The 42,700-nt window shown below is 67.3% G+C and carries 39 protein-coding genes and 1 tRNA gene (1 of these 40 running past the window's edge); 20 read left to right on the top strand and 20 right to left on the bottom strand.

The window, feature by feature from the left end:
- Positions 1-232 precede the first annotated feature (232 nt).
- The 3 genes from ON34_RS28615 to add are packed head-to-tail and all read left to right on the top strand — an operon-like array spanning position 233 to position 3,584.
- Positions 233-1,210, top strand: a complete 978-nt coding sequence (locus ON34_RS28615) for an AAA family ATPase (protein WP_040785244.1) — start codon at positions 233-235, stop codon at positions 1,208-1,210.
- 3 nt (positions 1,211-1,213) lie between these two features.
- Entirely contained in the window at positions 1,214-2,509 is a 1,296-nt protein-coding gene (locus ON34_RS28610) for a DUF58 domain-containing protein (RefSeq protein ID WP_040785242.1), read from the top strand.
- Positions 2,510-2,564: 55 nt separating this feature from the next.
- Entirely contained in the window at positions 2,565-3,584 is a 1,020-nt protein-coding gene (gene add, locus ON34_RS28605) for an adenosine deaminase (protein WP_040785239.1), read from the top strand.
- Between the two features lie 135 nt (positions 3,585-3,719).
- Here the strand turns inward: add and ON34_RS28600 are convergent, their stop codons facing one another.
- Positions 3,720-4,511: an RDD family protein gene (locus ON34_RS28600; protein WP_040785237.1), complete on the bottom strand. Its 792-nt coding sequence runs from the start codon at positions 4,509-4,511 to the stop codon at positions 3,720-3,722.
- A 43-nt stretch (positions 4,512-4,554) separates the two neighbouring features.
- Here ON34_RS28600 and ON34_RS28595 point away from each other — a divergent pair, with 43 nt between their 5' ends.
- On the top strand, positions 4,555-5,571 hold the full coding sequence (locus tag ON34_RS28595; protein ID WP_040785290.1) for a stage II sporulation protein M: 1,017 nt from the start codon (positions 4,555-4,557) through the stop codon (positions 5,569-5,571).
- A gap of 840 nt (positions 5,572-6,411) precedes the next feature.
- Here the strand turns inward: ON34_RS28595 and ON34_RS28590 are convergent.
- A complete protein-coding gene (locus tag ON34_RS28590) occupies positions 6,412-7,827 on the bottom strand; it encodes a hypothetical protein (protein ID WP_040785235.1) in 1,416 nt (471 codons plus the stop codon).
- A gap of 107 nt (positions 7,828-7,934) precedes the next feature.
- Between ON34_RS28590 and ON34_RS28585 the strand changes: the two genes are divergently transcribed.
- A complete protein-coding gene (locus ON34_RS28585) occupies positions 7,935-8,573 on the top strand; it encodes a class I SAM-dependent methyltransferase (RefSeq protein WP_040785232.1) in 639 nt (212 codons plus the stop codon).
- Here ON34_RS28585 and ON34_RS28580 read toward each other — a convergent pair whose 3' ends face one another.
- The 4 genes from ON34_RS28580 to ON34_RS33865 all read right to left on the bottom strand — a co-directional run bounded on the left by ON34_RS28580 (position 8,574) and on the right by ON34_RS33865 (position 12,917).
- A complete protein-coding gene (locus ON34_RS28580; RefSeq protein ID WP_040785230.1) occupies positions 8,574-9,341 on the bottom strand; it encodes an SDR family NAD(P)-dependent oxidoreductase in 768 nt (255 codons plus the stop codon). It abuts the gene before it with no gap.
- 125 nt (positions 9,342-9,466) lie between these two features.
- Entirely contained in the window at positions 9,467-10,432 is a 966-nt protein-coding gene (locus tag ON34_RS28575) for a Rossmann-fold NAD(P)-binding domain-containing protein (RefSeq protein WP_083889849.1), read from the bottom strand.
- Complete coding sequence (locus tag ON34_RS36385) at positions 10,429-11,868, bottom strand: pyridoxal phosphate-dependent aminotransferase (protein WP_040785225.1); 1,440 nt, start codon at positions 11,866-11,868, stop codon at positions 10,429-10,431. Before ON34_RS36385 ends, ON34_RS28575 begins: the two co-directional genes overlap by 4 nt.
- A complete protein-coding gene (locus ON34_RS33865; RefSeq protein WP_051023259.1) occupies positions 11,865-12,917 on the bottom strand; it encodes a helix-turn-helix transcriptional regulator in 1,053 nt (350 codons plus the stop codon). Before ON34_RS33865 ends, ON34_RS36385 begins: the two co-directional genes overlap by 4 nt.
- A 666-nt stretch (positions 12,918-13,583) precedes the next feature.
- Between ON34_RS33865 and ON34_RS28555 the strand changes: the two genes are divergently transcribed.
- Positions 13,584-13,916: a hypothetical protein gene (locus ON34_RS28555; protein ID WP_040785221.1), complete on the top strand. Its 333-nt coding sequence runs from the start codon at positions 13,584-13,586 to the stop codon at positions 13,914-13,916.
- A gap of 218 nt (positions 13,917-14,134) precedes the next feature.
- Positions 14,135-14,743 (top strand): hypothetical protein, encoded by a 609-nt coding sequence (locus ON34_RS28550; protein WP_040785219.1) that lies wholly within the window; start codon positions 14,135-14,137, stop codon positions 14,741-14,743.
- A 457-nt stretch (positions 14,744-15,200) separates the two neighbouring features.
- On the opposite strand, the gene ON34_RS28545 is transcribed toward ON34_RS28550, so the two are convergent.
- From ON34_RS28545 to ON34_RS28535, 3 genes are all read right to left on the bottom strand, one after another.
- Complete coding sequence (locus ON34_RS28545; protein ID WP_040785217.1) at positions 15,201-15,803, bottom strand: TetR/AcrR family transcriptional regulator; 603 nt, start codon at positions 15,801-15,803, stop codon at positions 15,201-15,203.
- Between the two features lie 31 nt (positions 15,804-15,834).
- Positions 15,835-17,304 carry an alpha-L-fucosidase gene (locus ON34_RS28540; protein WP_157172455.1) on the bottom strand — a complete coding sequence of 490 codons (1,470 nt, stop codon included), beginning with the start codon at positions 17,302-17,304 and terminating at the stop codon, positions 15,835-15,837.
- A 487-nt stretch (positions 17,305-17,791) separates the two neighbouring features.
- Positions 17,792-17,874: transfer RNA gene (locus ON34_RS28535), tRNA-Leu, on the bottom strand.
- Between the two features lie 226 nt (positions 17,875-18,100).
- Between ON34_RS28535 and ON34_RS28530 the strand changes: the two genes are divergently transcribed.
- The 8 genes from ON34_RS28530 to ON34_RS28495 all read left to right on the top strand — a co-directional run bounded on the left by ON34_RS28530 (position 18,101) and on the right by ON34_RS28495 (position 28,622).
- Positions 18,101-19,495 (top strand): FHA domain-containing protein, encoded by a 1,395-nt coding sequence (locus tag ON34_RS28530; RefSeq protein WP_040785215.1) that lies wholly within the window; start codon positions 18,101-18,103, stop codon positions 19,493-19,495.
- A 205-nt stretch (positions 19,496-19,700) separates the two neighbouring features.
- Positions 19,701-20,168 carry an FHA domain-containing protein FhaB/FipA gene (locus ON34_RS28525; protein WP_040785213.1) on the top strand — a complete coding sequence of 156 codons (468 nt, stop codon included), beginning with the start codon at positions 19,701-19,703 and terminating at the stop codon, positions 20,166-20,168.
- Positions 20,165-21,673, top strand: coding sequence for a PP2C family protein-serine/threonine phosphatase (locus tag ON34_RS28520; RefSeq protein ID WP_040785210.1), 1,509 nt, complete (start codon positions 20,165-20,167; stop codon positions 21,671-21,673). The genes ON34_RS28525 and ON34_RS28520 overlap by 4 nt, the downstream gene beginning before the upstream one ends.
- Positions 21,673-23,157: an FtsW/RodA/SpoVE family cell cycle protein gene (locus tag ON34_RS28515; RefSeq protein ID WP_040785207.1), complete on the top strand. Its 1,485-nt coding sequence runs from the start codon at positions 21,673-21,675 to the stop codon at positions 23,155-23,157. The genes ON34_RS28520 and ON34_RS28515 overlap by 1 nt, the downstream gene beginning before the upstream one ends.
- The gene (locus ON34_RS28510; RefSeq protein WP_040785205.1) at positions 23,154-24,620 is read left to right on the top strand and encodes a peptidoglycan D,D-transpeptidase FtsI family protein; all 1,467 of its coding nucleotides are present in this window, start codon (positions 23,154-23,156) and stop codon (positions 24,618-24,620) included. The genes ON34_RS28515 and ON34_RS28510 overlap by 4 nt, the downstream gene beginning before the upstream one ends.
- A 37-nt stretch (positions 24,621-24,657) precedes the next feature.
- Positions 24,658-26,163 carry a protein kinase domain-containing protein gene (locus ON34_RS28505; protein ID WP_040785203.1) on the top strand — a complete coding sequence of 502 codons (1,506 nt, stop codon included), beginning with the start codon at positions 24,658-24,660 and terminating at the stop codon, positions 26,161-26,163.
- The gene (gene pknB, locus ON34_RS28500; protein ID WP_040785199.1) at positions 26,160-28,052 is read left to right on the top strand and encodes a Stk1 family PASTA domain-containing Ser/Thr kinase; all 1,893 of its coding nucleotides are present in this window, start codon (positions 26,160-26,162) and stop codon (positions 28,050-28,052) included. Before ON34_RS28505 ends, pknB begins: the two co-directional genes overlap by 4 nt.
- A gap of 150 nt (positions 28,053-28,202) precedes the next feature.
- A complete protein-coding gene (locus ON34_RS28495; protein WP_040785197.1) occupies positions 28,203-28,622 on the top strand; it encodes a CBS domain-containing protein in 420 nt (139 codons plus the stop codon).
- 205 nt (positions 28,623-28,827) lie between these two features.
- Here ON34_RS28495 and ON34_RS28490 read toward each other — a convergent pair whose 3' ends face one another.
- Positions 28,828-29,508 carry a RibD family protein gene (locus ON34_RS28490; protein ID WP_040785195.1) on the bottom strand — a complete coding sequence of 227 codons (681 nt, stop codon included), beginning with the start codon at positions 29,506-29,508 and terminating at the stop codon, positions 28,828-28,830.
- The gene (locus ON34_RS28485; protein WP_040785192.1) at positions 29,505-30,149 is read right to left on the bottom strand and encodes an aminodeoxychorismate/anthranilate synthase component II; all 645 of its coding nucleotides are present in this window, start codon (positions 30,147-30,149) and stop codon (positions 29,505-29,507) included. Before ON34_RS28485 ends, ON34_RS28490 begins: the two co-directional genes overlap by 4 nt.
- A gap of 96 nt (positions 30,150-30,245) precedes the next feature.
- Between ON34_RS28485 and crgA the strand changes: the two genes are divergently transcribed.
- Entirely contained in the window at positions 30,246-30,509 is a 264-nt protein-coding gene (crgA, locus tag ON34_RS28480) for a cell division protein CrgA (RefSeq protein WP_040785189.1), read from the top strand.
- A 136-nt stretch (positions 30,510-30,645) separates the two neighbouring features.
- Entirely contained in the window at positions 30,646-31,080 is a 435-nt protein-coding gene (locus ON34_RS28475) for a PH domain-containing protein (RefSeq protein WP_040785283.1), read from the top strand.
- Positions 31,081-31,140: 60 nt separating this feature from the next.
- Here the strand turns inward: ON34_RS28475 and ON34_RS28470 are convergent, their stop codons facing one another.
- Positions 31,141-32,013, bottom strand: coding sequence for a rhomboid family intramembrane serine protease (locus ON34_RS28470; RefSeq protein ID WP_040785187.1), 873 nt, complete (start codon positions 32,011-32,013; stop codon positions 31,141-31,143).
- Between the two features lie 4 nt (positions 32,014-32,017).
- Complete coding sequence (locus tag ON34_RS28465) at positions 32,018-32,545, bottom strand: peptidylprolyl isomerase (protein ID WP_040785281.1); 528 nt, start codon at positions 32,543-32,545, stop codon at positions 32,018-32,020.
- A 105-nt stretch (positions 32,546-32,650) separates the two neighbouring features.
- On the opposite strand from ON34_RS28465, the gene ON34_RS35025 reads away from it, so the two are divergent.
- Positions 32,651-32,863, top strand: a complete 213-nt coding sequence (locus ON34_RS35025; RefSeq protein ID WP_083889847.1) for a hypothetical protein — start codon at positions 32,651-32,653, stop codon at positions 32,861-32,863.
- 15 nt (positions 32,864-32,878) lie between these two features.
- Here ON34_RS35025 and ON34_RS28460 read toward each other — a convergent pair whose 3' ends face one another.
- The 3 genes from ON34_RS28460 to ON34_RS28450 form a co-directional block, all read right to left on the bottom strand.
- Positions 32,879-33,727, bottom strand: coding sequence for an ABC transporter permease (locus tag ON34_RS28460; RefSeq protein WP_051023257.1), 849 nt, complete (start codon positions 33,725-33,727; stop codon positions 32,879-32,881).
- Positions 33,724-34,743: an ATP-binding cassette domain-containing protein gene (locus ON34_RS28455; protein ID WP_051023264.1), complete on the bottom strand. Its 1,020-nt coding sequence runs from the start codon at positions 34,741-34,743 to the stop codon at positions 33,724-33,726. The genes ON34_RS28460 and ON34_RS28455 overlap by 4 nt, the downstream gene beginning before the upstream one ends.
- An 821-nt stretch (positions 34,744-35,564) precedes the next feature.
- On the bottom strand, positions 35,565-36,494 hold the full coding sequence (locus ON34_RS28450; RefSeq protein ID WP_040785184.1) for an acyl-CoA dehydrogenase family protein: 930 nt from the start codon (positions 36,492-36,494) through the stop codon (positions 35,565-35,567).
- Between the two features lie 242 nt (positions 36,495-36,736).
- Here ON34_RS28450 and ON34_RS28445 point away from each other — a divergent pair, with 242 nt between their 5' ends.
- Together ON34_RS28445 and ON34_RS28440 are read left to right on the top strand one after the other, a co-directional pair.
- The gene (locus tag ON34_RS28445) at positions 36,737-37,441 is read left to right on the top strand and encodes a YoaK family protein (RefSeq protein ID WP_040785183.1); all 705 of its coding nucleotides are present in this window, start codon (positions 36,737-36,739) and stop codon (positions 37,439-37,441) included.
- A gap of 44 nt (positions 37,442-37,485) precedes the next feature.
- Positions 37,486-38,676: a DUF1444 domain-containing protein gene (locus tag ON34_RS28440; protein WP_051023256.1), complete on the top strand. Its 1,191-nt coding sequence runs from the start codon at positions 37,486-37,488 to the stop codon at positions 38,674-38,676.
- 70 nt (positions 38,677-38,746) lie between these two features.
- Here ON34_RS28440 and ON34_RS38360 read toward each other — a convergent pair whose 3' ends face one another.
- The 4 genes from ON34_RS38360 to mhpA form a co-directional block, all read right to left on the bottom strand.
- The gene (locus ON34_RS38360) at positions 38,747-39,622 is read right to left on the bottom strand and encodes a C40 family peptidase (RefSeq protein ID WP_306303659.1); all 876 of its coding nucleotides are present in this window, start codon (positions 39,620-39,622) and stop codon (positions 38,747-38,749) included.
- 296 nt (positions 39,623-39,918) lie between these two features.
- Positions 39,919-40,743, bottom strand: coding sequence for a hypothetical protein (locus ON34_RS33860; RefSeq protein WP_051023255.1), 825 nt, complete (start codon positions 40,741-40,743; stop codon positions 39,919-39,921).
- On the bottom strand, positions 40,743-41,600 hold the full coding sequence (locus tag ON34_RS28425; RefSeq protein ID WP_157172454.1) for a ParA family protein: 858 nt from the start codon (positions 41,598-41,600) through the stop codon (positions 40,743-40,745). The genes ON34_RS33860 and ON34_RS28425 overlap by 1 nt, the downstream gene beginning before the upstream one ends.
- A 512-nt stretch (positions 41,601-42,112) precedes the next feature.
- Positions 42,113-42,700 carry the 3' end of a bifunctional 3-(3-hydroxy-phenyl)propionate/3-hydroxycinnamic acid hydroxylase MhpA gene (mhpA, locus tag ON34_RS28420; RefSeq protein ID WP_040785177.1) on the bottom strand. Its footprint extends 915 nt past the window's final position, so the window shows 588 of its 1,503 coding nt (coding positions 916-1,503); its start codon lies off the right edge, out of view — the gene reads right to left on this strand; its stop codon occupies positions 42,113-42,115.

The raw sequence follows: 42,700 nt of genomic DNA, 5'->3' as shown, positions 1-42,700 counted from the left end.
CAGGTCGCGGCAGCACTGTTCGGCCCGGTGCCCGACCAGGACACCCTGCGGGTGGTCGCGGCTCAGCTCGAATGGATCGAATCGGAGATCGGATGAGGCATCGCCCAACTCCGGTCCGGCCGACGACGTGCGGGAACGCCCGCGAACCACAGGGAGGCTCGGTGCGACACAATCGCGCAGCGCTCATCGGGCCGATGGGGTGCGGGAGCCCCCGCAAGACACAGGAGGTCGAATGACCAGCATCGATACCGCTCCTACCGCCGAGGAAGCGCTCGCCGCGTTCCACGCGCTGCGCGCCGAGATCGGCAAGGCGGTGGTGGGCAACGACAACGCGGTCATGTACCTGGTGCTCGCGCTGCTGTGCCGCGGCCACGTGCTGCTCGAGGGCGTGCCGGGAGTGGCGAAGACGCTGCTGGTGCGGGCACTGGCCACAGCGCTGGATCTGGACCACGCACGCGTGCAGTTCACCCCGGACCTGATGCCGGGCGACGTCACCGGTTCGCAGATCTACGACCCGCACTCGGCGGAGTTCACCTTCCGGCACGGCCCGGTGTTCACCAATCTGCTGCTCGCCGACGAGATCAACCGCACGCCGCCGAAAACCCAGTCCGCGCTGCTGGAGTCGATGGAGGAGCGGCAGGTCTCGGTGGACGGCAAGCCCCAGCCGCTGCCCGATCCGTTCGTCGTGGTCGCCACGCAGAATCCGATCGAGCAGGAGGGCACCTACCCGCTGCCGGAAGCGCAACTGGACCGGTTCCTGTTCAAGGTGGACATTCACCTGCCCGGCCGCGATGACGAATTCCGCATTCTGCAACGCCACGCCGCCGGGTTCGATCCGCGCGATCTGACCGCCGCGGGACTGCGTCCCGTGGCGGGTCCGGCGCACATCTCCGCCGCCCGCGCCGCGATCACGAAGATGACGATCAGCCCGGAGGTGCTCGCATACACCGTCGACGTGTGCCGGGCGACCCGCACCTCCCCCGCCGTGCAGCACGGTGCCTCCACCCGAGGCGCGACGGCGCTGATGGCGGCTTCCCGCGCGTTCGCCTGGCTCAACGGCCGCGGTTTCGTCACACCGGACGACGTGAAGGCCGTCGCGGTCGCCGTGCTGCGGCACCGCCTGCACCTGCGGCCGGAGGCCGAGCTGGACGGGGTGACCACCGAGGGCGTGATGTCGTCGCTGCTGCTGTCGGTTCCGGTTCCGGTGTAGCGCATGGTCGTCACCGGTCGGCTGGCCGCCGCGGCAGGAGTGTCGGCCCTGTTCGTCACCCTGGTGGTGCCGTCTCTGCTGGGGGTCGTGGTGCTGACCTGCGCGCTGGCCGCGGCCCTGCTCATCGATCTCGCCGCGGTGGGCCGAGCGCGGGATCTGGCGCTGTCCCGGCAAGCGCTGACCACCGTCCGGCTCGGGCGTTCCACCGAGGTGGAGCTCGTCGCGGTGAACACCGGGCCCCGGGTGCTGCGCGGCATGGTGTGGGACGACTGGCCCGACAGCGCACGCGCCGAAAACCGCGCGCACCCATTGGATCTCGTCCCTGGCACCTTGGTCCGGTTTCGCACCACGCTCACGCCGACCTACCGCGGCGATCGGGTGGCGGGACAGGTCACCGTGCGGTTGCTCGGTCCGCTCGGGTTGGCAGGCAGGCAGACCAGGCACGACGTCCCGGCCCGGATACGCGCGCTGCCCGCGTTCCGCGCCGAACGGCTGCTGCGGTCGAAAGTCAAACGGCTGCAACATCTGGAAGGCCGCAATGTGGCCAACCTGCGCGGGCAGGGCACCGAATTCGATTCCTTCCGCGAGTACGTCGCGGGCGACGATGTGCGCGCCATCGACTGGCGCGCCACCGCCCGCGCCACCGACGTCCTGGTCCGCACCTGGCGCCCGGAACGCAACCGGCACATGCTGATGCTGCTGGACACGGGTCGGATCAGCGCGGGCAGGGTCGGCGAGGGCACCCGCCTCGACGCGAGCATCGAGGCGGCCCTGCTGCTCGGCGGGCTGGCGGCCGCCGCGGGTGACTCGGTGGACCTGCTCGCCTTCGACCGCGAACCGCGCGCCGAAGTCCGCGGTGTCGGTGGAAAGGCGTTGCAGCTGAAGCTGATGCACGCGATGGCGGGAATCACTCCTGCCCTGGTCGACACCGACAGCTCCGGTCTGGTGCGGGCGGCCGTGCAGCGCGCCCGCCGACGGAGCCTGGTCGTCTGGTTCACCAGTCTCGACGGGGCGGCCGTCCAGGAGAACCTGCTGCCCGTACTGCCCGTCCTCACGCAGCGTCACCGGGTGCTCATCGTCTCGGTCACCGATCCCGACGTCGCCGCGGCCGCGGCCCGCCGCGACAACGTGGGTGATCTCTACACCGCGGCCGCCGCCGAATCGGTGCTCGCCGAACGCGCTCTGGTACAGGAATCTTTGCGCCGCACCGGGACAGCGGTCGTCGCCGCTTCCCCGGAACGGCTGCCCGAAGCGCTAGCGGACGAATACCTGGAACTCAAGCAGTCCGGCGCCCTCTGACGAGAGTGCGGGCAAACGGCATCCCGGTGCGAGGGCGAAGGAGGATCATGGGCCCATGCCGTCCGATCTCGCCGCCTTCGTCCGCGGACTGCCCAAAGCGGAGCTGCACCTGCATCTGGAGGGGACGCTGGAGCCGGAGCTGAAGTTCCGCCTGGCCCAGCGCAACGGCATCGAGCTGCCGGAGAAGTCCGTCGACGAAGTCAAGCAGACCTACCGTTTCCATGACCTGACCTCGTTCCTGCGGGTCTACTACCCGGCCATGCGGGTGCTGCAACAACCACAGGACTTCCACGACCTCGCCTTCGACTATCTGACCAGAGCGCACGCGCAGGGCGTCCGTCATGTCGAAATGTTCTTCGATCCGCAGGCGCACACCGGCCGCGGCGTGCCGTTGCCCGTCGTGATCAGCGGGTACCGCTCGGCGATCGCGCGGGCCCGGCGGATGCTCGGGATCTCGGCCGAGCTGATCCTGTGCTTCCTGCGCGACCATTCCGCGGAGTATGCGATGGCCACGCTGCTGGAAGCATTGCCGTACAAGAACTGGATCATCGGGGTCGGGTTGGACTCCGACGAGCGCGGTAATCCGCCGAGCAAGTTCGCCGCCGTCTTCCAACGCGCCCGCGCGGAGGGATTCCTGCTGACCATGCACTGCGACATCGACCAGCAGAATTCCATCGAACACATCCGCCAAGCACTGGAGGACATCGAAGTCGACCGCATCGACCACGGCACGAACATCGTCGAGGACGACCGTCTGATCGAGCTGGCCGAAAGCAAGGGCATCGCACTGACGTGCTGCCCGGTGTCGAACTCCTTCGTCACCGCGCAGATGAAGTCCGACGAGATCGTCGGCCTGCTCGAACGCGGCCTGACGGTGACCGTCAACAGCGACGACCCCGCGTATTTCGGCGCGTACGCCGCCGACAACTACCTGGCTCTCGCCGAACAGGCAGGCCTCGGGATCGATCAGCTGGCGGAACTGGCCAGGAACTCGTTCCGCGCATCCTGGATCACGCCCGCCCGCCAGGACCAGTTCCTGCGCGAGATAGACGCTTACGTCGCGGCCAACGTCTAACGGGGTGCCACTGGACGCCGTTCGTTCGCAACCCCGCGCTGGGCCGAGCGAAGGCCGAGGCAGCCGCACAAATGACGCTGCCGGACGAAGTCCGTCATCGAACCGCGCCGGGCCGAGCGAAGGCGAGGCAGCCGCCTATTGGGCCCGCACTGCCATCGGCCGCGGGAACACCGGAAACCTGGGCTGTGGCAGTACCCGGCGCTGTCGCTCGGCGATGACCGCGCCGAGGATCTGTAATGGGGGGTAGCCGAGGGGCGGTGCGACGCGGAGGCGTCCGCACACTTCGGTTACCAGCGCCGTGCCCAAATTGTGCTGGGCGGCGGGCGTGAGCGTCCGGAACCGGGTCAGATACTGACGTACGGCCAGCGCGAGATCCTCCGGCAGCCCGGACAGGTCGAGGTGCGCGCTCCAGCCCGTCAGCCAGGGCGGGGCGATGGCCAGCGCGGGCAGCGGCAGCGGCCGTTGTGTGTGCACGACCACGGTGCCCGCGAGCACGTCACCGACCCGCCGCGCGTGCGGCGAGCACATCGAGGTGAGAACCGCGATGGCGCCGAGTCCACCGAGCATCCAGAAGTCGACGATGGCGCCAGCGAGGCCGCGGGTGAGCGCGTGCCGGAAGTCGATCGGTCCGCCGTCCTGGCGCACGACCCGAAGCCCGAGCATGAGCTTGCCCAATGTCCGCCCGCGCCAGAGCGTCTCACAGGTCACCGGGTAGCCGACCAGGACAGCCACGACGGTGACCAGCACCACCGCGTCCAGCCACGCCGAATCCACCCCCGCGGGCAGCACCGTCCAGACGATCGCGAACAGGACGAATCCGAGCGTGCACTGCACCAGCACGTCGATCAGGAACGCGGTGGTCCTGGTGGGGATCCGGGCGATCGGCAGCTCCAGGGCCACCGCTTCGCCGGTCGTGAATTCAGCCATGTCGATAGCATTCTTGCGAGCGGCGGGAGTGGGAGGCAACCGAATGGACGTGGACGCATACAGCCTGGCCCACCGCAGGGAGTGGGAGCGGCTCGACTATCTGTCCACCCGGGGCAAGCTGACCGGTGCCGAGGCGGACGAATTGGTCATGCTCTACCGCCGGACGTCGCAGCAGTTGGCGCGGTTGCAGTCGCACAGTCCCGACCCCGAGTTGATCGCCGGGCTCAGCGCGCTGCTGGCCCGGGCCCGTGGCCGGGTGCTGGGGACGCGCACCGACACCTGGCGGGAGGTCGGCCGGTTCTTCAGCCACCGTTTCCCCGCGGCGCTCTACCGGTCCTGGCCGTGGTGGGTCGGCGTGGCCGGGGTGTTCCTGCTCGTCTCGGCGGGGTTGGCCGTCTGGGTGGACCGGTTCGATTCGGCGCGAAAGGTTCTCGGCATCCCGGGAGACAGCGGTGATCTCACCGCGCCCGGCGGCGCGTTCGAGACGTACTACTCGGAACATCCGCAGGGTGCGTTCGCCGCGCAGGTGTGGACTAACAACGCGTGGGTGGCGGCCATGGCGTTGTTCACCGGCGTGTTGATCCTGCCTGCCGGGTACCTGCTGTTCATGAACGCGCTCAATCTGGGCGTCACCGCGGGCCTGATGGCCGATGCCGGGCGGCTGGATTCGTTCTTCGGCTTCATCCTCCCGCACGGCACCCTGGAGCTGACGGCTGTGTTCGTCGCGGGCGGCGTGGGGCTGAAACTCGGTTGGACGCTGATCGATCCGGGTCGGCTCAGCCGGTTGGAGGCGGTGGCCAGGCAAGGCCGGGCGACCGCGGCGGTGGCGCTCGGACTGGTCGGGGTGTTGCTGGTATGTGGCTTCATCGAGGGTTTCGTGACGCCGAGCCCGCTGCCCGCGCCGGTCCGCATCGCGATCGGGTTCACCGCCGAGGCGGTCTTCCTGCTCTATGTCTTCGTGGTCGGGCGTCGGGCGGTACTGGAGCAGGCGGGCGAGGCCACCGAGCCGTCCAGGAATCAACTCGCGACTGTGAGCGAGACAACAATCAGCACACACTGAGCGAGCGCGGTTCGGGCAACCGGCAGCTAAGCCGCGTCACGGAGTGGTTTCGAGTCCCCCATTTGAGTTCCGCTGGCCGCAGCGAGTCTCGCTCGAGCTGCGGCCAGCGTTGCCGTTAACTCTACACAACCGTTATCCCTACGCAACCGTCCCCGCCGTGGTCAAGCGTATAAAGCAGCACGCCAGCAAACCCTTGCGGCACCCTCCTTCCACCCCTCGCCAGCAAACCGATCCGGGTGTCCATGTCCCCTGTTTCAGCGCGCCTACGGCACCCTGGTAAAAACTCTTCGACCGCGACTCCGAATCGCCGCCCAAAGGCGTCGCGGATATCCCAGGGACGTTAGCTATGCCACGACATAGAGCGCTCCATGGTTTGCTGGCATGCGCTCTCACCTGCACGTTCACTCCTCGGAAATGACGATTGCTGGCCGCCGACGAATAGAAAGCGACCAAAAGTTTGTTTACGTGGTAATAAACCGACGAGTACACAGCTCGGATACACGAAGACCGGTCAGTTCCCCGACAGGCTCGGTATTAACCGGCTCCGACATCGGGCCACGCCGCAGTGTCCGGTCGCCACCAGTCAGCACCTCGATCGCAACCATAAAGAGGTATGTGATCTTCGCCTCACTACCCCTTCGAGCAGCCGCAACCTCGCGAAATGGACGCCGTGACAGCGCAGTTCGAGAGATCCAAGTCACAGTCCCCGACCGCTGGATCACGGCTTCCGCGGTCCTCCGGTCAGTGGGACAACCCGCGTTAGGCCCCGGGGCGATGCCCGCATCAGACCCCGCACCATCCGTAGACCGCTGCACGCCGCCTCCTACGCCGTGGCCCGGCTCAGCCGACGCGCATGATTCCGGTAACCGTTCCTTGGAGCAGCCGCCTGTCGTGGCTGATCAGTGGTGCGGTCTGGAGCGGATCGTGGACGATGGCGCCGGGAAGCGAGTGCGAAGCGGTGACCGCACCGGTATCCGGATCCACGACCGTGAACGCGTACCCGTCAATGGCTGTCGCGTGGTCGCGGCCGACGCGAGCGATGGTGTACAGCGCGCCGTCGGCGGTGGACAGCCGCGGTACGGCCGCACTGCGAACCGTGTTCTCCCACATCGTATGACATCCGTGGTCCGCCACGTCGATCCGCGTCATGCCGCCCGTGAACGGCGCGCTCGGCGGCACTGCCGGGCCCGCGCCCTCCGGCAGCGCCGGATACGGGTAACCGTAGGTACTCGCGACGACCACCGAGCGACCGATCCCGATCGGCGAATTCTCGCTGCCCGCACCGCCTTCGATGAGGACCGGAACCCTGCACACCAATTGCCCGGTACCCGAATGGAATACCAGCGCGTGCACCTGCTCGTCGGCGTTGTCGACGATGGTCAGATAGTCGGCGCCGGTGTCCGGCCCGAAGTATGTGGGTGTCGATCCGGTGCCCCAGCTGAGCTGCCCCGGCTTACGCGCGGATCCACGGTCGTAGGCCGCTCGCCATACGATCTGCGGACCGCCGAACGCGTCGGCACGCAGTTCGTACAGCGCGTGCGTCGTCGCCACGGCGACCAGCCCGCTCGGTGCCGCCGAAATACTGTTCGCCACTTGCTCGCCGACGGGCAGCGTCAATGCCGCGACCCGCCCGGTCGCGGCGACGGACCCGACCACGCCCTGGCCGGTCGCGAACCAGACGTTGCCCGACCAGTCCGGGACCAGACCGGTCACGTTGTCCCCGGACGGGATCACCGGCCCCAGGTCAGCGGATTCCTCGCTGACCAGCCGCCACGTGCCCGTCACGTCACGCTCGTGCCGCACCCGGAGCAATCGGTTCGCCCCGTCCACGACCACCAGCCGGTCGTCGTTGTCCAAGTAGGCGTAAACCCCACCGAGCAGGCTGCCTTTGGTCAACGCCAACGCGGCGAGCGAGGCCGACATAGGCCCAGGCGCCGAAGGATCGAGTAGATACACCGTCGGCGTCTGTCCCGCGATCGCGGTACACAGCGCGACCACAAGGTTGTCCGATCCTTCCAGCAACGTCGGGCACGCGGCGGCCAGCGGAAAGGCCGCGACCGCCCTGGCGCTGCCGCCCGGCCCGGCAAGGGGGGTCGCGTCCGAAGAACCCGCGTCGCCGTGCATGGTCGCGGTACCGGCCGGTCCGAGGAAGGGATTGGGTGGCGCGAGCGGTCCCCAGTGCCCCGCCGCCGCGGCGGGCTCGGTCGGCAACAGCGCGAGTGCGCAGGCAGCGAGGATGATCAGTAGGCGGCGCATCACGGTCGTCCTTCGCTAGGCAACGCGGCATCCGAACGGACGCACGGGCGAACAGTATTCGGCTTCCGCTGCTCCGACCGGCGAGACCGGACCGATACGATGACGCCATGAACAGTGTCCGGGCTCGCCTGCTGTCCACCGTCGCGAGTCAACTGGGCAACCCGCACGGCATGCTCGGCAAGGGCGTCGCTTTTCTGCTCAACCGCGGCAACAAGAGCGCCATCGCAGGCGCGGTCGAGGCCGCCGCCGTCGCGCCCGGCGGAATCGCCGCCGACGTCGGATTCGGTGGCGGAGCAGGACTTTCGCTGCTGCTCGAGCGGGTCGGCGCCAGTGGCGTCGTGCACGGCGTCGAGATCTCCGCCGACATGCTGGCGCGCGCCCGCTCCGGTCACGCCGACGATATCGACTCCGGCCGATTGCGCCTCGCCGAGGGCTCGCTCACCGCGCTGCCGCTCGCCGACGACAGCTTGGACGCCGCGATCACGGTCAATACCGTCTACTTCGTCCCGGATCTGGCCGCTGCCTGCGCGGAACTCACCCGGGTGGTCCGACCGGGCGGTCGCCTGGTGATCGGCGTCGGCGACCCGGACGCGATGGCGAAGCTGCCGTTCACGTCCTACGGCTTCACCCTGCGCCCGGTACCGGATGTGATCGCCGCGCTGAAGCAGGCGGGTTGCACCGTCGAGCATCAGCGGCTGCCGACCCGGCCGATTCCACACCACCTTGTGATCGCGACACCCCGATAACTACATCAGCGCGCCGCCGTCGACCCGGATCTCGGTTCCCGTTATGTAGCGCCCGTCGTCCGAGGCGACCATGGCGACCACGCCGGCGATGTCCTCCGGATTGCCGAGGGCTCCTCCGTTCAGCCATCCCGTCATCCGGGAGAAGAGCTGCGGGTCGAATCCCTCGGGCTGGTCGAGGATGGACTTCGTCGTGATTCCGCTGGTGATACCGGCCGGAACGATGTTCACCGCCCGCAGCCCCTGTTTGGCGTACTCCAGGGCGATGGCGTGGGTGAAGGAGTTCACGCCGCCCTTGGACGCCGCGTAGGACGCGAGGTAGGGAGCCGCGCTGAAGGCCGCGGTCGAGGAGATGTTGACCACTACGCCGTGTCCGGTGTCCAGCAGCGCGGGCAACGCGGCCTGGGTCATCAGGAAGGTTCCGGTGAGATTCACCGTGATGACCTGGTTCCACACCTCGAGCGGCATCTCATGGGTGCGGGCGGGCCGCAGGATGCCCGCCGCGTTCACCAGCACGTCCAGGCCGCCGAGGAACTCGAGGGCCTGTTCGGTGGCAGCGCGCACGGACTCGGGATCGGCGATGTTCACCTCGACCGTTCGCAAGCGCGCGGCGCCGTCACCCGCCTTCTCCGCGGTGGCCGTCAGGCCGGTCGCGTCGATGTCGGCGGCTACCAGCTGGGCGCCCTCGTCGAGCAGCCGCAGGGCGATGCCCTGGCCGATGCCGGATCCCGCTCCCGTCACCATCACGCGGCGACCGTCAAATCTGCGCATGCCAAAAATTAGAACACGTTCTCATTGATCGTCAAGGTACTTCCACCGCATCGTCGACGCGCACGCCCGCACCGGCGGCATCCGCCGCATGGCGGGACCCGGGGTCGATACCGAAAGCCAGACGCTCAGCGCTGTCCTTGTGCGATCCGCAGGATCATGGCCGCCGCCGCCGCGCCGTAAGCGTGACTGGCCGCCGTCGGGCGGGCGGTGGGGTAATTCGAGCGATGCGTGACGAGGACGCCGTTCGGCAGGGTGACGGTGGTGTCCGGCACCGTGGCGACACAGTTGCCGCCCGCCTTGGCGACGAGATCCACGATCACCGTGCCCGGAGCGAGTAGGTCCAAGGACGCTTGCCGGAGCAGGCGCGGCGCGGGGGATCCGCGATGCACGGCGGTGCAGATGATGAGGTCGGGCGGTGTCATGGCGAGCAGGTCGAGCAGCGCCGCGTTGTCGTCCTGGTTCGGCACGAAGCGCCCGGCTCCCGCACCCAGAGCGGCGGTCTCCTGTTCGAGTCGGTTGCCGACAGCGCTCGGCTTCTCGTCGCCGAACGTGCGCGCCGCGGCGATCGCGGCGAGTCCGGCCATCCCGCAACCCAGCACGAGGGGGCGGACCGGACGCGACCGCAGCTGTGGAGAAAGCAGCTGTCTGCCTTCGGCGTAGCCCACCGCGCCCGCGATCCGGCTCATGGTGGACAGCGCATCGATCTCGGTCGTCGTGTCGTCGCGCGGCACCAGGTCGAACGCGACCGATTCGACGCCGCGCCCGCGCAACCGGTCGATTTCGTCGCGGCGGTAGTGCGGATCTTGGAAACCGACCAGGGTCGTCCCGGCCCGCAACGGCATCGATGCCAGCTCGAAGGCCGGCGGCTTCACCCAGGCCACGATGCCTGCGCGCTCGAATACGGTCGCGCGATCCGCGACGACGAGCGCCCCGGACGCACGATAGGCGGAGTCGGCGAAACCGGCGCCGCTCCCCGCGCCCTTCTCCACGACAACCTGGAGTCCCGCCGTCGAAAGCTCCCGCACATCTTGCGGAGTGAGCGCGACGCGGGATTCCCGGGGAGCCGTCTCGCGAAGTACCCCCACGATCACCGTGGGGTCCTCGCTTCCGCCACGAGGGCAGTGAGACCACGAGCGGCGAGCGCATCGCGATAGGTCTGTCCATCGATGATGTCGCGGAGCAATTGCTCGAGGCGGTCGAAAAGTTCGTCGATCAATGCGGGTGACTCCTGCCGTGGCGCTTTACGGGGCGCAAGGACATTCAGGCGCACACCGGGTCGCAGCGAGCCGGTCCGGTCCAGCGCCACGCTGTCGACCCCCGCGACCGCGAGCAGCATGTCCTCCACCTGCGCGCTGGTCTGCATGCCAGCCGCGTCGAGCAGCGCCCGATCGAACACGAGCGAAAGGAACATGCCTTCCTGGCTGCCCAGTGGTCGCAGCAGGTCGGCGCCGAGCCGAGCGTTGATCGCGGTGACGCGCCCGGCGGCCTTCTCGATTTGCGAGCGCATGAGCGCGTGGTTGCGGTCGAAGTAATCCTCGGAGGTGTGCTCGAGGATCGCGCGGACCAGGTGGGTGGTCTCGCGCTGGAAGGAGATGGTGAGCCGTTCCCTGATCCGCTCCAGCCACGCGGTGTCGCCGGTGCACGCCGCACCCAGCTTGCACGGACCGAAGGCGTTGTAGCCCTTGGAGTTTCCCGTGATGGTCAGGACGACGTCGTACAGCCGCCGAATGCCCTGGTCGGTCTCGACGTGTAACGCCGCGAGCGGGATGTGCGAGGCCACCAGCCGGTCGAAGGCCATATCGCAGATGACCGGAACACCGCAGTCGAGCAGGACCCGCCCGATCTCCGCCAGTTCGGCCGCGGTGTAGTCGGCGACCACGGGGTTACCCGGCAAGGTGAGCAGGACGCCGCACAGCTCGCCGGTCGCGCGCAGTTCGTCCAGGCAGCGGGCGAGCCGCAGCGGGTCGATCTTGAACTCGTCGTCCGGGGAAACCGGGCAGGACACGATCCGCAGCCCGAATTTCTCGACGTGAATGCTGGAGCTCTTGTAGAAGCCCTCCGGACACACGATGACGCCGCCCGGCTCGGCCAGCGTGGCGATCGCTTCCTCGAGCAGCATCGTGCTCGAGTACGGACACACGATCACCTCCTCCGCGCGTACCCGCACACCGGGGACGCCGTCCACCGGATGCGACAGCCGCGCGAAGAGCCTGCGCGCGGCCGACTCGCGCAGGCTCAGTGGCTGCCGCTTGTCATACAACCGTCCGTCGAGATAGTCCGCGGGCGGAGCGACATGCAGCAGCTCCCGCCACGCGCGGTCCAGCGCGGCGATGGCCCGCGCGTCCGGCGCACGGCCGGTTTCGCCGTGGTAGGCGTCGATGATCCCCGAGTAGCGGCGGCCGCCGGTCCCCGCGAACCACGCATCCGGCGGCAACTGCCCGCGCACTTCCCGTTTCCTGGCCTCGGAGCGGTTGGTCAGGGTCGCGAGATCGGCGAGCGGATCGGTGAGCACCGGGCTCCGCGTCACGGCACCTCGCCTTCTACCGAAGATTCTCCTGGTGCGGGCATCGTGTTCCACCTCTCCTGAAGCGCGGCGCGGAACAGGCTGCGGCAATTGCCCTCGGTCAGACGCTCGAACTCCGCCAATGGCGGCTCCGCGACGATCTGGTCGACCACGATGGCCGACCCGGCGCGCCTGAGATCGTAGAGTTTCTCGAAGCGCCGCACGGCGAACGCGACGTCGTGTTTGAGCACGGAAAAGCGGGTCGCGACCCGCGCCTGGCGGGAATAGTCGTATTCGCCCACCGCCACATAGCGGTCGTCGACCACGAGCATGCTTTGCGCGTTGCGCGCGTAATCCCGCTTGACCAGCACGCTCTCCACCCCGGAGCGAGCCTGCTTCCACAGCTTGTCCTCGTAGGGCCAGACGTCGGAAATGGTGTCCAGCACGTACATTCGCCGCACGTCGATCTTCGGCGGGTGGGTCTTGTCGGCCAGGCGCAGGATCGCCGCGTGGTAGTCGTCGCCGACGTCGCCGCCGATCGTGCCCAGATCCGCCGTGTGGATGGCGCGGACCGACGCGGTGGCCTGCTCCAGGATCGTCAGCCAGTCGCTGACGGTGTTCCACTCCCAGACCGTGGCGCTGCGCGAGGGGATCTGCGCGAGGATCTCCTCTGCGCGTTCCAATTGCCGGTCGGCGATCAGGCGCAGCGGCTCGATCTCCTCCCGAGCGCCGGAGGCGTCGATCAGACTCTGTGCGATACCCAGTGCGCGCTCGACCAACTCGGGGTCCTTGCCGAGCAGGACGTTGAACCGCATGCGCAGGTCGTAGTATGCGCTGCTGGTGGGATCGGTGGCGGGAGCGGCGCTGCCGTCGGTCGGCAATTCCGCCCCGAGAGCAAGACTCAAACGTTCGCGCAGCGCGAGCGGCGGAATCCGGGTGCCGTTCTCGATCTGCTGGATGAGACTGCGCGAGCAACCCGCCCTCGTCGCGAGTGCCGCCTGGGTGTATCCGCGTTCTAGTCGAAGCCTGCGGACCAGGTTGCCGACTTGCTCGTCCGAGCCCGAGTCAGCCATCCCTTGCCTCCCATCCCGAGTCTTGCATACCCATGCTCACAGAGTGTCACGGTGCGACATTCTAATCATGATGTGGCAAGGGGCATCGGATGAATCGCGACCGGCGCCGTATCGTTGCCGACGAGATGCTCGATCGCACTGCGACTTCCCCACAACCGTGCGACGCAGCGTTGCCGCATCGGCACAGAAATACGCTTCGCAGTACTCCGTCCGCGCTCGAGAAGGGCGGTATCGGGCTGAATCTGACACATTTGATCAAATGTCATGCAATTTCAAGCTTGTTTGCTTATTCAATATCATCACGATGCGCTAAAGCTTAGTTGACATCCTCACGTGGCGTTCCTTAGCCTTATCCTCGAAGCCACCGCAAATCGACGTCTGCACAACGGTTATCGCGTGCCGAGTCCCGGTGGCCCGATAACTCGAGGAGGTGCCCGACACGGATACCTCGATATGGCGCGGCCCAGCCAGTGCAAGCAACAACTGTGGCATCGCCCGCCCGGCTGGCCTTCCCGGCAACGCGCCGATCTTCTGAACCCACTCGGACACAAAGCAATCAGGCACGGACGGATCCACCGCGTTCGGGCCGTGACCGAGCACGGTCACCGCGTCCTCAGCCCCACCGCGGTTCCGCGTCATCCCGAGCACAGTGAATGAGAGCGGAGCATGGCACTCGATATCACCGATTCCATCATCACCAGCGACATCACCCCGGAAAACGCACGGCTGCTGCCCATTCCCCCCGGCGAAGCCTGGGAGCTCAGCTGGTTGCCCACCGTCGCCCTGACCCGTGAACAAGCCGTGAACGGGATGGCGCTCGACGAGCTGCTCAGTGACCCCGGCACCGCCGACAACGACCTCGCGCTCGAAGTGGCCGCCCTCCGCGCCGCCGAGCTCGGCATCAGCCTGCGCGACGTGCTGCTGCGGCTGTACCTCCGCATCGCGGAACGCGATCAGGACAGCGCCCGCCAGCCGCACACCCCCATACCGGCGGCCTGAGACCGGGCCGGGGAACGGAGCGGCCGTCGCCGGATCGCGACATCGCCGCTTGCACCGTTCGACGCGCGAACGACCTGCTACTTGCGTGCGGCATGCGGGGAGCGAACGATTGATTGTGCGTCGGCCGCGGTCGCGGGCCGTGCGGCGTCACGCCTTCGGTGGACCACGACGCGCCGGCCCCGCGACACCGCGGAGATCACTCCGCATGAGGAGGATCGATGTTCATCCAAGTCATTCAAGGCAAAGCCGCGGACCCCGCTCGCCTGCGTCAGCGCATGGACAAGTGGACCGAGGAACTACAACCCGGAGCCGTCGGCTACCTCGGCATGACCAGCGGACTGTGCGACGACGGAACGTTCGTCGCGCTGGTCCGATTCGAATCCGAGGAAGCGGCGCGCCGCAACAGCGAACGGCCCGAACAAGGCGCCTGGTGGGCCGAGACCCAGAAATGTTTCGACGGACCGGTGACCTTCCTGGACTGCTCCAACGTGACCCAGTGGATGGGTGGCGGCTCCGACCGAGCCGGATTCGTGCAGGTCATGGAGGGCCACACCCCCGACGCGGGTCGACTGCGCGAACTGCTCGAGCAGACCGGCGACCGTGTGCACGAATTGCGCCCGGAGATCATCGGCGGCACCCTCGGGACCTGCGGCACCGACGGGTTCGTCGAGGCGGTGTACTTCACCTCCGAAGCCGAAGCCCGCGAGCACGAGAAGATGCAGATTCCCGACGATCTGAGGTCGCTGTTCGAAGAGGAACGCAGCCTCATGGGTGACGTGACCTACCTGGATCTGCACGAGCCGAAGTTGGTGTCGGCGCAGAAGTAGGCCCGCGGGCGCCGAGCGAGGCGAACCAGCCATTCTCGCCCTGTTCCCAGTGGCGGGAGGCCTTATGCCGTGCCACCGGCGATCTGGTTGAACAGAACGTCTCCCCCTCTGCCCGCCGCCGAGGGGCGGAGCCTTCGCGGAAACGGGCCACACCCCGGCGCCAGCGCCTGATCCAACATCGCCGGTTGGCCGGCGGGCCGCCGGACGACCGGGCGGTGGAACTCGCCCACTACGTCAACAGCGCGCTCCGCAGCCTACAGTCGGCGAGCGGCTTCCGGCCTACTGTCGTTCTGCTACTGGTGGGAGGCGGGGCGGTGGTATCGCGGGCAGTCGCCTTCCGCACATGACTGCGCTGCGGCGGTGCCCGGCGTGTGGACCCGCGACACCGCGATGAAGATCGTGGCCGACGTGGTCGCCGGCCGCCAGGGCGAGGACGCGATCGCCGAAGGTCCGCACATCACGCAGTGATGGCGCGCAGGACGAACGTCTCCAGTTCGTCCGCTGCCGCCGCCAGATCGAAATCGGGCTCGGCGAGCCATTGACCGACGAGACCGTCGATCGCCCCTCCGATCACAACAGCGGTGGTCTTGACGTCGAAGTCGCGCAGCTGACCGGCTGCCTGCCCCGCGGCCAGCAGCTCTGCCAACGCTCGCCACCGAGCCGAGTCCGCCCGGACGGTCTGGTGCCCGGCCAGCTCCGCGATGGCGAGGGCGTCGGTGATCGCACGCACATGGGCTGGATTGGCGGTCAAATGGCCGATCATGGCCCGGATGTAGGCGCGGACCGCGTCGGCCGGCGTGTCCGCCGCGTCGACGGCGCTCTCCACCTGCTCGACCAAGCCTCCGATGACCCGGTCCAGCACCTCGTCGAGAAGCTCGTCCTTGTTCTTGAAGTGGTACAGCACCGCGGCCTTCGAGACGCCCGCCTTCTCGGCGATCCGCGACAGCGAGGTACGAGCATGCCCGACTTCGGCGATCAGCTCGATCGCGCTGTCGATGATCTGCCCCCGGCGGGCGCCTTGGACGGACGCCTCCGCAGTGCCCTTCAAGCCTTTCTCCATCACTTCGTCCTACCGTTCCGCACCACGATCGTCAGGACAGCGGAATGGCCACCGCCGGAGAATAGATCGAGTCCAGATCACGGGAGAATCCGAGCACGGCGTCGCCGCCCTGCCTACCCACTGTCACCGGACTCCCGTCGGCCAGCAATGTGCCCGCCGAACCCGGCAGCGCGAGTCCCTTCACGACGACCTCCCGTCCCCGGGGGTATCCGATGACCACCACGTTGACGGCACCGCCGCCGCTCGTGGTCCGGACCGGCAGCCCGTCGACCGTCTCGCCCTGTGGTTCGTCGTACGGGTGGGTGCCGTAGATCGCCGAACCGTTGACACGAAGCCAGTCACCGAAGGCGGTGAGTCGGCTGAGCTGCGCCGCTGGGATGACGCCCGCCCCGCCGCTCGGGCCGACATTGAGCAGGAGGTTGCCGTTCTTGGCGACGGTGTCGGCGAAAGCCGGGAAGAGCTCCTGCTCGAAGGACGCGTGATCCACCTCGGTCTCGTTCCGGTTGAAACCGAACGAATTGCCGATACCTCGGGTCGCCTCCCACTTCCTCGTCTGCGTCGTGTCGAAGCGGGCGTACTCGCGGGTGGTGAAGTCGGAATGCGGCAGGACCGGCGGCGGCGCGCTGTGCAAGAAATCCTGCTTCGCCTTGATCAGCTGTTTCATCAGCAGGTCGAAACCGGCACGGGCGAGCTTGGAGCGCATCACCTTCCTGCCCCACGTGGCCGTCTGCCAGCGGTCGTTGACGACACCGTCCGGCACGGTGTTGTAGTAGTCGGCGAACAACGAGAACAACTGCTTCTGCCCGGTCGGCCAAGAAATGTCGTTCCACAAGATGTCCGGCTGGTAACGGGTGATGAGCTCCCGTACCTGCGCGTCGGCATATCGGGGATAGCCGCTGGCGTGTGGCGTGTAGATGTAGTCCCCGAGGGTCTTCACCACTTTCGTTTGGAAGGTCCAGTCGATCCCTCCCGAGTAGTAGACACCGAACCGCATCCCACGCTTGCGGACCGCCGCAGCGAGTTCACCGACCAGGTCGCGCTCGGTGAACCAGTCGGAGCGATGCGGATTGCGTACCTTTGTCGGCCACAGCGCGAACCCGTCATGGTGCTTGGTAACCATCACGATGTACCGCGCACCGGCCCGGTGGAACGTCTCGGCCCACTCCTCCGCGCTCCACTGCTTCAGCCCTTCCTCGAACAGGGCCTTGAATCCCTCGTACGGCAAGTCTCCGAAATGCCGCCTGTGATAGTCCGCTGTCGGTCCCCCGGGGTCCCTCATCATGTTCATGTACTGCTCGGCATACGGATTCCTGGTCATCGCATGGCCATAGTCGTCGCGGAGCGCGTCGGCATAGCTGCCTCTCGGCGCGAATCCCGGCACCGAGAAAAGCCCCCAATGAACGAATATCCCGAACTTGGCGTCCCCGAACCAGGTCGGCGCCGAGCGGGCGGCCAGTGATTCCAGCGAAGCCTCGTACCGTCCGTCCCCGACCCACTCCATGGTGTCCTCTCGTCGCGCTCCGATGCCGACGAGATTATCTGACCGATCGGTCAGCCGCACGGCCTAGGTGTGTCCAGCGATGACGAACACGACCGCAACCGCCGCCTCGAGAACCCACTTCGGTTCCCATGTCACGGAAATGCCGACAACGCGCGCTGACGACACCGGACAGATAACGACTCGCCGCCGAAACCAGGGATAGAAGAGATGTGTGCCGCCGTTCGACACAAAACGCCACCTGACTCAGAGGCGGAAGTCCCCCCATGAGACTCCGCCCACATCATTCAGCCCAACGCAACCGTCCCCACCCCAAACGCAACCGTCCCCACCCCAAACGCAACCGTCCCCACCCAACGCAACCCGCAACGAAGGGGGGTCCGGGGGGCGAAGCCCCTCCGGGCGGGGCGTGGGGGTTGCACCCCCACAAAACACGACGAAACGAGAAAGGCCCATGCTCTCCATGAGCATGGGCCTCCCACGAGTGAAGTGGGCGAAGGGGGACTTGAACCCCCACGTCCCGAAGGACACTGGCACCTGAAGCCAGCGCGTCTGCCATTCCGCCACTCGCCCGAGCGACTGGGAGACAGTATCACGCTCCGGCGCCGGATACGAAATCGCCATTTCAGAGGCCTGACAGGGGCTCTGGACGGGCCTGGGAACCCAGGGCGGTCGCCAAGAGTTACAGGTGTGGACGATCGTGGATATCATGCAATGAACGTGGTCGATAAGCGACACGCCATACACGCGTGTCGTTGTTACGAATCAGGAAAGAGACGCTCACCGAAGGGAGGCCGAGATGGGCATCGTTTCGCGGTTCGAGCGTCGCCTGCAAGGCGCCGTCGGTGATGTCTTCGCCAGAGTGTTCGGCGGCAGTGTCGTGCCCCAGGAGGTGGAGGCGGCGCTGCAACGCGAGGCCGCCGACCATGTCCAGGATCTCGGCGGCGGGCATCTGCTGGCGCCCAACAGCTATGTGATCACGATCAACTCCTCGGATCATCAACAACTGGACGCCGACCACGACCTCACCACACGCGCGTTCGCCAAACATCTACAGGACTACATCCGCGAGCAAGGCTGGCAGACCTACGGCGAAGTACACGTGGCGTTCGAGGCATCACCTACGCTGCACACCGGACAGTTCAGGGCAAGTGGCCGCGTCGATCCCGATGTCGGCCGCAGAGCCAGCGCGGCTCGCCGCCCCGAATCACCGCCACAACGACCTGCAAACCCGCAACCAGGAGCTGGCCCCATGACGCAGAACTCAGGCTACGACCCGAGCCGTGAGCCCGCGGAGTCCGATCCACGCAACCGCGGGTACGCTCCACCGCCTGCTGGTCGCGGCGGTCCGCAGAACGGCGCGTACCGCGATGACTACGGCCGCGGTGGCGCGTACGGGGCGGATTACCAGGCCCCGGACGCGCAGCAGGGTTACAGCGACTACCAGAACGGCTACGACTACCAGCAAGGCGGCCAGGGTTACGGCCAGCAGGGCTACGCCGACTCCGGCTACGGCCAGCAAGGCTATGGCGACCGCGGTTACGGCCAGCAGGGCTACGCCGACTCGGGCTACGGCCAGCAGGGGTATGGGGAATCCGGCTACGGCCAGCAAGGCTATGGCGAATCCGGCTACGGCCAACAGGGCTACGCGGACCCGGGCTACGGCCAACAGGGCTACGCCGAATCCGGCTACGGCCAGCAAAGCCCGGGCTACGGCCAGCCCGGATACGGTCAGCCGGGCTACAACGACCCCGCCTACGGCGATCAGAACTACCCTGACCAGGGCGGCTACGGCCAGGATGACCAGGGCGGCTACGGCCAGGCCTACTCGCAGCAGCCAGGGTATGGCGCGCCGCAGGGCTACGGCGGCGGCCAGGGCTACGGCGCAGCGCCGCAGGCCGCTTCCGGCTACTCGGCCACCCTGCAACTGGACGACGGCAGCGGCCGGACTTACCAGCTGCGGGAAGGCAGCAACATCATCGGCCGCGGCCAGGACGCGCACTTCCGCCTGCCCGACACGGGCGTCTCGCGCAGGCACATCGAGGTGCGCTGGGACGGCCAGACCGCGATGTTGTCCGATCTCGGTTCCACCAACGGCACCTTGGTCAACGGTTCTCCCGTGCAGGATTGGCAGCTCGCCGACGGCGATGTCATCCGTGCCGGGCACTCCGAGATCCTGATCCGCATCGTCTGATCCCGTAAGCTCGCGGTGCAGGTCACGAGATGGCTCTCGAGGGATTCGTCGGTCGTATCGTGATCGAAATCGACCGACGGCCCTATGATGCTGCCAACACACGCGCGGCGCCGATACCGGGGCCGGCAAGACCAGCAGGCTGGTGGGGGTGGTCGAACCGCACCTACGGCACCGACGTACACGGTCGAACAGGAGGTGGAGCGCCGTGCAGGGACTGATCCTGCAACTGACCCGTGCGGGGTTCCTTCTGCTGTTGTGGTTGTTCGTGTGGGCTGTGCTGCGCACGTTGCGCAGCGACATCTACGCGGCATCCGGCATTCGGATCCAGCCCAGGGGCGCACGTGGCTCCGCGGTGCTGCCGTCTTTCAGCCGGGGCCAGAAGGGCGCCAAATTTCTTGTGGTGACGCAGGGTTCACTCGCCGGCACCCGCATCTCGCTCGGCACCCAACCGGTGCTGATCGGACGTGCGGACGATTCCACGCTGGTACTCACCGATGACTACGCCTCGACCAGACATGCGCGACTGTCTCCGCGTGGTGACGACTGGTACGTGGAAGACCTCGGCTCGACGAACGGCACGTACCTCGATCGCGCGAAAGTCACCACCGCCGTCCGAGTTCCGCTCGGCACTCCGGTCCGGGTCGGCAAAACAGTGATCGAGCTGCGATCGTGACACTTGTTCTCCGCTACGCAGCGCGCAGCGACCGCGGTCTCGTCCGAGGCAACAACGAAGACTCCGTGTACGCGGGCGCACGACTGCTCGCACTCGCCGACGGCATGGGCGGCCATGCCGCGGGAGAAGTCGCCTCCCAGTTGATGATCGCGGCGCTGGCCCACCTCGACGACGACGAACCGGGCGACGATCTGCTCGGCAAGCTCGACGCGGCGACCCGCGAGGGCAATGCCGCCATCGCCGATCAGGTCGAGGAAGAGCCCGAGCTCGACGGCATGGGCACCACGCTCACCGCGATCCTGTTCGCGGGCAAGAAACTGGGCCTCGTGCACATCGGTGACTCGCGCGCGTATCTGCTGCGCGGCGGCGAGCTCACCCAGATCACCCGGGACGACACGTTCGTCCAGTCGCTGGTGGACGAGGGCAGGATCACCCCCGAGCAGGCGCACACGCATCCGCAGCGGTCGCTGATCATGCGCGCGCTCACCGGAAACGAGATCGAGCCCACGCTGATCATGCGTGAGTCGCGCGCCGGGGACCGGTACCTGCTGTGTTCCGACGGGCTGTCGGACGTGGTCAGCGACGAGACCATCGCGAACACGATGCGCGAGGGCACCACCGACGAATGCGCCGATCGGCTCATCGAGCTCGCGCTGCGCAGCGGCGGTCCCGACAATGTGACCGTCGTCGTGGCCGACGTCATCGATCTGGACTACGGCCAGAGCCACCCGATCGTGGCGGGCGCCGCGTCCGGCGTCGACGACGACACGCCTCCCCCGAACACGGCCGCGGGCCGTGCCTCCGCACTGCGTCCGCCGCGTGCGGCGCCGCGCCGGGCCGCCACAGCACCGGAGCCCCCCGCAAAGAAGTCGCATCGGCTGCGGTGGATCGTGCTGGCGGTGGCGCTGGTCGTCGCCGTCTGCGTCGGGCTCCTGGTCGGCTACAAGATGATCCGCAGCAACTACTACGTCGGCGCCGACGACGGTTCGGTGGTTATCCTGCGCGGGCTGCCCGGATCGATCCTCGGCTACTCCATCCACGACGTGAACCTGGTCGGCTGTGTCACCCGCAACGGGGAACTCACCCTGACCGAGCCGGGTGCGGACGTGCCGTCTTCGTGCAAGCCGCTGAAGGTCAGCGATCTGAAGCAGACCGGCCGCGATCAGGTGGACAAGGGGCTGCCGCCCGGTTCGCTGGACAAGGCCAGGGACTCGATGACCTATCTCGCCCAGCGCGAACTGCTGCCGCCGTGTCCGGTCAAGGAATCGGCGCCGCAACCAGGTGTGGTCCCGACCACCGAGCCCGCGCCCAACGGCGCTCCTCCAGCCCCGGCATCGCCCGCTCCTGCTCCTGCTCCTGCTCCTGCCCCTGCTCCGGCGCCGGAGCAGGGTGACGCACGCGGCACCGAGATCAAGACACCGACGAAGTCGGAGGCTCCCGCCCCGCCGTCGACCACGTCGCAGACCCCCCAGATCACGGGGGAGAACTGTCGGGTGACGGACTGATGTCCGCACCGTCACCGCCGTCGGCTGGAGCCTTTCCCAGTCCCCCGGGCGGCTTCGCTCCCGCGCCACCGCCGAGCACCAGACGAAATGTCGAACTGTTGCTGCTCGCCGCGGCGGCGGTGATCACGACCGTGTCCTTGTTCCTGGTCGAAGCCAGTCAGGAACAGTCGATCACCGTGGATATCGCCAAGTACGGTCTGGCGTATCTGGCGTTGTTCGGGGTCGCGCACCTGGCGGTGCGGCGGTTCGCTCCGTTCGCCGACCCGCTGTTGCTGCCGATCGTCGCGCTGCTCAACGGACTCGGCCTCGTGCTGATCCATCGGCTCGACCTGGCCGACCAGCAGACCGCCGTCTACAACTCGTGGGCGCTTCCCTCCCCCGACGCCAATCAGCAGATTCTGTGGACCGCGCTGGGCACGCTGGTGTTCATCACCCTGCTGATCGCCCTGAGGGACTACCGCACGCTCGCCGGCTACAGCTACACCCTCGGGCTGATCGGCCTTGTCGCACTGGCCATTCCGGCCATCCTGCCCAGCAAGTTCTCCGAGACCAATGGCGCGAAGATCTGGATCCGGCTGCCCGGGTTCAGCGTCCAGCCGGGTGAGTTCGCGAAGATCCTGCTGATCATCTTCTTCGCCTCGGTGCTGGTCGCCAAGCGCGAGCTGTTCACCACGGCGGGGCGGCACGTGCTCGGTATGGAGTTCCCGCGCGGCCGCGATCTCGGCCCCATCCTGGCGGTCTGGATCGTGTGCATCGGCGTGCTGGTGTTCGAGAAGGATCTCGGTACCTCGCTGCTGATCTTCAGCACCGTGCTGGTGATGCTGTACATCGCCACCGAACGGGTCGGCTGGCTGGTCATCGGCGGCGGTCTGCTCGCGCTGGGCTTCTTCTTCGCCTACCAGCTGTTCGGCCACGTCCGGGTCCGGGTGGAGACCTGGCTGCACCCGTTCGACGACTACAACAACACCGGCTACCAGATCTCGCAGTCGCTGTTCGGGCTGGCCACGGGCGGTCTCGCGGGCACCGGCCTCGGCAGCGGCAGACCCAATCAGGTGCCTTTCGCCAAGACCGACTTCATCATCACCACGATCGGCGAGGAGCTCGGTCTGATCGGGCTGTCCGCGGTGCTGGTGCTGTTCCTGGTGTTCGTGGTGCGTGGACTGCGCACGGCGCTGGCCGTGCGCGACAGCTTCGGCAAGCTGCTCGCGGCCGGACTGTCGTTCACCATCGCCATCCAGCTGTTCGTCGTCGTCGGCGGGGTCACCAAACTGATTCCGCTGACCGGTCTGACCACGCCGTTCATGTCCTACGGCGGCTCTTCGCTGCTGGCCAACTACGCCTTGCTGGCTTTGCTGATCAAGATCTCCGACGCCGCCCGCGCGCCCGCGCCGGTGCGCAAGAAGGAACCGGCGCCGATCGCCGACGCGCAGACCGAGTTTCTGCGCCGCGACGCGGGACGACCGGAAGCGGGGGCCGCGCTGTGAACACTCCACTACGCCGAGTCGCGGTCGCGGTGATGGTGATGGTCGTCGCACTGCTGGCGAACGTCACCTACGTTCAGGTCATCAAGGCCGACGATCTGCGCTCCGACCCGCGCAACTCGCGGGTGCTGCTGGATGAGTACTCCCGCCAGCGCGGGCAGATCTCGGCCAGCGGCACCGTGCTGGCCAGCTCGGTCGCGACCGACGACCGGTACAAGTACCTGCGCACCTATCCGACCGATCCGCAGGCCTACGCCCCGGCCACCGGCTTCTACTCCATGCAGTACGGCAGCACCGGGCTGGAGCGTGCCGAGGACTCGGTGCTGAACGGCTCCGACAACAAGCTCTTCGGCAGCCGCCTGGTCGACCTGGTCTCCGGCCGGGATCCGCGCGGCGGCAACGTGCTCACCACGCTCAATCCGGTGATGCAGCAGGTCGCCTACGAACAGATGACCAGCAAGGGCTACACCGGCTCGGTGGTGGCCATCGAGCCGAGCACGGGCAAGATTCTCACCATGGTGTCCACGCCGAGCTACGACCCGAACCTGTTGTCCGGGCACGACGGCGCGCGCGGCACCCAGGCGTGGGAAAAGCTGAGTGCGGATCCGCGCCATCCGATGTTGAATCGCGCTATCTCACAGACATACCCGCCCGGATCCACGTTCAAAGTGATCGTCACCGCCGCCGCGCTGTCCAATGGCGCGGCGACCCCTGACGACCAGTTCACCGCGGCGCCGAACATCACGCTGCCCGGCACCACCACCACGCTGGAGAACTACAACGGCTCCACCTGCGGCCCCAACCCGACCGCCACGCTCTTCGAGGCGTTCCGGCGGTCGTGCAACACCGCATTCGCCGAACTCGGCGTCAAGGTCGGCGCGGCGAACCTGAAGGACGAGGCCGCCGCGTTCGGCGTCGGACCGCACCGTGGCATCCCGATGCCGGTGGCGGAGAGCACCGTCGGCACGATTCCCGACGACGCCGCGCTGGCCCAGAGCAGCATCGGGCAGCGGGATGTCGCCCTGACCCCGTTGCAGAACGCGGTCGTCGCGGCGACCATCGCCAACGGCGGCGTCCGGATGGAGCCCTACCTGGTCGATCAGCTGCAAGGCCCCGATCTGAGCGAGCTGTCCAAGACCAAACCGGTCTCCGTCGGACAAGCGGTCAGCGCGGAGGTAGCGTCGACCCTGACCAACCTGATGATCGCGTCGGAGAGCAACACCGCCGGAGGTGGCCAGTCCCGCTATCAGATCGCGTCCAAGACCGGCACCGCGGAGCACGGAACCAACCCGCGCAGCACGCCGCCGCACGCTTGGTACATCGCGTTCGCCCCCGCGCAGAACCCGAAGATCGCCATCGCGGTGATCGTGGAGAACGGCGGGGACCGGGCGCTGGCCGCGACCGGCGGCTCGGTGGCCGCGCCGGTGGCTCGCGCGGTCCTGGACGCGGGTCTTCGAGGGGGCTGAACGATATGGATGTGCGAGTGAAGGTACGGGGACCTCGATGCTGAACAACGGTGCGATGATCGCCGACCGGTACCGGCTGCAGCGACTGATCGCGACCGGCGGCATGGGCCAGGTCTGGGAAGCCCTGGACACCAGGCTCGACCGCCGGGTCGCGGTCAAGGTGCTGAAGTCGGAGTTCTCGGCCGACCCCACCTTCCGGCATCGGTTCCGCACCGAGGCGAAGACGACCGCCCAGTTGAATCACCCGGGTATCGCCGGGATCTTCGACTACGGCGAGACCCTCGACCCGCAGGGCGGCGAGACCGCCTACCTGGTCATGGAGCTGGTCCAAGGCGAGCCGCTGAACACTGTGCTGAACCGGCTCGGCAGGCTGTCGGTGGCGCAGGGCCTGGACATGCTGGAGCAGACCGGACGCGCACTGGACGTGGCGCACCGCGCCGGCGTGGTGCACCGCGACGTGAAACCGGGCAACATCCTGGTCACGCCGACCGGTCAGGTGAAGATCACCGACTTCGGCATCGCCAAGGCGGTGGACGCGTCGCCGGTGACGAAGACCGGCATGGTGATGGGCACCGCTCAGTACATCGCGCCGGAGCAGGCGGTCGGCGAGGACGCCACCGCGGCCAGCGACGTGTATGCGCTCGGCGTGGTCGGCTACGAGGCGCTCGCCGGGCAGCGGCCGTTCACCGGTGACGGCGCGATCACCGTGGCGATGAAGCATGTCCGCGAGGCCCCGCCGCCGATGCCCGCCGATCTGCCCGGCAACGTGCGCGAGCTGATCGAGATCACGATGGAGAAGGACCCCGCGCGTCGCTACGCCCGCGGTGGCGAGTTCGCCGACGCGGTCGCCGCGGTGCGGGCCGGGCGTCGTCCACCGCCGCCGAGCGGAGCCCATCCTGGCGCGCCGCTGACCGGAGCCACCCGGGTGCTGCCGCCCGGCCCCACGACGGTGATCCCGTCGGCACCAAGCGATTTCGACGGCGCGACGGTGCGCTACTCGACGCCCGCGGCGGGGGCGGTCGGCGGGGCGACTCGCGCCGGGGCGGTCGCGGCTCCGGCGACGGTGTTGAGCCGCAGCGCCGACGGCAGCCAGCCCGACGGCAAACGGCCGACCTCGACGCAGAAGTGGTTGGCCGGGCTCGGCCTCGGCGCCCTGCTGCTCGGCGCGATCACGACTTACCTGCTGTTCGGCGGCGATACCAACCCCGATTCGACGCCGTCGCCGACCTCGACGGTCGCGCCGAATCCGAAGCCGATCCCGCCTGTGGTCACCACCACGCCCAAACCCGCGCCTCCGCCGGTGATCACGACCATTCCGGAGCCGATCACCACCGAGCCGACAACCACGACCCCGGAGCCGACGACGACCACGCCGACCACCACCACGGCACCGAGCACGACGAAGCCGACGACGACCACGCCGACCACCACCACCCTGCCGCGCGTTCCGACGATCCAAATACCCTTCCCCGGGATTCCCGGCGCCCAAGGCCCCACGGCCTCCCGCAGCGGATCCGCGACTTCTCCGCAAGGACAACCATGACGACCCCGAAGAATCTCTCGTCTCGCTATGAGCTGGGCGAGATCATCGGGTTCGGCGGCATGTCCGAAGTGCACAAAGCGCGCGACATCCGGCTGAGCCGGGACGTGGCCATCAAGGTGCTGCGAGCCGACTTGGCGCGCGACCCGACGTTCTACCTCCGGTTCAAGCGGGAGGCGCAGAACGCCGCCGCGCTCAATCACCCGGCCATCGTCGCGGTCTACGACACCGGTGAGGCCGAGGTGGACGGCGGTCCGCTGCCGTACATCGTGATGGAGTACGTGGACGGCGAGACGCTGCGCGACATCGTGCGCGGCAAGGGCCCGCTGCCGCCGCGGCGTGCCATGGAGATCATCGCGGATGTCTGCGCCGCATTGGATTTCAGCCACAAGGCCGGAATCGTGCACCGCGACATGAAGCCCGCGAATATCATGATCAACCGTTCCGGCGCGGTGAAGGTGATGGACTTCGGTATCGCCCGGGCGATCGCCGACAGCTCGAACCCGATGACGCAGACCGCGGCCGTGATCGGCACCGCGCAGTATCTGTCGCCGGAGCAGGCTCGCGGCGAGACGGTGGACGCCCGGTCGGATGTCTACTCCGTCGGCTGTGTGCTGTTCGAGATACTCACCGGCGAGCCGCCTTTCACCGGCGACTCGCCGATTGCCGTCGCCTATCAGCATGTGCGGGAGGATCCGCGGCTGCCCTCGCATGTGCTCCCCGGCGTTCCCCGTGAGCTGGACTCGGTCGTGCTCAAGGCGATGAGCAAGAACCCGGCCAACCGCTACCAGTCCGCGGCCGAGATGCGCGCCGATCTGATCCGGGTGCTCGGCGGCCAGAAGCCCAGCGCCCCGATGGTGATGACCGACGAGGATCGCAGCACCTTCATGGGCTCGGACGAGCCCGCGCCGCGCGGTTACCGCACCATCGACCGCGACGACGACACCGCCGAGCAGGAGTCGGCCGACCCGGACGGCCAGCGCCGCACCGCCTATATCGCGCTCGGCGCCGCCGCGGCGATCGCCGTGGTGATCGCGCTGTTCTGGGTGTTGATCGGCCCGGGTAGCCGACCGGACCAGGTCGCGGTTCCCGACCTGGCCAACAAGTCCGCCCAGCAGGCGCAGGACGCGCTGCAGAAGCTCGGATTCACGGTGGCGATCCAGCAGAAGCCCGACGGCAAGGTCGCCACGGGCAATGTGATCGCCACGCAGCCGCTCGGCGGCTCCAGGATCGACGAGGGAAGCACCGTCACGGTCCAGGTGTCCAGTGGACCCGCGCAGGTTCAGGTGCCGCGGCTGGACGGTCTGACTCAGCAGGACGCCGAGCAGAAGCTCAACTCCATCGGGCTCCAGATGGACCCGAATGTCGAGCGCAAGCCCTCCAGCATCCAGGACACCGACAAGGTGATCGGCACCGAGCCCGCGGCGGGCTCGCGGGTCGACGCGGGTCGCCCCATCGTGGTCGTCATCGGTGGCGGCCCCGAGAAGGTCCGGGTGCCGAATGTGATCGGCCAGTCGATCGAGGTCGCGCAGCCGAATATCGAGGGAGCCAATTTCAAGGTTCAGATCCAGGAAGTCGCCTCGTCGCAGCCGAAGGGCGAGGTGGTCGGCACCAAGCCCGCTGGTGGTTCGTCGGCCGACAAGGGATCGACCGTGGTCCTCCAGGTATCCACCGGCGACCAGATCAGCATGCCCGAGATCCGGGGTCTGACACCCGCGCAGGCGGTGGAACGGCTGCGGCAGAGCGGCTGGACCGGCAGTCTCGCGCAGATCAGTCAGACCACTGTGTTCGATCCGGGCAATGTCGGCCGCATCGTGGCTCAGCAACCGTCGGCGGGGTCGTCGGTCGGCAAGAACGCCACCATTTCGATCACGACCGGGGCGATCGCCTGAGTCTCGCGATCGTCCGCGCCGCTTCCGGCGCGGACGGTCTGGCGCAGGTGTCTTCATCGGTATCGAGAAAACGAGACCATCCGGTGTGGATTGCGGGAGAATAGGACTGCTTCATCCTAATCAGCGCAGCTGACCACAAGGAGGTAGCTCATGACCACTGCCAGGGACATCATGAAGCCCGGCGCACAGTGGATTTCCAAGGAAGAGACCGTCGAAAGGGCCGCCAGGCTCATGGACGAAATCGGCGTAGGGTCCCTGGTCATCGCGGACGAGAACGAACGGATGTGCGGCATCGTCACCGACCGCGACATCGTCGTGAAGTGCATCGCCCAGGGCAAGTCGCCGTCGAGCACGCGAGTCGAAGAACTGTGCGAAGCGACGCCGCGGTGGGTCGATGCCGACGCCGACATCGAGGTCGTTCTCGACGAGATGGAAAGCAACCGGGTCAAGCGCATGCCGGTGATCGAGAACAAGCGGCTGGTCGGCATGATCAGCGAGGCCGATCTGGCGAGGCACCTGGACGACAACCAACTCGGCGAGTTCGTCACCGCCGTCTACGGACGTCCCTAGGTTCGGCGAGTAATCCAGGCGGTGTCCTCGCGACACCGCCCGCAGAAGGTCGGCTACTTCGACGGCGGCTGTCGTAGCGTCCCGCACACCGATCACGAGATCTCGCCTGGCGATGACAACTCGAGGGATCTCCCAGCCCGGATCGGTTGGTACACGGCAGCCGCGTCGAAGTGGTACACCTTCGCCGTCGAAAGATGCCCCCTCCTCAGACCGAATGCGCCTTCGGTAGATAGCGCAGCACGGCGACATCGCCGACCCGGGTTACCTCCGCGAGCCGCATCCTCCGATGTGGCGCGCCGGGATACCGCGCGTCGCCGAGGAAGCGAGGCGCCACGGCATCGCCGACCAGGATGGGCGCGACGGCGACGTGCAGTTCGTCGGCCAGGTCGGCGGCGAGGAAAGCGGTGTGGACCCGGGTGCCGCCCTCCACCATGAGCCGGGTGACGCCGCGACGGCCCAGGTCGTCCAGCAACACGCCGAAATCGAAGCCCGCGCCGAGACTGGCGACTTCCGCGAGTCCGGCCAACCGATCGGCGAGTCTCGCCGCGCCCGCATCGGTGGTGTAGACGAGCTTGCCGCCGCCGTGCTGCCAGAACCGCAGACCGGGGTCCAAGTCGCCGCTCGCCGACACTGTCACCTTGAGCGGATACTCCGGTTTGCCCGCGGCGACGCGCGCCGCTCTGCGATCCGCACTGTCGACCAGTAGCCGCGGGTTGTCTCTGCGCAGGGTCTGCGCGCCGACCAGGATGGCATCGGAGTCCGCGCGGATCTCGTCGACGCGATCGAAATCCGCCGCGTCGGACAGACGCAGCCGCTCGGGACTCGCGTCGTCGATGTACCCGTCGATGCTCACCGCGACCGACAACAGCACATACGGACGGGTCACTGCAGCACCAGCGCGGCGACCTCCGCTTCCAGCGCCTGCACCAGGGCCTCGGCGGGACGCTCCCCGCACACGCCGAGCCAGTTCGCCAGCATGCGGTGGCCGCCCTGGGTCAGCACCGATTCGGGATGGAACTGCACGCCGTGGATGGGCAGCGTGTGATGACGCATCGCCATCACGATCCCGTTCTCGGTGCGTCCGAGCACCTCGATCTCCTCCGGGAGGGTGTCCTCCAGCACGGTGAGCGAGTGGTACCGCGTAGCGGTGAACGGATCGGGCAGACCGGCGAGCACACCGGCGCCGATGTGGAACACCTCGCTCGTCTTGCCGTGCAGCAGCTCCGGAGCCCTGGTGACGGTGGCGCCGAACGCCTCGCCGATGGCCTGGTGGCCCAGGCATACGCCGAGCAGTGGAACGCCGTGCTCGGCGCAGGCGCACACCAGCGGGATGCTGGCGCCCGCACGGTCCGGGGTGCCGGGGCCGGGACTGATCAGGATGCCGTCGAAGTCGCGCACCACCGCGTCTACGTCGGCCAGGTTCGGATCGTCGTTGCGCCAGACGACGGCATCGGCACCCAGCTGACCGAGGTATTGCACCAGGTTGAAGACGAAGCTGTCGTAATTGTCGACGACCAGAACACGCATGGCATCGAGATTACGTCCCCGCCCGGCACCACGTCGCACCCATTACCTGTTGGGATAGCCTATGAGCACGACCTGCACGCCGAATACGAGGACGTCATGCCCAAGTCGAAGGTCCGTAAGAAGACCGACTACACGATCAACCCCGCCAGCCGGACCCCGGTGAAGGTGAAGGCCGGGCCGTCTCCGGTCTGGTATGTCGCCATCATGCTCGGTTTCATGCTCGCCGGGCTGATCTGGCTGCTCGTCTACTACCTGGCGGCCGAACAGATCAACTGGATGAAAGACCTCAACGCCTGGAACTTCCTGATCGGCTTCGGCCTGATGGTGGTGGGCTTGATCATGACCATGCGCTGGCGCTGACCACACCAGCACCGTGCGGATTACAGACGTGTCATTCATGCACATCTGTGGATGAGCCTGTGGACAACTCGAGGAGCGATTGGGGATTGCCTTGACCCCGGAGCCGCAGGATTCCGGCGCGCGCGACGAGCCGCGCATGGCGTGGACCACCCCGACCGCCGCGCTGGTGGCGGTCACCGTGGGCGGCGTCGCCTTGGCCGTGGCCGCCGTTTTCAGCACCGATGCGCCCAGTCGCCTGCTCGTCGGCTTGGCGGCCGTCGGCCTGCTCGCGCTGGCCGGGCTCGGATTCCGGCAGCGACCACGCCTTTCCGTGCGGTCCGGCGCACAGCCGCGTCTGGTCGTGCGCACACTGACCGGGCCGGACGAATACACCCCTGAGCAGATCATCCGGGCCCGCGTGGTCGGTTACCGACGCCTCGGTCGCAAGACGCCCATGCTGGAACTCGACGTCGAACGGGACGGCGCGGAGCGACTGCTGATCTTCGGCCGCTGGGATCTCGGCGTCAATCCCGAGATCGTGTACCACGAGATCGTCGACGCATTGCGCCTCTCCGAGGACAAGACCCGCTGATCCCGGGCCGGCGCGACACGACACGCCGGTCGCGATGTTTCACGTGAAGCGAATTCTGTGTCAGGCTGCCAGCGCGACCGCGCTGACGCCCGTCGCCACCACTGCCGCGACCGCGACAACCGCCACGGACACCCAGCCGACCAGCCGCGCGGTCTCCTGGGACTTCACCCGCAACCAGCCGGGCAGGAACAGGATGCCGAGCGTTGCGAGCGTGCCCGCCGCCAGACCGCCGAGATGTCCCCAGAGCGAGATGCCGGGCAGCGACAAACTGATGAATACGTTGATGCCGATGATGATGAGCATCTGATTGGGACTCTGGCGCAAGCGGATCAGGATGACGGTGATGGCGCCGAACAGGCCGTACACCGCACCGGACGCGCCCGCTGTGAGACTGTTCTGGGCGAACAGCATCACCCCGGCCGAACCGCCCAGCAGCGAGACCAGGTATACCGCCAGATAGCGCAGTCGCCCGAGCACCAGCTCGGTGTCCCGGCCCACCACGTACAGCGCGAACATATTGACCAGCAGATGGATCGGACCGTAGTGCAGGAACCCGGAGCCGAGCACCCGCCACCACTGGCCGTCCGCGACCGCGGGGGCGAACAGCACCCAGTCCACGAACAACGCCGAGCCGCGCTGGTTGTCCATCAGGCTCTTGGCCTGGGCCGCGGTGATCGCGTAGATCACCACGTTGATCGCGATCAGCGCGTAGGTCACCGCGGGCGCCGACAACCGGGCCGCCGGTGCGCCCGAGACCGTCCGCACCGGCGGAGCGCTTCGCTGATCCTGACGCAGACAGTCGACACAATGCTGGCCGACCGCCGCGGGACGCAGGCACTCCGCGCAGGAGGGCCGACCGCACCGCGTACAGGCCAGGCCGGTCGGGCGATTCGGGTGGCGGACGCAGGTCGGTGCGGGCGGCTGAGGATTCATAGTCTCAATCGATCGTGATCTTGGTGATGACGACGGGCTCCAGCGGGCGGTTGTCGCGATCGGTCTTGGTGGCGGCGATCGAGTCGACGACCTTCCGTGACTCGGGATCCACGACCTCGCCGAAGATCGTGTGCTTGCGGTTCAGATGAAGTTGCGGGCGGACGGTGATGAAGAACTGTGACCCGTTGGTGCCCGGCCCCGCGTTGGCCATGGCCAGCAGATAACCGCGGTCGAAGCGCAGTTCCGGGTGGAACTCGTCACCGAACTCGTAGCCGGGGCCACCGCGGCCGGTACCGGTCGGATCGCCACCCTGGATCATGAAACCGGCGATGACCCGGTGGAACAGGGCGCCGTCATAGAACGGGCCGGAGCTGCCCCCGCTGGCGTTCGCTGTGGTGTACGGCGCCGAACCGTCGGCGAGACCGACGAAATTGCGGACCGTCTTGGGAGCGTGGTTACCGAAAAGCGAAATCTTGATATCGCCGTGATTCGTGTGCAGCGTCGCCACGGATGTCTGGTTCGGTGAGGTCACGCCGCCCATCGTGCCACGGTTGCCGACGACTCCGCGGAACTGGGCCGAGCCCCGCGGTGAGCTGGGGCTCCTGCGCGAATCGCCGGGCTGTGCCAGAGTGGTCCAATGACCTCGGGGCGCCTACAAGTCTCTTCGCGTTCACGTAACCGGATCATCGTCGCGGCTGTCGTCGCGCTGGCAGGTGGCGTGGCCTATCTGGTCCGCACCCGGCGGCCCCAGCAGCCGGAACCCGCACCCGCGCCGCCGCGTATCGGATACTCCCGCAATGGCTCCGCGCCGACCCCCGTGGCGGGCGCAGGCGCGGAGCAGGACCGCTAGCGGCGAGCGAACAGGTCAGCGGCTGACGGCCTTCTTGTACTGACGCAGGGCCAGCGGCACGAAGACCACCAGGATCACCACCACCCAGGCCAGTGACGTGAGCACCGGGTGCTGGAGCGACCACGCATCCGGCGTCGGCGCCAACGGGCTGGTATTGCCGAATAGGTCGCGGGTGGCCTGAGTGAGCGCGGACACCGGGTTCCATTCCGCGATCACGCGCAGCACGGTGGGCAATTTGTCGCTGGGCACGAACGTGTTGGCGATGAAGGTGAGCGGGAAGATCACCATGAAGCTGGCGTTGTTGAACACTTCGGGCGCCCGCACCAGCAGACCCACCACGGCCATGATCCAGGACACCGCGTACGCGAACAGCAACAGCAACACATAGCCCAGCACCGCGTCCAGGAACGAACCACGGATCCGCCAGCCGACGACCAAACCGGTCAGCGACATCACCGTCAGGCTCACCACATTGATCACCACGTCGCTGATCGTGCGGCCGACCAGCACCGCCGACGAGGCCATCGGCAGCGAGCGGAACCGGTCGATGATGCCCTTCTGCATGTCCTCGGCCAGGCCCGCACCGGTGAAGGTCGCGCCGAACACCACGGTCTGCGCGAAGATGCCCGCGATGAGGAACTCGCGGTAGCCGCCGGAGAGGCCGGGCACGTCGATCGCCGCGCCGAAGACGTAGGCGAACAGCAGCACGAACATGATCGGCGACAACGTGGAGAAGATCAGGACATCGGGTACCCGCTTGATCTTGATGACGTTGCGCTTGGCGATGGTCACGCTGTCGCTGACCACTATCGACAGTCGCTCGCCCAGCGAGGGCCGGGCCAGGGCCGGGGTCGTCGCGGTCATCGGTTCGTTCCTTCCGTAGCTTCGACCTTGCCACCCGCCGCCAGCCGGTCGTCCGGCTCGGCACCGGCGGCGGGGGTCTCCGCCTCGTGGCCGGTGAGGGTGAGGAAGACGTCGTCGAGCGACGGGCGCCGCAGGCCGACGTCGTGGATCTGCACGTTGTGCTCGGCCAGCCTGCCGACCGCCTCCACCAGCGCCTGCGATCCGTCGGCCACCGGGACGGTGATCCGGCGCAATCCGGGCTCGAGATGGATCTCGCCGTCCGCCAAGGTCTTCAGCGCCGCCTCGGCGGTCGCGAGATTCTCCACGCGATCGACGGTGAGTTCGATGCGGTCGCCGCCGACCAGGGTCTTGAGCTCATCGGCGGTCCCCTTGGCGATCACCTTGCCGTGGTCGATCACCGCGATGGAATCGGCGAGCCGGTCGGCCTCTTCCATGTACTGGGTGGTGAGCAGCAACGTGGTGCCGCCCGCGACCAACTCCTCGATGACATCCCAGAGATCGAGGCGCGCACGGGGATCGAGCCCGGTGGTCGGCTCGTCGAGGAACAAGACGGGCGGATTCGCGACCAGTGCGCCCGCCAAGTCGAGGCGGCGCCGCATACCGCCGGAGTAGCCCTTCACGGGGCGGTCCGCGGCGTCGGTGAGCCGGAATCGCTCGAGCAGTTCGCGCGCGCGTTCCTTACTTCGCTGCACGCCCATGTGATAAAGACGTCCCACCATTTCCAAATTCTCGAAGCCGGTGAGATATTCGTCGACCGCGGCGTACTGGCCCGACGCACCGATACGGGAGCGCAACGCCTGCGGATCGCGCAGCACGTCTATTCCCGCGACCGTCGCGTGCCCGGCATCCGGCACCAGCAGGGTGGTGAGCACCCGGACAGTAGTGGTTTTACCCGCACCGTTGGGGCCGAGCAGTGCGGTGACGGTCCCTTCCGGGACCGTCAAGTCGAGTCCGTCGAGGGCCACCAACTGGCCGTATCGTTTGACCAGACCCTCGGCGACTATTGCGTCGGGCATGATTCTCCTGAGGTTGAGTTTCTCGATATGGTTCGGCGCGGCGTCGGGCATCCGGACGCCGACAATTCGCTGGATCGGGTGACCCGGCCGATACTCGAGTCAGTATTGCGCCGACCACCGACAAATTCATCCGATTTGTTTCGGGATGGCAACGGGCGCAGCGCGGCAGCGGCGTGAGAAGGCCGCATTCCGATCCAGTCGGTGCTCGGGGGTACCGGATCGGAATGCGACCGGTTCGATGATCCCGCGTCCCCATGCGCAGGGGCGCGCGTAGCGGACTACCCGAATGGGCGAGGACCGATACTCGGATCGCATGCCACCGAGCGCGGAAGGAGCGGGTGCGCTCAGACCGGGCTGTCGAGACGATGGACACGAACAGATGTTCGCATCGGGGTGTGACAAGTTCCGCCGGGCGAAGTTGCGCGACACGCGGTGCGCCCGTCGGCGCGCGCCGAGTCGAGCCGGATTCGGCCCCTGGCAGCGACCGGTCGGCACGTTCCGCGCCGCGGACGCGACCGCACGTCATGGGGCTGCTTCAGCATGGAACATGCTGCAAGCCAATACTTTTGGCAAATGGCAGGCCATTGGACAGGAACGATGTGGAGAGCCGATCGGTCATCCGCGGCAGCCATCGACCGGTGGGAAGGTGAGCCGAACCGAAAAATCTTGGAAAGTGGCCGTCCCCACGCACACACAATCGCGGATCATCGAGTAGCATCATTCAGGTCGGCCCCTCCCCCCCGGGCCGACCTTACGCGGGCCTCGGCTAACTCCCCCCCTTCGCCGAGGCCCGCTCCCATTTCCGGGGCCGGGTGATACGCCTATTCCGTCCGGTCGGCATCCGGTCGCACGGTGCGCCATGCCGCGGCGAGTCGCTGGCCGCGCACCCGCCCCGCCGTCGCCAGCAGCGGCCGGTCCCGCTCCCACCGCTGCCGTGTCACGGGGTTCGCGGACTCCCACAGCGGATCCAGACCTGACAGCAGGTCACCGAAAAATGCGAAGACTCCGCCGAGCGCGATGTGCACCCCCGGCGAAGTCGGCGCATCGATATCCAACCCGCGAACAGCGGCTACCGCGGTCAGCAGCCGCTGCAACGTCTCCTGCGGCCACTCCGACGCCCGGGCCACGCGCACCAGCCAGCCCAGCGTGGCGGCCAGCACGTGGATGTCCTCGATCGTGCGAAATGGCTTCAGATAGTCCAGATACCCGTCGCCCGGCAAGATCCGTGCGGGCACGTCGGTCAGCAGCACCGAGGCATGCGGGACCTCCGGCGCGAACGCGAGCGCGGGGTGGTCGGTCAGGCGCACGCCGGTCTCATGGGTGTCGACCATGGTGGCCCGCAGCCGGTTTCGCCCATCCGCGGCCGTGCCGACGCTGGCGATCACCACCAGACGATGCGCGAAAGCGCCCATGGTCGCGAACGACTTCGCGCCGTTGGCCAACCAGACGCCGTCCCGCTCGGTGAGCGTGGTGCGGATCGCGGAGGGATGACCGCCGCCCTCCTCCGTCGCGCACATCGCGACCAGCTCGTCGTCCGGCAGGTCCGGGATCAGTGTCCGCAGCGCCTCCTGATAGCCGGAAAGGAACGCGAAACCGAGCCGGTCGGCGCCGAAGCCGCCCGCGATCGCGACATCGACCGGGCGATCGAATCGGTTCGCGGCCACTCGATGTCGCGTCCACGCGGCGGCGACGTCGTTCAGCGGCGCCGTCGCGACGGGCTCGGTCAGCAGGAAGTCGAACAGGGAGTCCACCTGAGCACGGTAACCGAGCGGCCAACCATCCCCGCGCACTCAGCTCGCGGCTTGCCGCGCCGCGGCGGCCACCTGCCGGTTCCGGCTGCGCAGATCCCCGCGGCTCACCTGGATCCGCCACGGATCCCACCGCAGAGTCCGCAGTTGGGATCCATTGGCAAATGTCGGCGCTGCGTGGGCGAATTTCGTGCACGAACCTGTATCACTGAGGTGCCGCACCCGTCCAGGAAGGAGCCGGGCCTGTGCCGAAACCGGAAGTCAGTCGCCGACAAGCACTCTTCGACGCCGAGGCCAGACTGTCCTGGGTGCTCGCCGCTCTCGCCGGCCTGATCGGTGCGGCGGCGTTCATGCATACCGCTGGCTATTTCGTCACGTTCATGACGGGCAACACCGAACGGGCGGTCCTCGGGTACTTCCATGACGAGCCCGACATGGCGGTGGCGGCCACCGGCCTGCTCATGTCGTTCCTGTCCGGTGTTGTGGTCGCCTCTTGGTGCCGCAGGCGTTACTGGTCCGGGCATCCGCACGGTCCGACCCTGCTCACCACGGTTTGCCTGGCAGTGGCTTCCGTGGTCGACATCCTGGAATACCAGACGATCACAGAGCGGATCGGCTTGCTGCCGATCATGTTCGTCGCGTTCGGCGTCGGCGCGCTCAATACCTCGTTCGTGCAGAACGAGGAGGTGTCGGTTCCGCTGAGTTACGTCACCGGCACACTGGTCAAGCTGGGCCAAGGCATCGAACGCCACCTCAGCGGCGGCGACTACGCCGATTGGCTCGGATACTTCCTGCTGTACGCGAGTTTCGCGCTGGGCGCCCTGCTCGGTGGACTGCTGAGCCTGGTCGTGGCGGGCTGGGCCATGCTGATCACCGCGACGGTCGTATGCCTGATCGTCACCGGCTACACCTACCTGCACCTCGACCGCCACGGTCCCCTCACGCGGTAAGCATCGGCCATGCGGCTGTCGGTGTTCGCGGCTACGGTGGCCGCGTGCACAATTTCGACGACGAAGCCGACGCGTTCGCCGTGCTCGTCATGCAACATCTGTCCACACGCGGCGAGACCGACATCGAGTACAACCAGGACGAGTTCGCGATACGCGCGGGCGATCTGATCCTGAATCTGCACAATATTTTCCGGGAAACCCGCGACCTCGACGACGCGGAGCGCGACGCCCGCATCGCCAGGCACTTCGAAGCCTTGCACGACCTGCGCGGCCCGGAACAGGACTGGCCGTCGGCGCGGTCGGCGCTACGGCCGGTGTTGCGGCCCAACAGCTTCGGTGTGGACGTGCCGGAACTCGAGCTGCGGCCGATCGCGCGACCCGCGTTTCCCTTCGTGGACGAGCTGGTCGCCATCGACATGCCCAACGCCCGATCGATCGTCACCTACGCGTCGGTACACGAATGGGGCGTCACGGTCGACGAGGTATTCGCCGCCGCTCGCGAAAACCTCGGCGCCACCGTGGGTTTCACCGGTATCAAGGAACCGGGCATCCTGCGTTTCGTCGACGACGGCGACGGCTACTGCGCCTCCTGGCCCCTGCTTCCCGGTTGGCTCGCCGGATCCGGTGCCGGAGCCGAGCCGCCGGTCGCGTTCATGCCCGACATCGACACCCTGATCCTCGCACCCGGCGGCGACGAGCTCGAGCACATCTTCGAGCTGGTCGAGGAGCAGTACCGCGACGCGGTCCGCCCGATCTCGCCGCAGGGATACACCGTGGACGACACCGGCGCGGTGATTCCGCTCGATCGCTCGCCCGCACACCGCCACTTGCCCGCAGTGCAGCGCGCCCGATGTGGTTTGGCTGTCACCGAGTACGACGCTCAGGCACAGATTCTCAACGAGATCGTCGAGCGCGATCTCGAGTTCACTCCCTACGACGTCGAGCCCGCCTACGTCGGCTCGGTCATGTACGGCCATGGCGACAACGGTCCTTACACGGTCACCGTCTGGGGCGAGGGCGTCGAATACCTTCTACCGGAAGCGGATTACGTCGCGTTTTGCCGAGACGACGAGAACGGCGATTTGGAGCGCCTTTTCGAGGTTCCGTTCGATGCCGTCGTGCCCCTTGCCGGCCTCACGCCGGTCCCGAACCTGTCACCTCGTCGCTACGAGATCCGTGCTTGGCCTGATACCGAAACCCTGGCGAAGCTGAAGGCCGCCGCGGTCTCGCTCTGACTTGCCTGAACGTACTTGCCCGGTCGGCCCGGGAAGATCCCCGGTGGCGAGGAAGATTCACGTGCGGAGGTCAGAATCGGCGGGCGCCCGCCACGGGCATTGATGAGAGGGGCGAGGTGGTCACCCCGATGCCGTAGGTCGACGCGTGGATGACCCTGCCTTCACCGACATAGAGAGCGGAGTGGCTTCCGTCGTAGAACGACACCATGTCTCCTGGTCGCAGGTCGTCCAGCGGTACCGGCGTTCCGGTGGCGAGCTGCTCTTGGCTGGTGCGGGGAAGGTCGACGCCTGCCTGCCCGTAGGACCACTGCACCAGTCCCGAGCAGTCGAAAGAGTCGGGGCCGACCGCGCCGTAGTTGTAGTCCGCGCCGAGTTTGGTGCGCGCGGCCTCGACCGCGATCTCGCCGGGGGTTTTCCGCGGCGCCGCCGCGGCGGGCGGGGTCGGCGCCCGCGGCATGATGCCGGGCGTTTCAGCCCCGAAAGGTAACTCGATCGAGGGCAGAACATTGAAGAACGGAATCTCGATCGGCGGGACAACCGCGAGCACGGGCACCTCGACGGCGGGAACGGACACCGATATCGGAAGCTCGATTATCGGAGCCGGGGTAAAAGGCGCGATCTCGATTTGCGGAACCGGAATGGAAGTCCGGAACTCTATTTCGGAGATGGCGGCCAGGATCGGGTTTTCTTCCGATACCTCGGCCAGGATCGGGGCTTCCGCGACCGGGAGAATGGCGTTGTTCCGGAGCGGTTCTTCAAGTGCGCCGGGAAGCGAGATCTCGTCCGAGACCTCGAATGTCCCCATGCCGGGAATCGTGAGCTCCTGGGCCGATGCGGGTCCGGCTTGCAGCAGCATGCCCATGAGTGCGGCAGCTCCCGCGGCGAACGCCCAGAAAAGAACGCGTCGCAGGTAGCGAAAATATCGGACGTCGGTCGATGATGCCATGATGCGGTCCTCCGATGCTCATATCGCCGGCCGGTGGCGGGCCGTACGACGCCGCACTTCGTGGCGCGTGGGACCCAACCAAAGACCTCGAATTGATTCGAAAACCATCACGGTGCTTCGTCAGTCCAGCGGATCCGATCCGAGCATTCACTTTTCGGCATAGAGCACACAACGCAAAGTCCGACACACCCTATTTCCATAACGAAGTAATAACTCCCCCCGGAATTCCCGCGGCATCGACGCAAAAGTGCCCCGCAGGGAATGCATCCGGCCGCGGGGCACTGGTGGTGGGAGCTTCAAGCGGTGATCTGCTCCTCGATCTGTTCGGCGATCGTGCGGAGTTTCGCGGCGAATTCGCGCGCCGCGGCCGGGTCGTGACTCGATCCTTTGACGACGCGCCGGGTCAGCGCGGCGAGGCGAGATTCCACGGTGCTGAACACGCTTGCCGCCCCGCCGTCCGGCTCGTCCGGCAGTTCACCGCGCAACCACGCCTGCAACCGCTCGACCACCACGTGCTCGTCATAGCGTTCGGGAAGCAGCGCCACGGCTTGGCGGATCTTGCCCGCGGTGACCTTCACTTCCGCGCCCGCGGCAATCGTGGTGTACACGGTGACCGCCGCGTCTTCACCGTGTTCGGCGACGACCGGCAGCAGTTCCCGAACCTGGCCCTCGTTGATGGCGGGCGCGATCGGATGCAGCCTTGCGGCCAGGGGCCACGCGCGAATGAGCTTGTGCGCGTAGGACCGTTGCATGTCCCACCGCTGTTCCACATACTCGTCGAACGTCTCGTGGCTGTCGCGGTACAGCCGCCCGTCGCGCACGATCTGCAGCGCTCGCCCAGCGGCCCAGAAGGCGATGCGCAGCGTGTCGATCGACGACTCGCACGCCGTCAACTGCGCCCGCTCCCGATCGCTGAGCGGTCCGTCACCCGCGACGGGCACCGGCATCGTCAAGACATTCGAACCCGTCGAGGGTGTCGCGGAAACGTGCGCGCCCGCATCGGCGGCATTCGTACGCCGCCATTCGGCATCGCGCAAGGGCGAGACCGGAGGCGTGTGCTCGGCAGCGTCCGCCAGCGGATTGCCGCCGCCGATCGAGCCCTTTCTCCGTTGCGGAGGCATCAGGCAGGCACCTCCATCAGTAGCCGGTAAGAGCTGACCAGCTCGTCGCCCACCTGCCGATATTCGCCCAGGTCTTCGATCGGATTCTCCGCGCCCTCACCGACTTCTCCGTCGGCCGCCTCCCGATACCATTTCCAGGCGCTCAAATAGGATTCGAATACGTCGTAGCCGGCGCTCTCCAGATTCCGCCGCTGGGCTCGGTATTCGGTCGAGACGTTCACGCCGTTTTTCATGATGACCGGGACCTTGGTCATCAGGATCCGCACCCGAATTTCCCGGCTGCTGCCGGCCGCTGCCTCCTCGGCGGCCTTGAACGTACTCGGCACGCGTTTGACTTCGGACGGGCTCACGCTCGTCACCAGCAAGAGTTCGTCGCTCTGCGGGATGGCGGCCTTGAAGATCTCGGCCGACTCACCCCCGGCATCCACGATGATGACGTCGAAATCGGCGGCCTTGTCGCTGATGCAATCGTCGACGTGCCGGGAAGGGAAGGCCACCAGTTCGAACGGCACCTCGATTCCCCCTTTGACCAGCCGCCGGTGCCAGGAGTACCCGGTCTGACTGAGCGGGTCGGCATCGATCACCAACACCCGCAGTCGGTGCACCGTAGCGAAGTAACTCGCCAAGAAGAACGCCGAGGTCGTCTTGCCGACGCCGCCCTTGAGATTTCCCAGCGTGATGACCAGCGGTTCGGGCAATTCGAGTGGCGCAACAGAATTCGTCATGGACGGTCCTCCGAGGGTGAGGAGTGCATTACTGTGCGGGGCAAGTCTGGCACAGTGCCGCTGAATATCGGCTGATTGCGGCACCCTGTTGTCGCCGTTGTCGCGGCAGAGCTGTTGTGTCCAATTGGACACAAGGCCGCCTTATTTGCCGCGGCGAAGTGGCGAGATCACCGGGTCGGCCGCTCGATGCGATCGAATTCAGACGGCTCGACGAAACCGTAAGCCGACTGGCTAGAGCCTGGATGCCGACCTGACGTAGAGACTCGATGGGGGTCCAAGGTAGAGCCCTGGAGGGGTCCGGGGGCGAAGCCCTCCGGGCGGGGCATGGGGGTTGCACCCCACAAAACACGCGGAACCAAAAAGGCGAGCGCTCTCCGCGAGCACTCGCCTCCCATTGGTGGAGCCTTGCAAAGGCAGCGCTCTGCCAATTGAGCTAAGGCCCCGAATCAGCGCGTGGTGACCTCGTGCCAGGTGTCCGCGTCGCCGCGCTGGCGCAGCTTGGAGATGCCGAAAAGGACCAGAATCACGACACCGGCGGTGAGAAGGAGTTTCATGGCCCCAGCCTACTGTGCTGGTCGGGAGTCGGCCTAGAAGAGTTCGAGTCCGGATTTCCCCGAAAACCTCAATAATGATTGTTTCATCAGTTATTCCGGGATGGCGGTGCACAGTCGCGCCAGATCTCGCGCGGCGCACTGCACGGTGCCGTCGGGACGGACCAGAGCGGCCCGGGCGCCTCCCCGGCGCAGCCAGCGGCGCAGTTCGGTTCCTGGACCGGCGGTCACCACCACCCAGCCGCGTTCCCGGAACCGGGCGTAGTGTGCCGGTCCCGGCTCGACCGTGGTGACGATCGCGTACCGTCCCGCGGCGACATCGTCGTACCGGCGGCTGTCGTCGAGGACCGCGTTGGGCACCAGACTGCCCGCTCGACCGCCGAGCAAACGCGGGCGCGCCACGAGCTCGGACCGCCGCAGCGGCGGCGTCACTCCATCGGTGACCAGTGCGTGGAAGCCGGGCATGCGGTGCAGGCGTGGCGTGATGAGACGGCGGAGGAGGTTGCCGAGTTCGCCGCCTTCGGTCATGACCATGCCGGTGACCTTCGCGAGTCGAATCATGGCCCGGGCATGGGGTTTGCGTTCCTCCTCGTACGAGGCCAGGACCCGCTCGGGGAGCTCGCCTGCGAGGACTCCGGCGAGCTTCCAGGTGAGGTTGGCCGCGTCGCGCAGTCCGGCGCC

Origin of the sequence: Nocardia pneumoniae NBRC 100136, assembly GCF_000308755.1 — a bacterium.
Taxonomy (GTDB): domain Bacteria; phylum Actinomycetota; class Actinomycetes; order Mycobacteriales; family Mycobacteriaceae; genus Nocardia; species Nocardia pneumoniae.
The sequence above is the reverse complement of the archived record's forward strand: the minus strand, read 5'-3'. Positions and strand labels throughout refer to the sequence as shown.

What these genes read in the sequence shown, in the direction of transcription:
- ON34_RS28615 (WP_040785244.1), top strand. Translation starts at nt 233, where the DNA reads ATGACCAGCATCGATACCGCTCCTACCGCCGAGGAAGCGCTCGCCGCG.
- ON34_RS28610 (WP_040785242.1), top strand. Translation starts at nt 1,214, where the DNA reads ATGGTCGTCACCGGTCGGCTGGCCGCCGCGGCAGGAGTGTCGGCCCTG.
- add (WP_040785239.1), top strand. Translation starts at nt 2,565, where the DNA reads ATGCCGTCCGATCTCGCCGCCTTCGTCCGCGGACTGCCCAAAGCGGAG.
- ON34_RS28600 (WP_040785237.1), bottom strand. Translation starts at nt 4,511, where the DNA reads ATGGCTGAATTCACGACCGGCGAAGCGGTGGCCCTGGAGCTGCCGATC.
- ON34_RS28595 (WP_040785290.1), top strand. Translation starts at nt 4,555, where the DNA reads ATGGACGTGGACGCATACAGCCTGGCCCACCGCAGGGAGTGGGAGCGG.
- ON34_RS28590 (WP_040785235.1), bottom strand. Translation starts at nt 7,827, where the DNA reads ATGCGCCGCCTACTGATCATCCTCGCTGCCTGCGCACTCGCGCTGTTG.
- ON34_RS28585 (WP_040785232.1), top strand. Translation starts at nt 7,935, where the DNA reads ATGAACAGTGTCCGGGCTCGCCTGCTGTCCACCGTCGCGAGTCAACTG.
- ON34_RS28580 (WP_040785230.1), bottom strand. Translation starts at nt 9,341, where the DNA reads ATGCGCAGATTTGACGGTCGCCGCGTGATGGTGACGGGAGCGGGATCC.
- ON34_RS33865 (WP_051023259.1), bottom strand. Translation starts at nt 12,917, where the DNA reads ATGGCTGACTCGGGCTCGGACGAGCAAGTCGGCAACCTGGTCCGCAGG.
- ON34_RS28555 (WP_040785221.1), top strand. Translation starts at nt 13,584, where the DNA reads ATGGCACTCGATATCACCGATTCCATCATCACCAGCGACATCACCCCG.
- ON34_RS28550 (WP_040785219.1), top strand. Translation starts at nt 14,135, where the DNA reads ATGTTCATCCAAGTCATTCAAGGCAAAGCCGCGGACCCCGCTCGCCTG.
- ON34_RS28545 (WP_040785217.1), bottom strand. Translation starts at nt 15,803, where the DNA reads ATGGAGAAAGGCTTGAAGGGCACTGCGGAGGCGTCCGTCCAAGGCGCC.
- ON34_RS28540 (WP_157172455.1), bottom strand. Translation starts at nt 17,304, where the DNA reads ATGGAGTGGGTCGGGGACGGACGGTACGAGGCTTCGCTGGAATCACTG.
- ON34_RS28530 (WP_040785215.1), top strand. Translation starts at nt 18,101, where the DNA reads ATGGGCATCGTTTCGCGGTTCGAGCGTCGCCTGCAAGGCGCCGTCGGT.
- ON34_RS28515 (WP_040785207.1), top strand. Translation starts at nt 21,673, where the DNA reads ATGTCCGCACCGTCACCGCCGTCGGCTGGAGCCTTTCCCAGTCCCCCG.
- ON34_RS28505 (WP_040785203.1), top strand. Translation starts at nt 24,658, where the DNA reads ATGCTGAACAACGGTGCGATGATCGCCGACCGGTACCGGCTGCAGCGA.
- pknB (WP_040785199.1), top strand. Translation starts at nt 26,160, where the DNA reads ATGACGACCCCGAAGAATCTCTCGTCTCGCTATGAGCTGGGCGAGATC.
- ON34_RS28495 (WP_040785197.1), top strand. Translation starts at nt 28,203, where the DNA reads ATGACCACTGCCAGGGACATCATGAAGCCCGGCGCACAGTGGATTTCC.
- ON34_RS28485 (WP_040785192.1), bottom strand. Translation starts at nt 30,149, where the DNA reads ATGCGTGTTCTGGTCGTCGACAATTACGACAGCTTCGTCTTCAACCTG.
- crgA (WP_040785189.1), top strand. Translation starts at nt 30,246, where the DNA reads ATGCCCAAGTCGAAGGTCCGTAAGAAGACCGACTACACGATCAACCCC.
- ON34_RS28475 (WP_040785283.1), top strand. Translation starts at nt 30,646, where the DNA reads ATGGCGTGGACCACCCCGACCGCCGCGCTGGTGGCGGTCACCGTGGGC.
- ON34_RS28470 (WP_040785187.1), bottom strand. Translation starts at nt 32,013, where the DNA reads ATGAATCCTCAGCCGCCCGCACCGACCTGCGTCCGCCACCCGAATCGC.
- ON34_RS35025 (WP_083889847.1), top strand. Translation starts at nt 32,651, where the DNA reads ATGACCTCGGGGCGCCTACAAGTCTCTTCGCGTTCACGTAACCGGATC.
- ON34_RS28460 (WP_051023257.1), bottom strand. Translation starts at nt 33,727, where the DNA reads ATGACCGCGACGACCCCGGCCCTGGCCCGGCCCTCGCTGGGCGAGCGA.
- ON34_RS28455 (WP_051023264.1), bottom strand. Translation starts at nt 34,743, where the DNA reads ATGCCCGACGCAATAGTCGCCGAGGGTCTGGTCAAACGATACGGCCAG.
- ON34_RS38360 (WP_306303659.1), bottom strand. Translation starts at nt 39,622, where the DNA reads ATGGCATCATCGACCGACGTCCGATATTTTCGCTACCTGCGACGCGTT.
- ON34_RS33860 (WP_051023255.1), bottom strand. Translation starts at nt 40,743, where the DNA reads ATGCCTCCGCAACGGAGAAAGGGCTCGATCGGCGGCGGCAATCCGCTG.